The organism is Clostridium thermopalmarium DSM 5974 (assembly GCF_002995795.1).
Lineage (GTDB): Bacteria > Bacillota > Clostridia > Clostridiales > Clostridiaceae > Clostridium_H > Clostridium_H thermopalmarium.
Map to the genome: position 1 here is coordinate 115343 of NZ_PVXN01000005.1, position 57671 is coordinate 173013.

Genomic DNA, 57671 nt, shown 5'->3' on the forward strand with positions numbered 1-57671 from the left:
ATTTCTTCTGTTGTAAGCTCCTCACCATTTCTTTTTTTCATGATTATGTCATACATTCTCACAGCAGTTTACCCCCTATATTTTAAATCTCTTTTATGACCTTTTTCATAAGCTTTGTAAACTTTTCTTTAACCCTTGCTGAAGTCTCCATAACTTCATTGTGATTTAAAGGTTGTTCTAAAATTCCTGCAGCCATATTTGTCATACATGAAATTCCTACTACTTTTATTCCGCTATGAACTGCTATTATTACTTCAGGTACTGTTGACATACCTACTGCATCTCCTCCTAAAGCGTGCACCATTCTAATCTCAGCAGGTGTTTCATAAGTTGGGCCGCTCATAGCAGCATAAACTCCTTCTTTAAGCTCTATATCTATAGATTTTGCTATTTCTTTTACTCTATCTCTTAACTCTTTGTCATATGCATTTGACATATCTGGGAAACGTGTACCAAACTCATCTAAATTTTTACCTATTAAAGGATTATTCCCCATCAAATTCAAATGATCTTTTATAAGCATTAAATCTCCAGGATTATAGCTTGTATTTACAGCTCCTGCTGCATTTGTAACTATAAGTTTTTCTACTCCTAAAAGCTTCATAACCCTTACTGGGAAAGTTACTTCTTCCATTTTGTAGCCTTCATAGTAATGAAAACGTCCCTGCATTGCCACAACCTTTTTACCTTCTAAAATACCTATAACTAATCTTCCTGCGTGTCCTTGAACAGTTGAAACTGGAAAATGAGGGATATCAGCATAATCAAAGTATTCCGCATTTTCTATTTCATTTGCCAAATCTCCAAGTCCTGAACCTAATATTAAAGCTACCTCTGGTCTTGTTTTAGTCTTGTTTAATATATAATCAGCTGCTTCTTTTATCTTAGATTGTAAATCCATTTTATAGTCCCCTCCATTAAATACTAATCATTAAGGATTTCCTTAAGAAAGCTTTCTCCATATCTTATTTTTTCAACATTAAATATTTCTGCTACAGTTTGACCCATATCTGCAAAACTATTTCTTGTTCCTAAATTTACATTCTGTCTAAGTGGCTTTCCATAAGCTAGGAATGGAACATACTCTCTTGTATGGTCTGTTCCTGGAGTTGTAGGATCACAGCCGTGGTCTGCAGTGATAAACAATATATCTGTATCCTTCATTGCAGATATTATTTCTGGAAGTCTTGCATCAAAATCTTCTAGACCTTTTCCATATGCTTTAACATCATTACGATGTCCCCACTTCATATCAAAGTCTACAAGATTAGTAAATATAAGTCCTTGTTTATCTTCTTTCATATAATCTAATGTCTTATCTACTCCATCCATATTATCTTTGGTATGAACAGCTTCTGTAATTCCCTTTCCAGAGAATATATCTTCTATCTTTCCCACAGCCATAACATTTAAATTATTGCTCTTTAAATTATCTAGGACTGTATTATATGGTGGAACTAAAGAAAAGTCCCTTCTATTTGGTGTCCTTGTAAAGTTTCCCTTTTCTCCTATAAATGGCCTTGCAATAACACGTGCTACAGCATGTTCTCCAACTAGAATATTTCTAGCCTTTTCGCATATGCTATAAAGTTCTTTTAATGGAACAACTTCTTCATGAGCAGCAATTTGGAATACGCTATCAGCTGAAGTGTATACAATAAGACTTCCTGTTTTTATATGTTCTTCTCCAAGTTCTTCTATTATAGCTGTTCCAGAAGCCGGCTTATTTCCTATTACCTTTCTTCCCACTGCCTTTTCAAAAGCATCAATTATTTCTTTTGGAAATCCATTAGGATATGTTGGAAATGCTTGCTCAGAATATATACCTACCATTTCCCAATGACCAGTAGTAGTGTCTTTTCCATTAGACATTTCCGCAAAACGTCCATAACATCCAGTTGGTCTGTCTGTCTTATTGACTCCAACCATGCCATCTATGTTCCCAAGGCCTAATTTCTCCATGTTAGGAAGATTCAATCCTCCTAAAGCTTTTGAAACATTTCCAATAGTATTAGCTCCAACATCTCCGTACTTTTCTGCATCAGGTAATGCACCCATGCCTACGCTGTCAAGAACAATCCATATAACTCTATTTATCATTTTACATAACACCTCCTATATATTAATAAAGCGCTTCCATTTATAACTTAATTATTTCATTTTTTTAATACCCTGTATTCTCTGCTTTTATTCCTTTAACTATTGCAATAGATGCACTGGCACCAATTCTGTTTGCTCCAGCTTTTATAACTGCTTCTGCATCTTCTGTAGTTCTTACTCCACCTGATGCCTTAACTCCTATATCAGTACCTACTGTTTCTCTCATTAGTTTTACATCTTCTACATTTGCTCCACCAGTTGAGAATCCAGTTGATGTTTTAACAAAATCTGCTCCTGCTTCCTTTGCTAATTCACAAGCCTTCACTTTTTCCTCTTGAGTTAGTAAACAAGTTTCAATAATAACCTTTACTAAAGCCTTTCCTTTTGCAGCTTCAACTACTGCCTTTATATCATCTTTAACAACATCATACTTTTTATCTTTTAATGCACCAATATTTATAACCATATCTATTTCTTGTGCACCATTTTCAATAGCTTGCTTTGTTTCAAAAGCCTTTACTTCTTTTGTTGTAGCTCCTAGTGGAAATCCTACAACTACACAAGTTTTTATATCTGTTCCTTTTAACTGTTCACTTACCAATTTAGCATAGTATGCGTTTACACATACTGAAGCAAAGTTGTATTCCTTAGCTTCTTCACAAACCTTTATGATTTGGCTTTCTGTTGCCTCAGGTTTTAATAATGTGTGATCAATATATTTTGCTAATGTCATGTCTATCTTCTCCTTATCTATGATAATTTTATTTTCTACAACTTCATTAACTTTTATCAGTGAAAGATATCTTTTTCTCTGAACCATTTAACACAAGCTCTGTTGGAAGAATTATTGTCTTTGTCTCACCATTGTCTTTATTGTTTAAAATGTTTAAAAGCAGCTCCATGCCTTTTTTACCCATTTCTTTATTAGGACCATTAATATAGCTAATATTCAGTCCTGCAATATTTAATATTTCAACATTATCAAATCCAATAACAGCCATATCTTCAGGAATTTTAATTTTTTCCTCCATAAGAGCTTGAACACACCCTAAAGTCATCATATTGCTGCTTACAAAAATAGCTGTTGGTCTGTCTTCCATTTTTAATATGTTTTTTGTAATATTATATCCTCCACTTTGCTTATAATCCCCAATAAAAATGTATTTATCTTCTACAGGTATATTATTCATAGCTAAAGCTTTCTTATATCCTAAAAGTCTATCTTGTGCTGGTCTACTGTTCATGCGTCCAGTTATTATTGCTATCTTTTTATGTCCATTTTTTATAAGAGCTTCTACACCATCAAAAGCCCCTTTAATATTATCAGCAAACACTCCACTAAAATTAGAATACTTAACGTGACCATCTATAAGTACAACAGGTATACCTATATTTTCAAGCACATTTAAATATTCACTATTAAATTCATCTTCTGCTGAGCTTGGAGTTATAATAACCCCTTGAATTCTTTGCTCTTTCAGAACTTTAAGGGCTTTTACTTCCTTTTGTATGCTCTCATCTGTATCGCATAGAATTATATTTAATCCATGCTTATCTGCAACCTCGCTTATTCCTTTTATAACCTCTCCAAAAAAAGGGTTGTTTATATCAGGAACTACTACACCTATAGTATTTGTCCTATTAGTAGATAAGCTCCTTGCTATAGCGCTTGGACTATAATTTAAGCGTTTCATTACCTCTAAAATTTTTTCCCTAGTTTCTTCTTTAACATATCCTGATTTGTTCAACACTCTAGATACTGTAGCTTGAGATACTCCAGCTTCCCTAGCAATATCACTTATGGTAACAGCCACTTTGATTCCTCCTAACAGTTAAGTAACCGCTTTCATACATTTGTAAACTTGATTTCTCTAACAAAGTCCCTATTATATTAAGCTATATTGTCTAAACCTAATAGATTTATAACTTTAATTCATTCCAATTATTCAAGTGTATATGTATTGAATTTATAATAATTGTGTTATCGGTTTCACATTTATTAATTATATATTACCACCAAAAATTTTTCAATACTCATTTATTTTACAACTCTATTTTTCATTTTATGTAAACATAATTATTATTCATTTTCATTTTACCTAATTTTGGCGAACTTCATCATTTTTACAATTTATACGGATTAAGATTAAATCAGTGAGCTTTTCTGAAGCAAGACCTAAAAAAGAACCACATATCATGGAAATAGCAGTTATTTTAAAATTCATCCCTGAAGCAATAAGTGCAGACCATCCTATAAATCCTGCTGGTATAAAAGATACTAATCCTATTTTTGATTGAAGGCATATAGCCGCTGTACCTAATCCGTTTCCTAAAGTAAATGCATTTCTTTCTCCTACGTATGCTGTTAATATAAGAGATAGTTTTCCAGATAAGGCTCCCCAAAATATGCCGGACAGATTAGCTATGAGCGCTTTCTTTACTCCTTTTATTTCTCCTCCTGCTACAAAAAAACTAGACCATGCTAGAAATCCTGCAACAGTGCTTAATCCTAGTAAGTAACTTCCGAATGTCCAAATAACTGCAATAAAAGCACTGCTAATAGCAACAGCAATTATCTTCCTCATATTATCCACCTCCTTCGTATAAATATAGTCTTTAACAAAAAATACTCTCTATGCACCTTAATTAGGGATACATAGAGATAAAATTAGCAGCAATAAAATAATTAACTTGTTAGGATATAATTAATATAAGTTATTTTATTAAATAAATCAATAAAAACTTTACTTTCGGATTAATTTAGCATAATTTCCATCCATTTTATATAGATGCACTGTATAACTTTTTGTTAGAATAAAACATGAAATTGATGAAAAATATGCCGAATCTCTATTATGAGTACGGGGGAGATTTTTTAGGGGTGAATCTCATTTTTGAGTAGGGTGACCTCAACCCGAACCCGTCAACTAACCTCGGAGGCAATAGGAGGTATTTTATATGTTGAAATCAAAAAAAATAAAAACGCTTCTGCTAACGTTCTCAATGTCTCTAGCATTAGCTAATCCAGTACAAGCTGCTACTTACAAGGTTATACCTAACGACTCTTTAATCAAACTTAGCTGGCTATTTAACACATCTGTTAATCAGTTAAAAAAGGACAATAATTTAAAAAGTGACACAATATATTCTGGACAAACATTGAATGTTCCAGCGCCTTACTATACAGTAAAATCTGGAGATTGTTTAAGTGTAATTGCAAAAAATCATGGAATATCTCTTTATGCTTTAAGAAGAGCAAATCATAAATGGACAAGCACTATTTATCCAGGTGAAAAGCTTATGATACCTGGAGGTAAAACAACAACTGCAAAAACTACTTCCGCTAAAAAGAGTGTAATTCCTTATACTTCTGCTGATTTGGATCTTCTAGCAAGATTGGTAAGAGCTGAAGCTGAAAATCAACCTTATAAAGCAAAAGTTGCAGTTGCTGCTGTAGTTATAAACAGGGTTCAAAGCAAAGAATTCCCTAACGATATAAAGTCAGTAATTTATCAAAAAATTAACGGTTATTATCAATTCACTCCAGTTAAAAATGGCTCTATTAATAAACCTGCAAGAGAAGAAGATAAAAAAGCTGCATTAGAAGCCCTTAATGGAAGTGACCCATCAAACGGTGCATTATTCTACTTTGATGACAGCGCTACAAATAAGTGGCTCTGGTCCAAGCCTATTTTAGCTCGTTATGACAAAATGGTGTTTGCTCAATAATTCAATAATCAGCCTTAAAAATTTTAATCGCTAGTATCTAATCCATAGTCCTTATGTAATTCATCATATCTTAATGGCTAGGATTTTAGATCTAGCGATTTCTTTTTAATCGGGATATTTCATAGAAAATAATGCAAGACTAAATACAAACGAGAATATGCAAAAATTTTATAAGAAGGTGATACTTTATGATGGTAATTTACCATGATGTTGGAGGTTCTCATTCCAGTGCTACTGCTGCTAATATTCATATAAATAAATTGCCTATGGATAGAGTACCTGATAAAAGTGAATTGCTTTCCTTACCTACTTTCGATAAAATAACAAAGAAAGATATAGGACATCTTATATACATTGGAGATGATGAGTTTGGTTCTAAAGTTTATACCATCAGCGTTCAATATAAGCCCAATTTAGTTATACCTGCTCTTAGAGATATGTATAGTGAAATTATTGGTAATAGCAAGGACTTATACTTAGTCAGCACACAACCTGCAGTAAATATTTGGATGAAAATAGGCGGGCTTAGCTCACGAAGGCTTAACTTAGTTAAGTTTGGCCGCCCTATTGTAACATATGGAACTTTAAAAACTTACAACAATCTTATAAACATAGTCAAAGAAGTTAAATTTGATATTAAGAATGGTATTAATCCTTATATGCCATAGCTCTTAAAAATTTAGCATATTATTACCTTCCGATTTAAATGGCTATCAGCATTTTGCTAATAGCCATTTAAAAATTACATTAATATTTTAATTCTATACCTTGATTTTTAGTAACATTCAAATTTATTATTTCTTCTTGGAAAGCCTTTAATAAAGCTTTTTCTAAAACCTTTTCTTCGTCAAAATTTTGTATATCTCTACAAACCGCAAAAACTTTCTTTGTATCTCCTTTTATGTTTCTATAAGTTAATGTTACATTAGGTTTGTCGTACTCTACTCCAAGCACTTTTACTCCTAAGCTTAATTTTGAATAATTATCCTTATTCAACTTTAATTCTGTCATTTCTTTAAGTTTTCTTATATCATCATCTTCATTTTCTATTACAATTAATTCGTCCCCTACTTTATATTTACCCATATAATTCTCCTCCTTATAATATTTGTTAAACTAATTATATCTATCTCTGTTAAATATTATATACTTTTTGTTAAAATGCGTCAAATAAATATGCTACACTAATTACTTAACATGGGCTATTATATAAATCATTATAAAAAATTAATATTATACCTTATTTTCATATTGCTCCAAAATATATTAAAGCCTGCAAAAACTACATTTTGTTCTTACAGGCTTCAATTTGCTTTCCACTTATATATTAATTCCATAAAATATCTCGGTCATTTCTTTTTCTAATTGTTTAATGATATCTTCTCTTTCTTCTTTAGTTAAATTCTCTTCATCAATTTCAAATAAATAGTTATTTAAATCCAAATCCTTTACTTTCATCTTAGTGTGAAATAAATTGCTCTGTATAATGTTCATGTCTATTAAATTATATTTTTTTAAAGTTTCACTATCTATGAAGTCTTGTATAGAACTAATTTTATGATCTATAAAATGTTTGTATCCATCTATATCCCTTGTAAAGCCTCTAACTCTATAATCTATAGTTATTATATCGGAGTCAAAACTTCCAATTAAATAATTTAAAGCCTTTATAGGAGAAATCTCTCCACAGGTTGCAACATCTATATCTACTCTAAAAGTAGCTATATTATTTTGCGGATGACTTTCTGGGTAAGTATGGACCGTAACATGACTTTTATCCAGATGCCCCACTATATTTTCACGAGTTGGAGTTAAAATTCCTCTATTGCAAGATGGATCAAGAACATATAAAGGAACTTCTTCTTCAGAAATCAATAAAGTTACGCTAGCACCTTGGGGATCGTAATCTTGCTTAGCTATATTCAGCACATTAGCCCCTATTATATTGGTAACATCTGTTAAAATTTTTGTAAGTCTTTCGGAATTATATTGCTCATCTATATATTCTATATATTTTTTCCTATCTTCTTCCGTTTTAGTATAACAGATGTCATAAATATTAAAACTCAAGGATTTTGTAAGATTATTAAAACCATATAATTTCATTTTCTTTCCACCAACTTCTGCCAACTTTACTCCCCTTTTCCAATATATTTTTTATTTTTCTAATTAACTATAAAATAATATAATACATTTTTTTGCGTATGTCCAATGTAATCTTTGGATTTTTATTAGTATTTTAATTGGTGCAAAAAATATAATCATAAATCTTATTTTTAGCTTATTTATTTATCTAGCTTGCACATAATAATTATGATTATTTCTTAATATTTTAAAATTGTACAAAAAAGAGGTGACTCTAAGTTATGATGAAAACTTTAAGGAATACCCTAGTTTGTTTGCTTATCATAAGCAATGTATGGACTACTGTTATAGGCAGCAGTAGACCTTATGATTCAAATAATACTACACCTGCCTCAGTCTCTGAATTAAGTACTAAAGAATACAACTGGTATTTTAAACACGTTAAAAATGGTGAACCCCCTCAGGCTCCACCAGAAACTGCACACTTTATTTCCAAATATGATACTTATTATTTAGGTGATACCTCAAAGAAAGAATTGTATCTGACCTTTGATGAAGGTTATGAAAATGGTTATACTGCTCCTATTTTAGATGTTCTAAAAAAACACAATGTAAAAGCAGCATTTTTTGTTGTAAAACCTTATATCGATTCTAATCCAGACCTTGTTAAAAGAATGGTAGCTGAAGGGCATTTAGTCTGCAATCACAGTAATCATCATCCTTCTATGGCATCCATAGCAGATCAAGATAAATTTAATAAAGAATTGTCTGATGTAGAAGAAGCTTTTGAAGCTTTAACCAATAAAAAGATGCCTAAATATTTTAGACCTCCTATGGGTAAATACAGTGAACGCTCACTACAATATACTCAAGCTTATGGCTATAAAACTATATTCTGGAGCTTTGCCTATGCTGACTGGGATACCAAAAATCAGCCTTCTTTAGAGTTTGCTAAAAAGCGTATTCTAGATAGAACCCACAATGGTGCTATAATTCTTCTTCACGCGGTTTCTAAAACCAATGCTGAAATACTAGACAGTGTCATAACTGAATGGAAAAAACAAGGCTATGAGTTAAAAACCTTAGATGAACTTTAAAATAAGGCTATGTTTTTAGGAAGTACTATATAATAATGTACATTCCTAAAAAACATAGCCTAAAGTATAGTACTAATTTCAGGTATATCATCTATTCTTCTTATATCATATTTTGTTGGCATTGAAGCTATAGCCCCATAACTTGTGCAGGTAAATGCTCCAACTCTATTTGCAATAGCCACATATTGTGAAATACTGTTAAAGTTCCATTCATCATTCTTTGAAATCTCATCTTTAGCCATTTGATAAAGTATAGCTCCTACAAAGGCATCACCTGCCCCTGTTGAATCTACTTGATTTATTTTAATAGAAGGAATTATATCCTTTTCATTTTTAGTAGCAATAAGTGTCCCTTTTGAACCTAAAGTTATAGCAAGAACCCTTGCGCCTAATCTTAAAACTTCTTCAGCAGCCTCATCTAAATTCTTTCTTCCTGTTATGAGCATTGCTTCCTCATCGCTTAATTTCACAAAATCAGATTTTTCTATAAACTTAATCGAATACTTTTTGAAAGCATTTATATCCTTTATCAATGCATCCCTATAATTAGGATCAAATGATACTATCATTTCATTTTCTACAGCATAGTTTAAAAGCTCAAAGTAAGTTTTCTTTAACTCTCCTGGTAAAAATCCTGTAGCAGAGCCAAAATGTATAATATCTCCCTTATTCATTTTAGATAAATCTATGTCATTAAAAGAGTATTCTCCATCTGCTCCCCTAAAGAATTTAAAATCCCTTTCACCATTAGAATCTATAGATACAAAAGCTAATGTGGTATTTCCACCTTTTATAAGCATAGATGTATCTACCCCTACTTTATTAAGAGTATCTTCTAAGAAGATTCCAAATGGGTCATCTCCTACTTTACCTAAAAAATAAGCCTGTCCATCAAGCTTTGCAATAGCTGCAGCCACATTTGCTGGAGCTCCTCCTGCCTTTTTTTCAAAATTATTTCCACTGGCAAGACTTACTCCTACATCTTTACATACAAAGTCTATAAGAAGTTCTCCTATACAAAATATCCTTTTCACTATAATATCCCTCTTTTTAAATCATATTTTATTATTTTATAAGTAAGGCTTCCCTTAGAGCTTATCTCAAGATTGTTAGATTCTTCTAGAGGAAAAACTCTTGAAGTAAATACTATTTCTCCATCGTTTATAAACAATTCTACTATACTATTATCTGTATATATTTTCAAATTCATAGAATCTTGTATATTTACCTCAGCAGATCTAGTTTCCCCAAACCTTTCTCCAAAGCTATTTTCAAAATTGCTCCTATCTATAACAACTTCATTTTTATCCTTATTAAATAAAATTTTAAAGCTTTCTTTTTCCGATTTAAATAATTCTATTTTAAAGTTGCTATTTATATCAGATAAACTTATATCTAATTCATAGGCTTTTGAATCTAATTCATAATTATCTATACTAGAATTTATCTTGCTTTTCATCACTTTTTTGTTTATTCTTAACCTTTCTAATTCTTTTACAGGAATTTGCTTAAGAGTATTGCCTTCAAGCTTTAGTTCTCTTGGTATAGTTAAGCAGTGAGCCCATCCATTTTTATCTGTTGGATACTCCATTTCTCCCATACCTGCCCAGGCAAACAATATCCTTCTTCCTATTTCATCTTTAAAGCTTTGAGGTGCATAAAAATCAAACCCTTTATCTATTTCTGCTAAATATTCTAGTTGGAAGGTTAAGTTATCAATATCTAATTTCCCTACAACATAAACTACATTGTATATATTTTGATAATTATGTCCATCTCTTTCAAGACCTTGAGGTGAGAATACCAAAATATCTTTTCCATTTAACCTAAAGTAATCTGGACATTCCCACATATAACCGTAATTCGTAAGTTCTGTCTTAAGTTCTCCTTTAAATTTCCATTCTACAGCATCCTTTGATTCATATATAATTAGAACACCCTTTATATCCTTTCTTTGAGCTCCAAGAATCATATAATATTTACCATCTTGTTCCCAAACCTTAGGATCTCTAACATGACCAGTATACCCTTTAGGAACTCCTTTAATTAAAGGATTATTTTTAAACTTTTCTATATTTCCGTAAGAGTCCATTATAGCTAAACATTGATTAGCATTCCTATTGCCATCTTCAAACATTATGTTTCCTGTGTAATATAAATAAGCTTTATTATCTTTTATTAAAGCTCCTCCTGAATATGCTCCATGAGACTCATAGTCCTCTGTTGGAATAAGAGCTACGGGCATTCTCTTCCAATTTACTAAATCCTTAGACTTTACATGAGCCCAATGTTTCATCCCATGAATTATGCCAAAAGGATACCATTGATAGAAAACATGATATTCTCCATTTAATTGACACAGTCCATTTGGGTCGTTTACAAGTCCATAAAAATGATGTATATGATATGAAGGTTTCCATGAATCATTCTTAGATAATTCAATTAATTTTTCTATTTCTCCCTTTTTTGCTTCTAATATAGTTCTATATTTAGGATGTGTCATCTTCTTCATTTATTATCACCTCAATTAATAGTGAAGCTCATACTTGTAACTATTTTTAATTCAAGTATGAGCTTATAATTTTTATTATTCCCAAGATGGTTTCTTAGTTTTATAATATGCCAATACTAATACTGCTCCTAAAACTACTGCAAGTACATTACCGATTATATATTGAAGATGCCCTCCTACATCTATTAATGCCAATCCTGGAATTACTGTAGCTCCCATGCCTATTGCTTTTACACCCGCTATATACATATATGCTCCTCCAACTCCTGCTGCAATAGCTCCACATATAAATGGCCATCTATATCTCAATGTTACACCAAATATTGCTGGTTCTGTTATACCAAGCAATGCTGAAACAAAAGCTGTTGAGCCCAATTGCTTGAATTTAGTATCATTCTTTCTAGCTATTAATACTCCTAAAACTGCTCCCCCTTGAGCTGCTGCTGCCACTGAGAAAAATGGCTGAAGCGGATCAAATCCTCTTTCAGAAAGTAACTGCATTTCTACTGCTTGGAAAGTATGATGTATTCCTGTAACAACTATTGCTTGATGTAATGCTGAAAAAACAGCTGCTCCTAGTGCTCCAAAAGTTTCATACATTGTGGTAACAGCCCAGGTTATTCCATTACCCATTTCACGGCCTATTGGTCCTAATACTAAAAACATAGCAAATCCTGATAACATTATTGTAATCAATGGCACAAAGAATAAACGTAATGATTCTGGTATGATTTTGTTAGCCCTCTTTTCAATATTAGCAAGTACCCAAGCACCTAATATTGATGGTATAACTGCTCCTTGATATCCTACTTGAGATACAGTTAATCCAAATAAACTCCAAGTCTTTGGAGTAAGGCTTCCAGAACCTACTGAATAAGCATTTGCAAGGTCTGGGTGAACCATTATACATCCTAGTACTAGTCCTAAAATTGGAGTTCCTCCAAAACGCTTAGTTGCGCTATAAGATATAAGTATTGGTAAGAAAGTAAAAGCTGCCGTTGACATTAAGTTTATCATTCCTGCAAAACCTGCTATACCAGGATAAGCTTCAAGTAAGCTTTTACCTTGAATAAACATACCTTTCTGAGTTAGTATATTATTTATCCCCATAAGTAATGCTGTTGATAAAAGTGCTGGTATTATAGGCACAAATATATCCGAAATCATCTTAATGAACTTTTGAAAAGGATTCATCTTTTTTTCAGTTTCATTTTTAACATCCGACAAGGACATATCTTGGATTCCTGCTTCCTTTATAAAGAATTTATATGCTTCGTTTACAGCACCAACTCCAAAAATCACTTGAATTTGACCACCGTTAACAAAGGCTCCTTTTACCCCTTCAACATTTTCAATAGCTTTTATATCTACTTTGCTGTTATCCTTTACAACAATTCTAAGACGTGTAGCGCAGTGAGCTGCTCCTTCCACATTATCCTTTCCGCCTATATGTTCTAGCACTTTTTCAGCACTTTTACTATAATCCATAGTTTTCCCCCCATCTTTATAAAACCATATTTATAGAATTTATTATTTATAATATCAAATTTTTACGCTTTTGTACGGAACCGGTTCTATATATGTTTTAAAAATAAGCCATGATTATACCATAGCTTAGCGCCATATGGAACTGGTTCCATATGATACATACCTATTATATATAAAGGTTTTCACGCTGTCAATACTTTTATTTAAAATATTTTTATTAAAAAATACTTTCATTTTTTATTATTTCATATCCTGATACTGTAAGTTTACTAACTTCTTCTCCATTTATAAGTTTAATTATATTATTTGCTGCCTTAACTCCAGCACCTAAATAGTCGAACTTTACAGTAGTAAGACTTGGATGAACTATATCACATATATCATATCCTCCAAAACCAGTAACTGAAACATCTTTAGGTATATTCAATTTCTTCTCAAATATAGCTTTCATAGCTCCTAAGGCTATATTATCTGTAGCACAAACCATTATAGATGGAACATGCTCCTTTAGAATTTCTTCGGCTTTTTTTACAGAACTTTGTTTATCAAATCCTACAACATAATATTTTACTTGCTCTATCTCATTTTCTTCTAATGCCTTCTTAAATCCATTTCTTCTTTTTACACCTACTGCTATATCTCTCTCGCTGACCCCTAAAAAAGCTATATCCTTATATCCCATTGACACCACAAATTTTCCCAGATCATAAGCTGCATTAAAATCATCATGGATTATGCAATGATGTTCAGGAGTTTCTTGTCCTAAAATTATTATAGGTGTTTTTACTTTTTTCATAGCCTCTAGATGCTCCTGTGTAATCTCTGTGGCTATTAGTATAATGCCTGATACCTTTTGTTTTGCAAAACTATAAATGCTTTCGATTTCCCTTTCAATATTCTGACTGGTATTAGATATTAACATTTGATATCCAAACTTTTTTAAGGTTTCATCAATTCCTATAAGAGACTTTGATGTAGCATATGAATCTAGCCTTGGTATAATCACACCTATTAAATTTGTCTTTTTTGCTTTTAAACTTTGTGCAAAAGTATTAGGTTCAAATCCTGTTTCTCTAATAATTCTCTCTATTTTTTCTTTAGTTTTATCGCTTACATATCCACCATTTAAATATCTTGAAACTGTGCTTTTAGCTACACCTGCTAATTCTGCTATATCCGCAATTGTCTTTCCCATCATCATCACCCTAAATTTATTTAATATCAATTTATTTTAACAATAAAAAAGCAAGGATTCAATTCTTCCTTGCTTTTTATATAAAAAGTATTAATCTGTTATAGGTTTTTTAAGTAATCCTAACAAGAATGCTGTTACAAAAGAACCTGCTAATATAGATAGTATATACATAAGCTTGCTTCCGCTAACTATTGGTATTACAAATATTCCACCATGTGGTGCTGGAAGCCCTATATTGAACATCATAGTTAAAGCTCCTGCTACTGCTGCACCAATAACTGTTGAAGGTATAACTCTTCCAGGGTCCGCTGCTGCAAAAGGTATAGCACCTTCTGTAATAAAGGATGCCCCCATTATATAGCAAGTCTTTCCCGCCTCTCTTTCGTCTTTAGTAAATCTATTTTTAAATAATGTTGTAGCAATAGCAATTCCAAGTGGTGGAACCATACCTCCTGCCATAATTGCAGCATGTGGTCCGTAATTTCCAGCCTCAATCATAGCTATACCAAAAGCATAAGCTGCCTTATTTATTGGACCTCCCATATCTATAGCCATCATTCCACCTAGAATTAATCCCATTATTAATCTATTGCCTGTCCCCATTGATCCTAAGAAGTTTGTTACAGCTAAATTTATTACCTTAACAGGATTTATTATAACTAAATACATCAACGCTCCTGTTATGAATATTCCGAATAATGGATATAAAAGGACTGGCTTTATACCTTCCAAAGACTGCGGCATCCATGTAAACGCTTTTTTTAGTAATACTACAGAATATCCTCCTAAGAAGCCTGCTATTAATCCGCCTAAAAATCCTGCATCATTATTAGCAGCTATAAGTCCACCTACCATAGCTGGTGCAAAACCAGGTCTATCTGCAATGCTCATACCTATAAATCCTGCAAGTACAGGAACCATAAGTTTAAAAGCATTTTGCCCACCTATATCATTTATTAACTTTGCAAAAGCATTGTATGATGGATCATTAGGATCATATGATTTAATTCCAAACATAAAGGATATAGCAATTAGTATACCTCCTCCAACTACAAAAGGAAGCATATTAGAAACACCACTCATAAGGTGCTTATAAAATCCGGTTTTTTGTTTTTTACCTTTTAACGCATCTTCACCTGTACTTCCTTTATGATGATATATTGGTGCATCACCTTTAACTGCTTTAGTTATAAGTTCTTCAGCTTTTTTGATTCCGTGTGCTACTGGAACTTGAATTACTTTCTTTCCTTCAAATCTTGCCATTTCAACTTGCTTGTCTGCTGCAACTATAATGGCTTCTGCTCTATCTATTTCTTCAGGCGTTAAAGCATTTTTTACTCCAGTAGAACCGTTTGTTTCAACCTTTATATCTACTCCCATTTCTGCAGCTTTTTTCTTCAAGGCATCAGCAGCCATATAAGTATGAGCTATTCCAGTTGGACAAGCCGTTACTGCTAATATAAAGCTTCTTGTTTTTCCTTCCTCTACTTCTTTCTTTGCCTTGCTGATTATTTCTTCTTCCTTTGAATCCTTGCTTTCTTGTTCATCTATAATTCTTAGTAAATCCTCTTCAGTTTTTATAGTAGGTATTTTCCTTTTAAAATCTTCATTCATAAGCATTACAGATAGTCTTGACAGTGTTTCTAAATGCTCATTATCTGCATTATCTTGACCTGCTATCATAAAGAATATATGAGCTGGCTGTCCGTCTAGTGAGTCATAATCTATACCTTCTTTAGAATATCCAAAGGCAAGGGATGGAAGTTTGACAGCAGAAGTTTTAGCATGGGGAATAGCAACTCCATCACCAACTCCTGTTGAGAACTCTTCTTCTCTTTTTAGAATAGCTTTTTTATATTCTTCTCTATCATTTAATTTTCCAGCTGTATCTAATTTGTCTATTAATTCATCTATTACTTCAAGCTTAGTTTTTGATTTCAAATTAAGGATTATAGTATCCTTGCTTAAAAGCTCTGTTATCTTCATCTATATACATTCTCCTTTCTAACCCAGTTTAATTACTTTAATCTCATTTAACAACCTTTCAACATGGTCTTTTTTACATAAATCTAATGAAAAAGCAGTTGCACTTCCTGAGGCTGCTCCCCATCTAAAAGCTTCAACAATACTTGTATCTTTTGAATATTTTGCAAGAAATCCACCTATCATAGAATCTCCTGCTCCTACAGAGTTTTTAACCTCACCCTTTGGAGCAGATGCATGGTAAACTCCTTCTCTGCATATAAGAAGAGCTCCCTCTCCTGCCATAGATATTATTACATTTTGAGCTCCCATATCCATTAGTTTTTTCCCGTAGTATATAATTTCATCTCTCGTGTTTATCTCCGTTTCAAAAATTTCAGCTAATTCATGGTTATTTGGCTTTATCAAAAAAGGTTTATATTTTAATGAATTTAATAAAGCTTCTCCTGTTGTATCAACTATTACGTTTACATTGGTATCTAAACATTTTTTTTGGATTTGAGCATATATGTCCCTAGGCAGAGTTTTTTGTACGTTTCCTGCTAATACTAGGAAATCTTCTGAATTTAAATTTCCAAGCTTATTAAACAGCTCATTTAATTTTTCATTTTCTATTTTAGGTCCTACACCATTTATTTCTGTTTCTTCATTAGACTTTAACTTTATATTTATTCTAGTGTCCTCATTTACGGTTATAAAATCTGTATCTATTCCCTGGCTTTCCAATGTACTTTTAATGTACTCTCCTGTAAAACCGCCTATAAAGCCTAAGGCTTTGCTTTTTACACCTAAATTGTTTAAAACCCTTGATACATTTATACCTTTACCGCCTGGGTATTTGTGATCTTCCTTCACTCTGTTTACCGTTCCTGATACAAAATTTTCTACCTCTACAATGTAATCCACCGAAGGATTAAAAGTAACCGTATATATCATTATTCTGTCACAACCTTTATCTTAGTTTTTTCTGCATAAATTTCATAATCTTGTACTTTATTATTGGTAATGATAGTAACCTTATCTAAATCATGAACCTTTACAAAACTTACCTCTCCAAACTTGCTGTCATCTGCTAATACAAAAGCATCTTTTGAAAGATTTATAGCTTTTTCTTTTAATATAGCTTCTTCTGAGTCTGGAGTAGTAAGTCCATATTCCGCATGTATTCCGTTTATTCCTAAAAAAGTTTTATCAAATCTGAACCTTTGCATATTAATTAAGGCATCTGATCCTATTATAGCTTTAGTCTTGGCTTTTACCTTTCCACCAAGGATATATGCATTAATTTCTTTTTCAATAAGAGCATCTATATGATTAAGTCCATTTGTAACAACAAGAATATCTCTTTTGTCTATATACTTAATCATTTCAAAAGTGGTAGTTCCTGCATCTAAATAAATAGAATCCCCTTCTTCAATTAAGGAAGCAGCATATTTTGCTATAATGTCCTTTTCTTTTATATTTTGAACTAATTTTTCATTATAGCTAGGCTCTACAAATCTTCTTTTTATAGCCGCCGCTCCTCCATGGACTCTTTTTAGAGCATTTTTACTTTCAAGATAAGTAAGATCACGTCTTATTGTAGATTCTGAAGTATTTGTCATTTCCACTAGTTCGTTAAGTTTTACAATTCCTCTCTTTTTAACTTCTCGTAGTATGATTTCATATCTTTCTTCAGTTAAAATGTCCATCACCCCTCGTTTACTGTATGTCTATATTATAATTTAAAATATTTTAAACTTCAATCATTTTCAATCATTTTATTTTAAAATCATTTAAATAAATTCATATTCAATCAATAATCAAATTGGTCTAAGATTGTTTATACTAAAATTTAGCAGTCATAAAAAATCAGAGTTATAACTAGTATAACTCTGAACATACTACATAAGGCTTCAAGTTAATTGCCCTAATTGCATATATCATTTTTTTCTTATCTTACATAGAAAAAATCCTTCCATATATTCATCTGGTATTACTCTTAAGGCTTTACTTAAATTTCGATTATATGTACTTCCTTTATATTTAGTAATTCCATTTATAGAGTTTTTCACTGTGAAATTTAACTCTAAAATTCTAAGATTTTTATATTTATTTATTATTTCATCAATAACTTCTTCATTTTCCTCCGGAGAAATGGTGCAGGTCGAATATACAAGTATTCCTCCTGGTTTTAAAGCATTAATTCCACTTTCCAAAAGCTCTTTTTGCAGTTTCGAATGCCTTCTAACAATGGTTTTATTCCATCCTTTATATGTTCTTGGTTCCTTCATAGTTATAGTACCTTCTCCAGAGCAAGGTGCATCTAAAAGTACTCTATCAAAGGCCTCTGGAAATAATGCTCCCAGCCTTCTTCCATCTCCCCCTATAACCTCTATACAACTAGCTCCTAACTTTTTTACATTATATTTTAATCTTTCTCTCCTTATATCATCTATTTCATTAGCTATTATTTTGCATCTATTATTAAGCATAGCCGCCATCTCTGTTGTCTTGCTTCCTGGAGCTGCGCACATATCTAGTATATTTATATCTTTCTCTAAATCTAGGAAAAGCGGAGGAAGCATACTTGATAAATTTTGCATATAAATCTTTCCTTCCTTATAACTAGATAGTTTTGAAATCTTTCTCTCCCCGCCTTTAGATACTATAAACGCTTCCCTCATTAAGCTGCTATTGGAAAACTTTATACCACCTTTCCTCATATCCTCTAAAACCTCTTTAACAGATGCCTTTAATGTATTAACTCTAAATGTAGTTTTTCTTCCATTTTTATAACTCCTTAAGATGCCATCTACAGTTATTGGAGAATATAAGGTATATAAAATTTCTATAAATTCATCTGGAAGTTTTCCCCTCACTCCACTTATTTCCATACTCTTACCACCATCCTTAACTTTATCATCTAGCACTCTAAATCAATGTGAATATTCTTTATTTTTAGAACATTTTACCATATTGTTGAAATTTAGTCATTTATTATTACATAAAAGCATGGATGGGATTTTATGAAAGAAATTCGTTGCAATCTTTCTTATGGTATTAGTTTTTTCTTTTTTGCAAATGCTATTATTATTAAAATAAAGGGAGGAATATTTGTGGCAGAAAAAGCAAATTATCCAATACTTTCTGTATTTATAGATGAGGTTTATCCATTGTCAAAAGAACAGCTTTATGGAAAACAAGATGTTACTGCAGACACGTCTCTTTCTGTATCTGCATATTCAAAAATTCTTCCAGAAACAACCGGAAAGGCTTTAGATTTTGCTGACTCACTTATAAAATACTTTACACCTACATTATTATTGCATCATCATCAGGATGAAGTTCCACTCTTTACTATATACTTAGGAGTAGATGAAGAGCATATAGATCTTAATACCTATGGAGGTTACTATTCTAAATTTATTCACAGCATACCAGAGCTTCAAAATCAATTAGATGGTTTATTTTTGATGATTCGTGAAGATTTAGATTTGGACCGCAGCAACATTGAAGATATCATATCTGATCTTCAAGATGCTGGCAGATTAGATATTAAATATGATTATTATAATGAAAATAGTGATTCCTCGGAAGATGGAAATTTAGATTGGACTTATACAAGAATAATGAGAACTCCTTATAGTGAAGTTTATGCTTTGTACTTAAATGATGAAAATGCAGGAGAAGTTCATGTTCATCTTGGAAAAACTATTAATACTACCATAATTACTACTGTAGACATTACCGAAAAGGAAAAAGCAGTGCTTATGGGTCTTGTCCATGAAACCATACTAGAAACTTTAGAAGATGAGTATGACACTCATTCTAATATTAACTTCTTTAGCGGCGCAGAGGAAGAAATTTAAGCAATTATATGTAACATCGCATATAGGATTTGCATTTAGGAAAGCTTCTAATGCTTGTTCAATGCTTTCTACAATACAAATCCCATATGTGATGTTGAATATCTCACCAATGTATTGAAATTTTTAGATGAGATAAATAAATATAATTTAAGAAGTACTTAGAAAAGCTTACTTTGGATCATATCCTACTACAGTCCATATTCCAGTGCTGTCTTGTCTTATGAGTCTTTCTAGATATACCCTTCTAATAGGAGTTTTATCTCCACCAACTTCTACAATTGCTTCTTTTCCAGTATTTTTAATCACCTTAAACTCTTCATATTCTATAGGATAATCACCAACAATGCCTTCTGGAGAAATTTTTAGGCTTACAAAGACTTGAGATACAAATGCTGGATCTAGCTTCCATGGTGAATGTCCTGCATCAACACTTTTTTGTTCTGCTTTTTCTATTTCTAAATCCACCGGAACTTTAACTTTAGGTTTATCTCCAGCCTCTTCTTTTAATGATAACTCTACTGCGCCATTAGTTAAGCCTTTTATAAACAATGTTAATTCCTCTAGAGAAGTATTTCCAATTACAGCATATTCAAAACCATCTTCCTGCCATCTAACTGAAGTTATATCTGTTACCCCAGAATAAGCTCCTCCACCTTGAAGAACTCCTTCTTGAGACTCTATTGGAGATTGAATTTCAGCTACATTATTATTTATCTTTCCTAGCACTGCCATAGAAGCTGGTTTAAATTTCTCAGTAGACTTTTTCTCTAAAACTACAATATTTTTTTTATTGTCTTTAGAAACATAATTTATCTTAATAATTTTTTTGTCATTTATTACTGATATATTATTTTGAGTAAATGATTCTGATAAATTTTCAACTATCTTAGGAGTAAAGCCTGCAATCTCTTTAGCTTCCTCTAAACTATTTACCACCTGCTCAGGATTTGTATTAATTTCTTTAAATCCTTTAGGTACACTGTATGATAAAAGTTCCTTAGGAACAGCTTCTTCAAAATCAATGTCTATATAACGTACAGTGTACTGAAGTGAATACTCCATAGCAGACTGCTTTTGTAATGGCATTTTAGTCTCCTTATCTATCCATACCCTATATGGCTTTCCACCTTGAGGAGTTACTTCTATTATAGTAGTATCTCTCCCTGCAACTGTATCATCACCAATAACCTGAGTCTTAATAGAATTCTTCATATCTTCTATTTCTTTCCCAATTTCAAAAGTAAAGCTATATGGATCTGGAAAAGCTGTAAATACTTCTACTTCTTTTTCTTTTGGCTGAACCTGCCATTTTCTTTTTCCATCATTTACTGTAATCAAATTCTTTTGTGAACCCTCAAGGCCTTTAACATAATAACGTCCTTCCTTATCTGCCCACACTTCTATCTTTGACTGAGTAGTAGATTCTCCTAGTGCATTTGTCTCTAAAACCTCAAGAACTCCATGATAAGCTTTTACATTTTTAAATGCTTTTTCTACAGCATACACCATGTTATTCTTGTTAACAGGCATTACTGTATTTAATCCTATGATTAATGCAACAGCCGCTGCAGCAGAAGCCATTCCATAGAACCATCTCTTTTTTGGCTTTTTTAAATGCTTTTCTTTTAGTAATTCTTCATTAACGTTTTCAGCCAGTCTTTTAGCAAATCCCTCTTCTGGAAAAACAGGCTCTTTTAAACTGCGAACCATTCTTACAGTATCAAAAAGCTCCTTCATTTCAGATGTTTCTATTTCACCATCATGTTCCGCTGGCTTTCTTTCTTCATTTAAGCAATCAATATAATTTGATAATTTCTGCTCCTTATCACTCATTGATGATACCTCCATACTTTAATAATCCTTTTTTAACACCTTTCTAAGATTTTGTAAAGCTCTATACTGTAAAACCCGAACAGTACCTTCCTTTTTATTCATTGCCTTAGCAGTATCAGCTACTGAATATCCTTTTAATATCCTTAATTCAATAACAGTACGCTGTTCATCATTTAGAAGACCTAATGCATTTTCTATAATCTCACGCTGAATCATATTTTCAGTAGAATCTTCTATTCTGTCTTCTTTTAAGGTTACTTCATCTAAATTAATAACCTTACCTTTGCGCTTATTTTTACGCCACCTATCTCTAAGCACATTCAGAGCCACAGTTTTTAAGAAAGCCATGCATTTATTCATGTTAATGTGATTTTTCTGCATATAGGAAATGGCTTTAATATAAGTCTCTTGTATTATATCTTCTGCTTCCTCCTTATTTTGAACTTTATAATATATATATCTGTATAAGGGCTGCCAAGTGGCATTACAAAATTCTTCTATAGATTTTTTATCACCTGCTTTTACTATGATATCTTTCTCAAATTCATTCATAAGCTAACTCCTTTTTTCCTAGCTAGGTATTTTACAATAATAATGACGCCAAAGCTAAAGTAAATGTTACAAAAGGAACAAAAACTTTATATAAAAAATGTATCCCAAAAGTTATAAGCTTTCAGGATACCTTATATTTATATAAAAGTGATTTTATATCATTATTTATTTTCTCAACATCTACAGATTTTATTATCTCATCTTTTAAGTCATACTTTTCCTTTAGTTTTAATATTCTATAAACACTTTCATCTATTCTTTCCTCTGTTATCTCACCTTTTAATACAGCATTTTTAACATAATTAATAACCCCTATTTCATTATCATAACCGTGACATATGAGCACAATATCGCTTCCAGCTTTTATTGATTTTATGGTTGCATCATTAATATTATAATTTTTAGTTATTGCTCCCATAGTCATATCATCAGTAATCACAACTCCATTAAATTTAAGACTATTTCTCAATATATCCGTAATAATTATCTTTGACATAGAAGAAGGATTTTTTTCATCAACTTTAGGAAGAAGGATATGTGCAATCATTACTGCATCTGCTTCATTTTCTATAGCCTTTGCAAAAGGTATTAGCTCAAATTCCTCCAGCCTTTTTAAATCATTATTTACAATTGGCAATCCTATATGGGAATCTACTGATGTATCACCATGTCCTGGGAAATGTTTTACTACAGGAATAACATTTTCTGACTGAATTCCTTTCATAGTTTCAATGCCTAGTTTGGTTACTATATCAGGATTGGAACCAAAGGATCTGCTCCCTATAACTGGGTTCTTTGGATTATTGTTAATGTCTAGTACTGGAGCAAAGTTCATATTAAACCCAAAAGCTTTTATCTCACCAGCAATAGTTTTCCCTATTTTGTTTGAAAAATCTACATCATTTATTTTTCCAATTACTTTATTAGTAGGAAGGCTTTTTAATTCATCAGGCATCCTTGTTACTTTCCCACCTTCCTCATCTACAGATAAAAAAAGAGGAATTTTGTTGCTAGAGTTTTCCACTTTTAATGAATTAATTAAACTAAGCAACTGATTGACATTTTTAATATTGTCTTTAAATAATATAAACCCTCCCACCTTATATTTTTCTATAAGACTTTTGGAATTGTCATTTAAATCATATCCATCAATTCCTACTATGAACATTTGCCCAATTTTTTCATCTAAAGTCATTGCATTTATTTTTTCCTTTATTGGATCAACTTGCTCAGTAATTATAATTGTTTTAGCATCAGCTTGAACAGGATAAGATTCTGCAACAGGTCCTTCAAAAATAACCTCCACTTTTGCTCCTTCTTTCAAGCTGTTTACTTCTAATTCCTTTTTAGCATCCTTTTCATAAATTTTAGTATTATCTTTGATTCTAATACTTGCCTTATCATACTGAGTGTCCTGCTCAACTTTTCCTTCTACCAATATTCTTGATATTCTACCACTATCATCTAAAGATATTTTTTTTATTTCTCCTCTTATCCCTATCTTTTCTTCCACATTCTCCTTACTACAGCCTGTTATGCTGAATAGCAAAAAAATGCTTATTAATAATATTATCTTCTTTACCATAATCAAATCCTCCAGATTTTATGCAAATTTCTCAACCTATATCACTTATATATACGTATACTATTAGTACATTGTTATTATCAATATACTTGCATATTTTTATGCTTTATCTAAATAAAAAAACATCTATTTTAAGTGAAATAGATGTTTTTGATAATAATAGCCAAGCTTTCCTAAATACAAATCTCATACGGAAGGTTAAATGTTAAGAATTGTCACAATTTATTTCTATTGTTTCTTTGTTCCTCTTATTATTTCCCCATTCTTAGGTGCATAGTAATCATTTGAAATAAACTCAGTATGGATTACTTTTCCATTCTCTATAGTTTTTCTATATACTTTTACCCTATATCCATTGGAAGGGCTTTTAACTACTACTGTTTCTCCTTCTAGCCTATTAGGATCATTAATATATTTAGTAGTTGGATGTATTACAGAAACCTCAGTAGCCATTTCATAAGATCTTTTTGTTAATGATTTATCAGAATACACCTTAAAATAAACTCTTTTATTTAATGTATATCCTTCTATATAAATAGGTGTATCTAGAGTATTTTTAAATTTCAAATCTATATTTCCCCAGTCAACAGTTGCATCTAGTCCCTTAGCAACATAGGATGAAGGTAATGAATGATTTCTTCTCTCGTAAGGCTTAATGCCAGAATGTAGTATAGCATTATATAAAGTACTAGACACCTGACATATTCCTCCTCCAAGGCCAGCCTCTATCTCTCCATTTACAATAACTCCTGCTTCCTTGTACCCCCTTGCTCTTGTACGTTCACCTACTACCTCATTAAAACTAAAAGTTTCTCCTGGCATAAGAAGTGTTCCATTGATAGCCTTAGTAGCAAGTTCAATATTATTAATTCTACCCTCTGTAGATGAAGCAAAGCTTGTACTAAAAGAAGCAATAGGAGTATTAATAGATGATAACTTTTCCTTTGTAATCTCCGGTTTAATAGTTTCTACTTGTGCTTCAATTTTAATATTTTTTTGTGAAATATCTCCATTAATCTGTGATATAATAGCTTGTCTCAATTTATCCTTTTGAATTTTCATCCCGGTAACTTCAGGAGTAATTTTTATTTTCCCATTTATTATGGATATCTTGGCGTTTTTAGGATCCTTATTTACCTCTTCTTCTATCTTATTAATAAATTCATCAATAGGCTTAGAATTATACGCAAATTCGAGCTTAAACTTTTTACTTCCATTACCTTTAATAAGCCTATACTTATTAAGCAAATTTTCTTTTTTTCCATAATTAAAAGCCTCTTTTATAACCTCATCAATATTATACTTAGCTTCAATCTTGCTATAATCCAATGTATAGATTTTATCATCTACCTGAACTTCAATTTTCTTCATAAGCACTGGATCGCTATAATTTTTCCTTATTAATTCCTTTACCTCATCAAAATGTTTTCCCCCTACATTTATGTCTTCTATATAAACTCTTGGATAAATAACATCGCTCCAATTGTTACCTGTAGCATATACATGGCTTACTGAAATTGTACCTATAGCTAATACTGCCAATATAGTAGTTGTAAATATAGTTTTCTTCTTCATTTGTATTCCTCCTTTTTAAACTTTTCTATAAATATATACCTCTATAAAGTTAAAAAGGTTTCACGTTTTTTTAATTTTTTATTTATAATTTTTTCCTCAAACCTTGAACAAAAGTGCATATATTTTCGTCTAACTAAGTAGGAATGTAGATTTAAGGAGGAATATTATCATGTCTCTATGGAAAAAAAGTTTATCTATTAAATTAACAATTGTACCTATTATTTTAATAACTTTAATCACAGGATGTTCTAGCACTGCTAAACAAACAGATAAATCTAATGAATATAACTCTAATATCAGTACGAACAATTCAGTTGACGGTATTAATAATCCTTCTAATACTAATACCTCTGATTCTGACGCTGAGAGCTTACCTCCTGACACTTCAGATACTCCTGATGCCTCTAAAAATGATTCTAAGAATGTTTCTAAAGGTTCTTCTTCTACAAAGGAAAACTCTACAAAAACACTTTTATCAAATATTATGGAATTAGCTAAAAAAGGTAAGGTTATCAACTGTGATTTTCCTGCTAAAACCACTACTATTGAAGATATTGAGAAAGCATGGGGAAAACCTAATGAAATGAATTGGATTGCTGCTGCTAAAGGGGTCTATGCCACATATCCAAAGCACAATATGGCTTTTGGGTTTAATAAGGGCTCACAGATATTCGAAGTTAGATCCTTTGATAATAAAATAAAAAAAATACCCCTTTCTAAAGTAAAAGAAGTATTTGGAAGTCCTGACTACGACGTTAACGTAAATAATGAAGAAATAATTGGTTATGTAGCTAACAAGGATTTTAAAATATTACTCGTATTCCCTAAACCTACAAAAGAAAATCCTGACCCTTTATTAGACCATTATTCTGTTTTCTATCCACGAGGAACTGTCAATCTTATGGCAGATGATCCTGGGAGAGAGTGGTAAACCTCACTAATAAAAGAAACTCTAATATTTTTAATGCTTGTTCAACGCTTTCTATAATGCAAATCTCATGCTCCTGTTAATATTTAAATTGGTCTAGGGAGTTTAGATTTTTATAAACTAAGTTCAACACCTAAACTCCCTAAACTTCTCCACTGCCTTTTAGTGTCTCTTTGTCATGAAAAAACCTTCTACTAAAACCTCACATCCAGTAGCTACTATGAATACTATCCATGAAAACTTCCATCCAATAGTGAAGCCTATTAAAAAAAACGCAGCAATGCCGAATATCCATATAGCACCAGATATATTTCCTCTTACCATCATTGATTTAGGGTCACTGTAATATTGTATCCATTGTTTTTGCCAAGATTCATCCATTTTTCTTCTATTTTTCTCAGTTAAACCTAAATATATAAAAAGTATTACTGAAGTTATAAGAAAAGGCATAGAAGTAGCTAAAACTGAAAATAGTTCCTGTCCTGAAAAATATACAAATCCTGTTGAAAAAGCTCCAAATAGAAGTAATTCAGTAGCTAAACAATATAATAATGCTCTTCTTGGCCTCATTCCATAACTGTATTTTGTTTCTTGAGTTAATCCAAAATACATAAATAATAATATTGATACCATTGTAAATGGCATTAGTGTCCCTAATGTAGCCATCATGTTCTTATTTTGCAGAATAATTTATCTATTATCTTTTTGGCAAACTCCCATTCTTGTTTATTAAGAGCATATACTTCCTTACCATGAGGTGTTATTTTATAGTATTTTCTTCTTCCACCCTGAGTTTCATCTCCCCAATAAGATGTTATGCTTCCATCTTGTTCTAGTCTTCTATAACTAGAATACAGTGTAGCTTCTTTTAGCTCATAAGCTCCTTCACTTTTTTCAATTATTTTCTTATATATTTCATAACCATAGCTATCGCCTTCCATCAATATTCCTAAAACTATAGTATCGGTATGCCCTCTAAGCAGATCTGACGAAATCTTTCCATTCACTTAACTTGCCTCCTTCTATATTGCTTCTCATTTATTTTTATTTGTTTCTTATCCTCACTTATAATATACATCAAAGTACTATGACTGTCAATATACTTTTTTAAATATAATTGTATGACAATAAAAGGATCCATCAAAACTGATGGGTCCTTTTAAATTATTTTCCTATAAGCTTGTCACTTTTAAGTATATGCTCTACTAACCAATCATTCAGAAATTTCAATATACTAAGTATATATTCATCTTGGTTTTCATCAATCTTTGAAAAATCTATATCATTCATTTTCTTTATAAATGCATCATGTGCAACTTTTTGAGTAAACATTCTTTTATAATTGATTCTTTTCATGTATTCTTCTTCAGCTGTAAAATGAAATTTCGCATATTGTTGAAGCTCTTCTATTAGAGTCACTATTTTATCATATTTATCGATTATGAATTCATTTTTTAGTAAATTATAAGTTTTATCAGCTATATCGAAAAGAACTTTATGCTGTTCATCAATAAAATCTATTCCTATTTTATATTCTTCTTTAAATTCATACATTATACATTCCCCCTTCACTATAATATGTGCTACACAATGTAGATATATCTACTCTGAAGCTGGTTTTCCAGCCTCAATCAGCACTTTACTACTTAACATAAAAAAGCCTTGAGAAAATAACAACAAGCCGGTTCCTATAAGCAGCCATTCTATTTTAATGATGTCAGCCAGCGGTCCAAAAACAAGCATACCTAATGGCATCATAATACTTGATATCATTCCTAAAACACTAAATACTCTACCTAGAAAATTTTCTTCTACTTTCTCTTGTAGTAAAACAGTTGCTAGTGTATTAAAAATTGGCATAACGATCCCAAATAGCATCATAAAGCTAAGGTAAATCCAAAAGTTAGGAACAATTCCAAGTGCAAAGGTACATATTCCAATAACAAAGCTTGATAAAGCCATTGTATGTATTCTGTTTTTGAAACCACCCCAAGAAGCCATGACTACACCTCCAATCATCATGCCAATAGAAAAAATCATTTCAATTGCTGTCAGTCTCCAAACATCATCTCCAAAGCTTCGTGTAACCTGTAGAGGTGTTAAAAAGGCTGCTGGTGCTACTAATATATTAAAAATTGCGCAAAACAAGAAAAATCTTTTAACGTAATCGTGATTCTTAATATAAACATAACCTTCATGCATATCACTGAAATAGCTAGTTACTTGTTTATTTAAAGCTTTTTCATGAACTGGAACATTCAAAAATACAAGCAATATAGAAACTGCTATAGCCGCTGTAATAACATCAATAAAAAATATTATCTCTATGCTGGCCATATTTAATAGTGCACCACTAAGCATAGGAGAAATCAGCATAATCAATGACTGTATACTGCTGTTTGTGGCGTTTACTTTGGTAAGCCTATCCTCTGGCACAATTTGAGGAAGAAAAGCTCCTACGGCAGGAGTTTGAACTCCTGACCCAAAAGCTCTTATAGCTGACACTACAAATAGCATCCACATATCATTATAACCTTTTAAAAACAATATAGCTAAAATTAACGTTGATATTGCGATTAATGAATCTGATAGCATTATAAGTTTTTTTCGGTTATAGCGGTCAGCCCATACACCAGCGAAGGGTGAAAGAAAAAAGGTAGGCAGAAAACCGCAAATAATTGATATAGTCATCATTATACCAGATTGCGTCTGTAAGGTAATATACCAGGTAATGGCATACTGAACCAACGAAGATCCAAAGAGAGATATGGTTTGGCTTATTAAAAATAATATTGTATTCTTTTTCCAATTCTTATTCATATACTAAATATTTCCCCCAATTTCTATAAGTCTATTAAATTGTTTCATAACTATATATCCAAATCATTGGTTTTAATACAGCTCTTCAGCCTCTTTAGTTTATCTAATATTTCATAGTACTCCTTATCTAAAGCTTCTATATCATCCTTCTTTGATGGCATAGACAGCCTTCCTATGACTTCTGAAAGACGATTTTGTAGTATAAGAATTTGTTTTTGAATTTCTTCTTTGTCATTATCTATGGATTTGTTTTTCTTATCCAAATACTCCTTATAACTTCCTTTAAAAATCTTTATTTTATGATTTTCTATAGTCATTATGTTATCTGCAACAGAATCTATAAGCCTTCTGTCATGTGAAACAAACAATATAGTATTGCCATAATCCTTTAATACATTCTCTACTACTTCAAGAGAGTTTATATCCATATAATTAGTAGGCTCATCTAGTATAAGCAAATTTATATCTTGTAGCATCATTTTTGCAAAGGATACTTTAACCCTCTCTCCTCCACTCAACACGCTTATTTTTTTGTCAATATCTTCTTTCTTAAACAATAATCTTGCTAATAATATTCTAGCAAAAGTTTCATCATACATACTGCTTTCCATTACATTTTCTATGATAGTCAATTCTTCATTCAAAATACTCATATCTTGACTAAAGTACCCTATTTTTGCTCCCTTAGCAACTTTTATAGATTTATCATTTTCCATTATCATTTTAATCAATGTGCTTTTTCCACACCCATTAGGGCCTATTAATGCAACTTTTGAATTATTATATATAGCAAACTCTGCATTATCCAATATGACTTTTTTACCAAATCTCTTATTTATGTTTTTACCTTCTATGATTACTTTGCTGTGGAGTTTATTTAAGTCTTTAATATCTAGCTTTATGACCTCTTGTTTTTTAGGCTTTTCTTTCACTTCAAGATGTTCTATCCTTTTTTCAATATTCTTAACTGCCCTTTCAAGGACTGCCTTTGCCTTTTGCCCTCCCATCTTATGAAGCCTTGCTTCAGAGTTTCCCATTCTCTTAGGAGTTCCTTTAATACTCTTTATCTTATCCTTAGTATTATCAATAACTCCTTGCAGCCGCTTTTTTTCTTTTATATATTCATCATATTCAAATTTAGCTCTTTCTATTTCTCTAGCTTTTTGAGCAGCATAGTCACTATAATTGCCGCTATATATTTTTATTCTGCCATTGTCTAACTCTAAAATTTTGTTACACAATTTATCTAAAAAGCTCCTATCATGTGATATAAGAACTAAGGCACCTTTATACTCCTGAAAACTCTTTTCCATAAGTTCAATGCCTTCTATATCCATATTGCTAGTGGGTTCATCTGCAAATAGCAGCAGAGTATTCTGACTTAAAGCATGAGCAAGCTTAAACCTAGTCTTTTCTCCTCCACTCATATTTTCATCCCAAATATTTTGAATGCCAAATTTAGAAGCCATTTCACTACTAATATTCATGCTTTCAGGTCCCTCTAGCTGAGATATATACGAATGCCTTCCATGCAACTTAACCCATCCTTCGTCAGGTTCTAATCTTTGGCACATTATATTAATCAAAGTAGTTTTGCCTACCCCGTTTACACCTACAATTCCTATTCTATCCTTTGAATAAACTTTTAGATTTTTCACATCTAATATGAGCCTATCACCAAAATACTTTTTAATATTACTGCACTCCATTAATAGCATAAAAAAAATCCCCTCCTTGTAATTGAGAGAGGATAGTGTCACATTTTAATAAAAATGCGCAGCATTTTTATTAAGTGGAGGCGCTTACACTCCTCCACTAGAACTAATTTGCGCAGCAATTTAGTTCTAATATTTAGTTCTAATGTTAATACTATATCTATATATAGACAAACTATTAACAGTTATAAGAACACTATCCACTCACAAAATTAAAATAAAAGAGTATAACAATAAAGCCTTTCTTAAGACCTTATTTAAACTTTTATTTTAAATAAAAAACTACACATAAGTGAATTATAATGTTCTCATCTCTGCCAATACCTTGCCCTTTCTTTAAATTTATCTTATCTAATTTCAGTATAATTATATAAACTATTCTCAATGCTGTCAACTTATGGTTTTAATTTTTATATAATTTTATATGTTTTATATATTTTTTATAATCTAATTTAGTCAATTAATTTACTCATTTCAATTGATGTATTCTTTAATTCTTGGGCACTAGTTGCTATTTCTTCACTTGTAGCAGCATGTTCGCTTACTGAATCAGTTACCATATTAAACATATTTATAGTGTTTTGCGTTTTTTCAACTACATCAGAATTAAAATTCACTATATTCTCTGTTTCTTTAAGTAAAGAATTCATTAATTCATTAACTTCATCTATATTTTTTCCCGATAGTTTTAAATCTTCAATCATCTTTATTACATTAGAAACGGTTTCATTTAAAAATCGATTTCCCACACTTATTTTGTCATTATTATTTTCCATTAACTTCTGAACTTGGTTTATTTCTTTTTTAAATTCGTTAACTATAGCACTTATATCATTTAACGAGTCTTTACTACTATCTGCAAGCCTGCTAACCTCACTAGCAACAACAGCAAATCCCTTACCTGCTTCACCAGCTCTTGCAGCTTCAATACTAGCATTTAACGCTAATAGATTTGTTTCTTCCGAGATACCGCTTATAACTGATAAAATTTCATCCATCTGTACTGACTTTTCCTCTAAAACTTTTGTAGCATTATAAGTTATTTCTATACTTTTTATTATACTTTCCATAATATCTAATACATTTCTTAAGGATTCTTCATTATTATTAGAAAGATTGACTAAATTTATAGAAACATCTTTGGTATCTTTCATTTTCGAAGATACAGTTTTGTTAATATTTAATAATTTCTGCAAACTTTCCTTACTTTTATATAACTTGTCCAACATTTCCGCTGCCTCTGCACTAATTTCTTGGCTATTACTGGCAATTTCTTCAATTGAACCAGTTTGTTCTTCAATCATAGCAGATAAGGAATTACTGGAATTTAATAATCTATTTGCAAACTCAGCTATTTGATTAAACAAGTTAGAAATCTTATCATTTTTCTCCTTAAGCACTCTTTCGTTGACTCCTACTTCTTTAAGGAGTCTGGATGAAAAGAATGTAAAAACAAAGATTCCAGTAAAAACAAGAGTTATAACTATACCTCTTATAATTAGTTCTCTTACAATCACCTCTTTATCTGGCCAAATTGAGGAATTAAAGTTAAATATAATAAGTTGACAAAAAATACTTATTACTATAGACAAAATATTCATTTTAACATCTAAAAATAATGCACCTAATATTATAAAGTAGAAAACACTTACCCATAGTTCTCTTGATGGAATCATTAATGTAATATACAAATAGTTAATATATGATATTATTAGTATAATTCGCTTAAGTTTATTTAGTTGCTTTGTCCAATTGTCATAACTTTTTACTGTTGATTTATGAATAAATTCAAATATCAATTCTTCTACTATCGCTAATCCTATGAATGTTCCAACATAACTCCATTTCACCTCGTCATATAAACCAAAAAACTTCATTAATGTAAATGTGACTGCTGCCACTAAAACACTAATCTTATAAATAATTAAAACAAATTTTAAAGTTCTTTTTTGATAATTATCTATAATGCTTAAATTATTATCCTCCAAGCATCTCATCTCCTTATTTAAAATCATATATGCTATGATTTTTTTATAATTTATTAGGTTTTATTTATCGACTCTCTTAACATTTGTATAGTAGTGCAGTCATTATATATCCGCCAGCCACTGAACAGAATACTAAAATATCATCTTTATTAAATTTCCCTACCTTTAGTTTATCGTCTAAAGCCATAATTGGACTTGCACATCCAGTATAACCATATTTATCACCAACAAATGTTGCTTTACTTAAAGAAGCTCCCAGCTTTTTTAATGTCAATTCTATATCTGTTTTAGAAAATTGAGACATAAAATAATGAGAAACATCTTTTGGCTCGTATGCATTCTCTTTTAATAAGTTAGTTATTAACTCTGTCCATTTGTCTGAAAGAAAACTAAAATCAAATGGGTTCCATTTCATTTTTTTATCATGTGCTTTAGTAGAGCTTGGAAGATTAGATAATCCACATGCAGGAAATCTAATGGTTGCATTATATGTATCGTCTGTAAATACCCTAGAACCTAATAGTCCTCTCTCTTCGTTTTCTTCTTTTACTTCTAATATAACAGCTGCAGCACCATCTGCAATACATGAATAGACAACCATATCATCTTCACGAGCAAAAGGACTTATTAGTAAAGATCCAACCACTAAAATTCTTTTATATTTCTTATCTGTTTTTAAATACTTTGATGCAATATCTATTGCTGTAAGCATACCTACACAGTCATTGTTTACATCGAATACATTAGTAACATTATCTGCTTTTAACTTATTTTTTAATATTAGTGCACAACATGGAGTTAAGTATTCTGGAGTATCAGAAGCTGCTATTATAGCATCAATATCCAATGATGTTAACCCAGCATTTGAAAGAGCAATTTTAGCAGCTTCCACCCCCATAGTTATACTATTTTCATTTTCCCCTGCTAGGGTCCTTAAATTTCTTCCAAGCTTTTTCATGAGTCCTACTACATGCTTTTCTAATCCATATTTTTTAAAATGATTAATATAGTGTTGATTATTAACTATTCTTTTAGGATGATAACTTCCTACTCCTCTTATGTAAACATTCTTAAACATAATTACCCCCCCATCGTTTACTTTTATAATATGTTTAAAATCTACCATTAACTTTTTAATATATGTTAACTAAAATACATTTCTATAATCGATATTATTTATTATCTACTTTATCAAATAAAAGTAATGTTATACATCTTTTACCATATACTATACTAACAAAAAGAGGTGCCATTATTTTGACACCTCGTATAATTAACTATAATATATGCTAGAAACATTATTTTTTCATTCCTGTATATATGAAAATAGCATCCCTTAAAAACTCTGCCATTCCTGGTTGTTCTTTATCATAGTATGCTTTAAATCTTTCGTCATCAACATACATCTGAGCCACACCAGCATGAGCTTCCTTGCTGTAGCTAGGCCAAGTATAACTCAACCACTGCTTGTGCAGGTGAGCAGCCTTTTGAGCAAGTTCCCCAGCCGGATCACCAGTTTCAAATGCTTCCTTTAAGGTTTCATTTAATAATACTTCTAGCTTTTTGAATTCCTCATATTGTTCCTCTGTCATGTTTAAGAATTTTGCATTTGATTTATCAACAGTATCATCGCCATACTTTTCTCGAATTTCTTTACCATACTTTTTCTCATTTTCATCTATCATCCTTTGCTTAAAACCTTCAAATTTTTCTTTATCACTCATTTCAATTCTCCCTTCTCTTAGAGCTATTGTCTTTTCCACATTAGCAATCAATAAATCTATCTGCTCTCTTTTTTTAAGGAGTTTTTCGCGGTGCTCTCTCAGTGCCTTTATTGAATCAAAGGAAGGCGAATTTAATATTTCCTTTATTTTATCTAAAGCTACACCTAACTCTCTATAAAATAGTATTTGCTGTAATTTATCTACTTCTGACTGTCCATAAATCCGATATCCAGATGAATTAATTCTTGCCGGCTTAAGAATTCCTATTTCATCATAATATCTAAGAGTTCTTGGACTAACACCTGCTAGCTTAGCTAGCTTTTGCACTGTATATTCCACGCGCTCACCTCCTTACAATATTACTCTACACCTTTACGCTACGTTAATGTCAATAGACTTTTTAAAAAATTAGCCACTAGCCATAATCACTAACCCATAAAATATGGATTAACAACTAAAGACTAGCGACTTTTCTTATACTTCATATAGTACCCAGCTTCTAGTACCTTGAGGTCTATATATCAAACACCTTTAGAGATCTAGGGAGAATTCCTGTAAGATATGCCAGTATCATTCCATAGTTTACTATCTTTACATTTTTCTCTTCGCACATATCTATTCTTGTTTGTACTGTCTTTTTGTTTACCATGCAGGCTCCACAATGAATTACTAGATCATATTTTTCAATATCCTCTGGAAAATCATGTCCCATTTTAAACTCATAGTTAAGCTCTTTTCCCACATGCTTATTTAATAATTTAGGGATTTTAACTCTTCCTATATCTTCATGAGAAGCATTATGAGTACAGCTTTCGGTTATAAGGATTTTTGAGTTTTCATCCAGTTCCTTTATTTTAGATATTCCCTCCATAAAGGCTTTTAAGTCTCCCTTTTGTTTTGCAAAGAGTATTGAAAAACTGGTTAACTTAATATCTTCAGGAACAATTTGGCTCACTTTTTTGAAAGCCTGAGAGTCCGTTATAACTAAATCCACATCCTTAATATCCTGCAGTGCAGATTCAAGCTCAGTATCCCTTACTACATAGCTTTTTATTCCATGATCTAAGCAGTCACGAATAAGCTGAACCTGCGGCAAGATAAGTCTTCCCTTTGGAGCTTCAGAGTCTATTGGTACTACCATAATTACTTTTCCATTGTATGGAACAATATCTCCTATTAAGGTTTCATCTTCCTCTTCATTTTGAAGTCTTTTTATTAACTCCTCTTTTAATTCAATTATATTTTTTTCTTCCTTAGCTGAAACAAAAACAGCATCCTTAAATTTTTCCTTTACAGAGTTTATTAAATTTTCATCTGCTTCATCTATTTTATTTACCACAACCATGTGAGGTATTTTATATTTTTTAAAGTTATTCACAGTTTCCTTGTAATTTTCTTCACATATGTCATTTATGTCCACAACATATATAGCAAAATCCGTTTTTTGAAGAGTTTTTAGGCTTCTTTTTATTCTAAGCTCTCCAAGCTCCCCATTATCATCAAGACCTGCTGTATCTATAAACAAAACAGGTCCAAATGGAATTAACTCCATAGCTTTGCTCACAGGATCAGTTGTAGTTCCTTTTATGGGAGATACTAATGAAATATCCTGTCCTACAATAGCATTTAATAAAGAAGATTTTCCTGAATTAGTTTTGCCATATATAGCTATGTGCTTTCTATTTGCATTAGGTGTGTTGTTCATATTTCCTCCTATAAATACAAATCTCTTTCTCCATTTTTTATTCTTTCTATATTTTTTCTTACCAAGTTTCTAACATCTTCTCTTTCAATCTTCTCTAACTCTTCTTTAATTAATGCTTCTCCTTTTTCATAAAGTTCTTCATCACTATAATCCATTAAAAATTCCATTAATGTCATAAGCGCATTTGGAGTACATACATTTTGAATCTGTCCTGTCTTTGCAAGGCTCATAAATCTATCCCCAGTTCTGCCCTTTCTATAGCAAGCAGTACAGTAGCTTGGTATATATTTATCAGAAATTAGTTCTTTTAAAATTTCTATAGGAGTTCTATGATCGGCAAGCTCAAATTGGTCTACATCCTTCTCACCATTTTCACGTTCTTTGTATCCACCTACACCTGTACTTGAACCAGCACTTATTTGAGAAACTCCATATCTTAAAAGCTCCCTTCTCATCTCTGCTGACTCTCTTGTAGACATTATAATGCCAGTAAAAGGTACAGCTATACGAGTAATAGCTACGATTTTCTTAAACATATCATCGCTAACTAAATAAGGAAACTTATTTAAATCATTTCCTTCAGCTTTTCTTAATCTAGGGAAGGATATTGTGTGGAATCCTACACCATATTTTTCTTCAAGGTGCTCATTATGAATCATTAGTCCTAAAACTTCAAACTTAGGATCTGCAAGTCCAAATAGAACCCCTCCACCTACGTCATTAATACCGCCTTCCATAGCTCTATCAAAGGCAGTTAAATGATATTCATAATCTCCTTTAATGCTGTTAGGATGCATTCTATCATAAGTTGGCTTATGATAGGTTTCTTGGAACAATATATAAGTTCCTATTTTAGCTTCCTTTAACTTTCTGTAGTTTTCAACAGTAGTTGCTGCTATATTTACATTTATTCTTCTTATGACTCCATTATCATTTTGAGTGCTGTATACTGCGTCTATAGCATCAAGTATATAATCAATAGGACAATTTTCAGGATCCTCTCCTGCCTCTAATGCCAGCCTTTTATGTCCCATCTTTTCAAGAATTTTAACTTCTTGTTGAATCTCTTCTCTTGTAAGCTTTCTTCTTGGAAATTTATTATTTTTCTTATAACCACAATAAACGCAGTTGTTAACACAGTAATCACTTACATAAAGAGGTGCAAACAAAACAATTCTGTTTCCATATATAGACTTTTTAATATCTCCTGCTATTTTATACATTTCCTTTAGTTGCTCTTCATCTTCTGTTTGAAGAAGAACTGCAATATCTCTATGAGATAACCCCTTCTTTTCTTTGGCTTTATCTAAAACCTTTTGTATATCTTCCTTAGTGGCACTTTTAGCCTCATCTAATAAATTTTCTATATACTCTTGATCTATAAACATATTATCTTCTCCTCCATAATTTATTGTCTCCTCGAGACATTTCAAGAACAAATCCTGCTCTCTTTATCCTTCCTTCTATGCACATTCTGCATTCAGCAGCTTCATCTCCTGTACATATTTTGCCGTCATATAGGGCGTATTTTTTTCTAACCTCTGTGGGAGATAGATTTGGCATTACCACATTGGCTCCAGCCTTTAATCCCTTTTCTCTTCCTAAAGGGTCTATGGTTCCAAGAGCCGTTGTAGCAGGCAAAAGAACCTCAGGCAAAAGTAATCTTACAATGGCAAGCATTATTACAGTTGTTTCTACTGTTCCCCTGCTTTCATTAGCAAGAGGAGTATCCTTTTGTGGTATAAATGGTCCTATTCCCACCATTTCTGGTTCTAGTTCCTTTAAAAACAAAAGGTCATTTACATAATCCTCATTACTTTGTCCGGGAAGTCCTACCATAAATCCAGCTCCTACTTGGTATCCAATATCTTTTAAATCTCTTAGACACCTTCTTCTATTTTCAAAGCTCATACCAGGATGAAGTTTTTCATAAAGCTCTTTTGTAGCTGTTTCATGTCTTAAAAGATACCTATCTGCTCCAGCATCATAATATCTTTTATAGGATTCATAGGATTTTTCTCCTATTGAAAGAGTTACAGCAGTATCTGGAAACCTATTTTTTATTTCTTTTATTATCTCTACAATCTTGTCATCTGTAAAAAAAGTATCCTCTCCACCTTGAAGAACGAAAGTTTTATATCCTAATCTATTTCCTTCTTCACAAGCACTTAAAATTTCTTCTAAAGATAATCTATACCTATCTGCATTTTTATTTAGTCCTCTAATGCCGCAATAAACACAATTATTTTTACAATAGTTAGTAAACTCAATAAGCCCCCTCGGATATACTTTATTTCCATAATGCTTCATTCTTGTTTCATGTGCCTTGCTTATTAAATAATCCACATCTTCTTTACTCATGCCTTCTAGTAATTTCAAAAGTTCTTCTCTATTTAAATTGTTTTGTTTATATAACTTATCAATTAGTTCTTTCATAGGTTTACAGCTCTTTCTTTGATATTGAAGTTTTAACTGTTACATGAGGAATGTTGCCTAGCTTGCCAGTAAGACTGTTTATTTCATTTAATTCTCCAACTACAGTAATACATATTACTGCTATACCTTCTTCCTGAAATGGAATCCCCATTCTCCCTTTAATAATTCCCTTAAAAGAAGATACTGTTTCATTAAATTCTTTTTGACAGTGATTAGGTTCTTCTAAAATAGCACTTATAACAGCAATTTTCTTCATTAAAAGTACTCCTTTCTTCTAAATAAAAATAAAAAAACTTTCCCCGAAAGGAAAGTTTAATTCTCTTAATAAGTAAAGCCTTAGAACTTCTAAAGTTATAACTTGTCTAAAAATTTTCCTTCCTTCCAGATTAGAATGTTCTTTTCTGTTAGGTATATGTTAATTCATGAACAAACAATTAAAGATTACTCTCTAAATGTTTGAACTTTGCTAAATATATTTTAATATTTTTAAGATATGCTTGTCAAGAAATTTGTTAAAATTTTAACTTATTTTTCTCCACCTTTTTTAATCCTATTGCCATCTGTTTTCCCTAATCTTTTTAGTAACCAATAATCAGCTCCATATTAAAAAAGGCCAAGCTTTTCTTGAATGTCTTGGTATTCTGGTTCTTGTGCAAATATGAATTCATAGTCTTTTTTTGCTTTTGCTTTCTCGCCAAGCTCCTCATACATTTGACCTCTTAAATATCTAATATCCAATATCAGCTCTTCTGGTCTATCTTTTTTCTTTCTAATAAGCTTTGATAGTTCCTCTACAGCTGCTGTTACTAAATCTAATCTATATAAGGCATAGCTTCTTAGATAAAGTATATTAGTATCTATAGGTGTGTCATTTTCTACATCCTTTGTAATCTCTACAATCTCCTTTAGTATTTGTGCAGTGGCTTCATCTGCAACTGCTACTAGATCTATTAAAGAAAGGCACACTATCTTGTCACTAGGATTGTCATTCCAAATTTCCTCTAAAATCTTTAGAGCCTTCTCATACTTTCCCTGATTTTGATAGGCTTCTACACAGCATAGAGCAAGTCCTCTTTTATCCAATCTTATAGGAGCCTCTATATAATCTGTCACCTCAAGAAGTATCTCAAGCTTATCATTTACCTTATTAGCAATTTTACCCAGACTGCTTATGGCTCCTCTGCACTTATCAAAATATCCTTCTGCTTCAGAGTATTTCTTCTCTCCTAAAGAAATAAATCCAGCCATAAAATAGCCATCGGTACTATTTGAATCTAAAAAGTTTTTCTTCGCAGTAAAGTTGTTTCCCTGAATAAAAGCAGTTAATCCACTGTTGAATTTTTTCTCTTCTGCGGACATAAACAGCTGAGAGAAGAACCCACTTTGAGTATTTGGCATGGACTGTCTATGGCTATTATTAGTGCTGGTATTTTTCTTACGAGTTCTTGACCTTGAAGTAGTATAATAAATTCCAGTTCCTGGTATGCTAAATGTAGTCCTTGTTCCCTTTCGTCCTATAGTATGCTTCATACCCTTAGGGCCTATAGATAGTGACGGACCAGATTTGCTTAAGTTTAATGATACTCCAGGCATTATTTTTATTCTTTTATAAAATCTAAATCCCATACCGACACCTCCTATTTCTTTTTAGTATATATTAAAGCAAAACCATATGGATTAGTATCTATTCCTATTATTCCATTATGTCTAGCATATATAACTTCTTTTTTAGGCAAGTCAAAAAAATATGTACTTCGCTCTCCCAATTTAAATCCTTATATAACAAATAGATTTCTCCCCGTCTTGAATTAAATGAGATAGAAATCTATTATTTTATCTGCTAAACATACTCAGCTTTAAATTTCATATATATGCACTGTACTGCTTTTCTATATTAGACCTAATTATACATTTAATCCATAATTTTTGCATAGTGCTTCTAGTCCACCTTCAAAACCTGATCCAATAGCATTAAATTTCCATTCCCCATTGTATCTATATATTTCACAAACAACTATAGCTGTTTCTATGCTAAAGTCTTCTCCTAAGTCATATCTCAATACTTCGCTTCCGTTGTTCTCGTCAACAACTCTTACATATGAATTAGAAACCTGTCCAAAATTTTGATTTCTCGCCTTAGCATCGTAAATAGTTACTGTAAAGGCTATTTTGTCTATATATTCAGGAATTTTTTGTAGATCTACTTTTATAACTTCATCATCTCCATCACCTTCACCAGTTCTGTTATCTCCCGTATGCTCAACTGAATTTGATGGATGTTTTAAATTATTATAGAATATGAAATCTTCATCATTCTCTACTCTTCCAGATTTACCAACCATAAATACGCTGGCATCTAAGTCAAAGTCATATCCTCCATCATATGCGTTTGTATCCCATCCTAATCCTACAGTAATCTTTGTTAAACTTGGATTTCCTTTTGTTAAATCAATTTTTTGTCCTTTCTTCAATACTATACTCATAGATAATTCTCCTCTCTTTTCCACGATCTTTTCTATATAAAATTCTACAAATACCAACGCAATTCCTTCTAATTTTATAAATAATTTCGTTACAATTATTGTACAAAGTAACATTTAGTTTTATGTAGTCATATCATGTCTATAAATATAAAGCGTAACTTAATCTTTCTCTATATTTCGTAGGTTTTTTAAATAAAATTTCCTTTTATATAAACAGGGCATATAAAATAATTATTTTATATGCCCTAAACCATCGTCCTAATCTTATCTTTCTCCAAACTTAGAAATATACTTTTCAACTACAACCCCAGCAATAGCTCCGTCGCCTACTGCTGTTGCTACCTGTCTTAGCACTTTTTCTCTTACATCTCCTACTGCAAAGACTCCTTTTATATTCGTTTCCATATTTTCATTAGTTAAAATATAGCCTTTTTCTGTTAGATTAATTTTACCCTGGAAAATTTCTGTATTGGGCTCATATCCAATAAATAGAAAACATCCATCTACAGGAACACTTGTAAATTCATTGTTTTTTAGATTTTTAAGTATAACTTTATTTAATCTCTCATCACCTTGAAAAGACTCCACTACCGTATTCCAAACAAACTGTATTTTTGGATTTTTCACAGCTTCATCTTGTGCTGCCTTATTAGCACGCATAGTTCCTTCATCTTTTCTAGCCGATATAATAACTTTTTTTGCAAACTTAGTTAGGAATATTCCTTCCTCAATGGCAGAATCTCCGCTTCCTACAATCATAACAGTTTTATCTGTATAAAATTCAGCATCGCAGGTAGCACAGAAGGAAATACCTTTATCATATAGGAAGTTTTGTTCATTTACGGCCTCTGTAAGCCTTGGTTTTCCTCCTGTAGATATGATTACAGCCTTTGCATGGTATATTATTCTAAAGGTTTCTACTAATTTATCTTCTCCTTCAAAGTCAACGCTTTTAACATCTGTAAGCTTGAATTTTACTCCAAAACCTTTAGCCTGTTTATGGAAAAGATTCATAAGTTCTGTTCCAGATATTCCTTCTGGAAAGCCAGGATAGTTTGCTACCTCGCTTGTATAAGTAGCTAACCCCCCTACTAAAGACTTTTCTATTAAAATGGTTTTTAATTTTGCCCTACCGCAGTAAATTGCTGATGTTAGACCAGCAGGCCCTCCTCCTATTATCACAACATCATAGTATTCATGTTTCTTCTCCATAAAATACCTCCTATAATCTGAAAAATAATGGTGGCACAGAGCCACCATATATTTTTAAATAAAGTATTTAACTAATAACTTGCTTCCAATCCAAGCTCCTATGAATATAAACACCATATACACCCATCCGTGTAATGACATGGATGCCATTCCACTGAATAGCGCTCCTATATTACACCCAAAAGCTATTCTTGCTCCATAGCCCATTAAAAGTCCACCAAGAATTGCTGCAACAACCTGTTTCATTGATTTTATTTTCTTTATCTTAAATTGTGATGCAAGAAGAGTTGCTAAAAATGCACCTGCTATAATTCCTATATTAGATATAGAATGACCATTATTTAAAAATCCGCCTGCAAGACCAGCAGCATGACCCTTTTGTTGAAAATAGAACCAACTTTCTGGATGCCCACCAAGCGCCTTATATATCCAAGCTCCCCAGTAAGAAAATGGCGTTGTTACACCCCAAGCACTTCCTGAAGAAGCTAGCATTGCAACATTTAGAAGCCCTAATATTACAGCTCCCGTAGTATATGTCCAAGGGTCCTTTAAAAATTTTTTATAAAATACGTTCTTTTTTATATCCAATAGATTCACCTCTATTTCATCTTCTCAATGTATATTTCCCATTCACCATCGCCAACTTCTTCTATTTCCACGTTATGTCCTTCTTTTCTTGCCCACTCTGGTACGTTTTTCATAGCACAGCTGTGGTCTATTTCAACTACAAGTACCTCTCCAATTTTTAAATCTTCCATTTTCTTTTGAGTTCTTATTAGAGGTACTGGGCATGCTTCTCCTAAACAATCTAATCTATATTCTTTCATTATAAATTCCTCCTAAATTTTTAATACTGGTTAAGTTTTAAATTTATGTTGATTTTTACTTTAATTGGTTTTTCTATTTCCAAACCAGTCTGCTAAGATATAAAGTCCTAATAAAAGTCCAAATTGTAGAATAATTGCTGGCATCCAACCTATAACATCTGGTAAAAATATACCTTTCTTTGGCATGAAGTTTTTTGACCACCACCCAAAGTTATTCGCTCCCCATAGAGAACCTATTATAAAGAATACTAATGAAAGTATTTGCATTAAAAATCCTTCTCCAACTCTCATTAAAGTTCCTGATGCACATCCTCCTGCAATAACCATACCTATGCCAAACATTACAGCTCCTATAGCTGTATGTACTCCTACTGGTGATACATTCCCTGGTATTGCTTCTCCTCTAGATGCAGCTGCAAATTGTAGAGCTGCAAATCCAACTGTGGCAACTGCTATTGCTGTTATAACTGCCTTAGTTAAAGATGTACTTCCTGTTAAAACAGGGTCTCTCAGCGATGCAGTAAAGCAAAATCTTGATCTTTGCAGTGTGAAACCTAAGGCTACCCCAAACACCCACATAAGTGCTGTTTTTGGCGAATTGTTTGCCATAAAGAATCCTACTCCAATTATTGCAATAAAAAATGCTATTCCAAAAGGTATTTGATTTATCCTTTTCTTTTTAGTCTTTCTGATTTTTGATGTCTGAATTTCAGCCATAACTTCACCTCCGAATATTTCCTAGTATTCTTATATGTTTTATGTATATAATTTTATTATATAATCTTAAATTTGTCTATAGTTTTTTGAAAAAAATATAATTTCTGTCGATTTAGTAGGAGTTATTTCTAGTGGAGGCGCGGAGGCACTAAAGTGCAGTGGAGAAGTGGAAAATTAAAACAAGTTTAAAGCGGAACGTGTAAATAGCACAACATCCTTCACTTTACACTTTCAACTATACACTTTACACCAAGAAAAAGGGAAATAAAGATGCTAGGCACATCAGATATCAAATTTCTCCACTCCTCCAATTCTCCACTAAGAATTTTGCGTTACAAAATTCTTATGTTGTTTTTTATTTTCAAAAAATAAAAAACTCCTATAAGAACGAGTCCTTATAGGAGTAATAGTAGCTTATACTATCTTCTGAATCCTCTATTGTTGTTTTGTTGCTTTCTTGCTTTTCTGCATTCTGGACATCTTTGAGGTTCATTTTCGAATCCTTTTTCTTTGTAGAAAGCTTGCTCGCCTTCAGTGAATACGAATTCTTTTCCACAATCTTTACATACTAAATTCTTATCTGCCATTTCAACATTCCTCCTTTTTAGAAATTAAGATTTAAAACTGATCTCCATTACATTCCTAAAAAGGGAAATGGTATTAATCGTATTAAATCCTGCACTGCACATTACTGGAATCTCAGTACTTTTTAAGTGTAACACACTTCTAATAAACATGCAATAGCATAATCCACATTATTTTTCAGCTCTTTCAACTTTAACTTTCTTACCTTTAATGCTTACATTTTGAAGTTCTTTCAAAACTTTTCCACCCTTTTTATTTAGTATATCCACATAAGTGAAATTAGGCTGAACATCTATAATACCAACATCATCAGCTGAAATTCCTTCAATACTTGTAACTGCTCCCACAATATCTCCTGGACGTATCTTCTTTTTCTTTCCTGCATTTATATGAAGTTTTGTAATGTCCTTACTTAGTCTAGCACTTTTATCACTCTTTAACTTAGGCTTAGTCTTAGACTTATCCTTAAAAAGTTTTTTTCCTTCTTCAACCTCTTCTTCCGTTGGAAACTTCCCCCTAGCTATTTTATATCCTATATATTTTTCAATTTCATTTAACAATCTTACTTCTTTAGGAGATACAAAAGTTAAAGCTTTCCCTTTAGTACCAGCACGCCCCGTTCTTCCAATTCTATGAACATAACTATCTGTTTCTACTGGAGTATCGTAATTTATAACATGAGTTATATTTTCTATATGAATTCCTCTAGCCGCTAGATCTGTGGCAACTAAAAATTTAAATTCTCCTCTTTTGAATCTCTGCATAATATCTAATCTATCCTTTTGTTCCATGCCGCCGTGAAGCTTATGGCAAGAGTATCCTTTCTTCCTCATTCTGTATTCTACATCATCCACAACTTCTTTAGTTCCACAAAATATAATACAGCTTTCTGGTCTTTCAGTATAAATTATATTGTTTAAAATCTTAAATTTTTCGCTTTCATCTACTTCATAGTAAACTTGTTCTATTCTTTCTGATGCATTGCTTTTGGAATTTATCTCTATCATTTTGGGATTAGTCATATGTTTTTCACAAAGCTCTTTAATCTTATCATCTATAGTTGCAGAAAACAGCATAGTCACTCTATTAGTTGGAAGCTTTTTTACTATAACCTCAACCTGATCAATAAATCCCATATTCAGCATTTTATCCGCTTCGTCTATGACAAGGTACTTTATTTTACTTATATCTAAGCTGCCTTTTTCTATATGATCAAAGGTTCTACCCGGTGTTCCAACAACTACATGAACCCTTTGTTTTAACTCTCTTACCTGCATATCCATTGGTTGTTTACCAAAGATGGCTGAAACTCTAATCCTCTTTAGCCTGCCTATATTCGAAATTTCTTCCTTGATTTGCAGTGCTAATTCTCTAGTAGGAGTCAAAATTAAAGCTTGCGGACTTCTCTCTTCTATTTCTATGTTTTCACAAAGTGGAATTCCAAAAGCTGCTGTTTTACCGCTCCCTGTTTCTGATTTTACTATAATATCCTCATTATTAAGAACAAGAGGTAATACTTCTTCTTGCACTTCTGAAGGTTTACTATATCCTAATACCTCTAATGCTTCTAATATTTCTTTGCTTAATTTAAATTTTTTAAACTCTTTTGTCTCCATAATCACTAACCTCATATCTTTTAGTTTAATCATAATTATTTTATCCCAATTCTTATATAACTTTTCATCAAAAGCCATCAACTTAGCTTTTTATATATTAACAGACTTTTCATAGGAATACAAAGAACTGGTTTGACAAAAATATATACTAAGTATAAAATTAAGCAGATATAAATAAAAAGGAGACATTACATATGACATCATTTCATGAATTAGGATTAAACTCAAATTTAATAGAAGGATTAAAAAAGGAAGGAATAGAAAATCCTACATCTATACAAGAAAAGGCAATACCCTTATCACTAGAAAACAAGGATATAATAGGCCAATCTGAAACAGGAAGCGGAAAGACATTAGCCTACCTACTTCCTATATTCCAAAAGATAGATGCTTCTAAACGTGAAATGCAAGCTATAATATTAGCTCCAACTCACGAACTTGCAGTTCAAATACATAGACAAGTTCAATCTCTATCACTAAACTCTGGTGTTCCTGTAACTTCTACTCCTATAATTGGAGAAGCTAATATAAAGAGACAAATAGAAAAGCTTAAAGAAAAGCCCCATATTATTGTAGGTTCTAGTGGAAGAATATTAAAGCTTATAAAGGATAGAAAAATAAGTGCTCATACCATTAAAACCATAGTTATAGATGAAGGAGATAAACTTCTCGATGATAAAAATTTAGGTACTGTAAAAGATGTTATCAAAACAACTATGAAAGATAGACAGCTTATGCTCTTTTCAGCTACTATAAATGAAAAAACTTTAGCCGCAGCAAAAAATCTAATGAAAAATCCTGAGATAATAAAAATTGAAAATAAGGAAACAGTTAATCCAAACATAGCTCACATGTACATTTTATCAGAGCAAAGAGGTAAAATTGAAACTTTAAGGAAATTAATAAATACCATAAATCCAAAGAAATCTATTGTATTTATAAATAAAAGCGAAGAAATTGATATCATTACCTCAAAACTTAAATATCATAAACTTAAAGCTGACGGTATTTATGGTTCTGCAGTAAAAAAAGAACGTCAAAAGGCCTTAGAAGAATTTAAAAAAGGGAAAGTTCAGCTTTTAGTAGCTTCAGATTTAGCCGCTAGAGGCCTTGACATAAAAGATATTACTCATATTTTTAACTTAGACTTGCCTGAAAATCCAAAAGAATATCTTCACAGGGTTGGAAGAACTGGAAGATCAGGAAAAGAAGGGACAGCAATTTCAATAGTTACAAAAAAAGAACTTGCACTAATTAATAAGTATAAAAAGATATTTAATATAAAAATAGAAGAGAAAGACGTATATAAAGGTAAAATTGTAGCTCCTGTTGTTAGAAAAAATAAGTTTAAAGCATAAAGAATAGAATAAGTAAAAAGAAGTCTGCATTTAAGTATAATCAGACTTCTTTTTATAAAACTTTTTAAACTAGCTATTTATTTTGAGTATTAGCACCCTTATTCCCATCATTAGGCTTATTTAATCCGCAGCAATCTAGTTTGCTAGTGTTTCCAAAGGTCTTTTCATTTTCCTTTGCGATTTTTTCTATGCTCTTTTTAAAATAATTTTTTATAAAGTTTTTCATTATACATTGCCTCCTAATAAAAGTAAGACCTTGAATATATTATAGTAAATCCTTATGAAGATTTTATGAAGATCTATTATAATATCTTAATTCTCTAGTATGGCCTTAAGCAATTTATTTTAAATTCAACTTAGCCAAAGCCTCTGCAAGTGCGGAATTAAATGGTTCATCATTCTCCTTTTCCTGCTGTTTTAAATATTTCTGAACCTCTCTCTTTGATACTTTATTGCTCTCATTCTTCTTTCTTTCGTTAAAGGCAGAAAGTTTTTCCCTATATCCGCAGCTGCATACAAAGATTTGACCTTCACCTTCTCCACGAAGCTCTAGTCTCTTATGACATTCAGGACACCTTGCATTGGTTATTTTAGAAACTCCCTTCCTATAACCACATTCCCTGTCTTGACATATGAGCATCTTTCCCTTCTTGCCCTTTACCTCAAGCATATACTTTCCGCACTGTGGGCATTTTGTTCTTGTAAGGTTATCATGTCTAAACTTTTCCTCACTTTGCTTTATTTCTATAACCGTACTTTTTGCATATTCTCTCATATTCTCAATAAACTTTTCTTTATCAAGTTTACCCTTTGATATAGCATTCAGCTTTTGTTCCCATTCCGCAGTTAGCTCTGGTGATTTTAAATCTTCCGGTACTAAGTCTAGTAGCTGCTTTCCTTTTGAAGTTATTAATATATTCTTGCCATTCTTTTCTATCAAAAATGTATTAAATAGCTTTTCTATAATATCTGCCCTTGTAGCTACAGTTCCAAGCCCTCCTGTTTCTCCAAGAGTTCTTCTTGAAGCTTCACTTTCAATCTGCATATACTTTGCTGGATTTTCCATAGCTGATAAAAGTGCAGCTTCATTGAAAGGAGCTGGAGGCTTAGTTTCCCCTTTTGTTTCAATTATATCATTTATCTTTAGAATATCTCCTTTATTTATATCAGGCAGCATCTGCTCTTTAATATCATCCTCATACTCATCTTCAAAGTTATTTTCATAAACTTCCTTCCATCCTAAAGAAGTTACGATTTTCCCCTTTGCAATAAAATTCTCTTCTCCTATTTTAGCTAAAATGCTGGTTTGTATATACTCAAAAGGAGGATATAATACTGCTAAGAAGCGTTTAACTACTAAATCATATATCTTTCTTTCCTTATCATTTAATGAATTTAAAGAAACTTTCTGCTCTGTTGGTATAATAGCATGGTGATCTGACACTTTACTATTATCTACAAAAGATTTATTTCCCTTTATAGGTGTCCTTAAAACTTTGGATGCTATCCTTGAATAAGGCCCAACACCGCAAGCTTTAACCCTATCTTTTAAAGTATCTACTATGTCTGAAGATAAATATCTTGAATCTGTTCTTGGATAGGTTAGCACTTTATGATGTTCATATAATTTCTGCATTATGGATAGAGTTTCTTTTGCTGAATAATTAAATATCTTGTTAGCATCCCTTTGAAGCTCCGTCAAATCATAAAGCTTTGGCGAAAAGGCCTTTTTATTCACCTTTTTTACCTCTACAACCTCTGCATTTTTTCCTTTTATAGAAGTTATTATTTTGCTGCATTTATCTCTATTAAAGGTTCTAATATCTTTGGCTTTACTATCCTGCCATACTAGTTTAAATTTATCTGATACAGCAGTTACACCATAATAGGTTTTTGGTTTAAAATTTTTTATATCCTCTTCTCTTTTAGCAATGATAGCAAGAGTTGGAGTTTGAACTCTTCCACAAGAGAGCTGAGCATTATATTTGCAGGTTAATGCACGAGTTGCATTAATTCCAGATAATTAAGTACCTATTTATGCTTTAATAAAACTCAGTAAGCGTTTTATATCAATGCAGTTTAAGTTTTATAAAATTATTTTTTCATAAAACATAATTAATACTATTAAGATACATAAAGTAGTAAAAATAGTTAATACATATAAGTAAATCTATCATTTTGCTTTACTTTTCTCTATGCACCACGCATTGAAGATTAAAAGTTTATTTAAATATTATCGTTATAGTAGTCATATTATTCGTAATTTTCTTCAAATGATATGATGTTTTTGTTTTGTTTAAATTTTAGTAAAACCAGCTGATGATTCCACTTTTTAAAGTTAATTGTATCTTCAATTATAAAGCAATACTACAGTCTGTTAACCATAAGTGACTACTAAGTAAATCAACTACTCTATCAATATTTCCGGCATATTTATTCTAATATTCTTCATGTTATATGGATAATGGGAAGTTTAGCTTTCATGAAGATACAGTAGATAATAAACTTAATGGAAAACTCAAATAAGACCTAGCAAGTTTTAGATGATGCTATTTATGTATTGGGGACTAGCTATTCCACTATTCGCAAATTCCATCCTATTTTTTTTAATTTGTCTTGTGTATTTTCATCTACAAAATCCAATGGAATCGCTAAGCATAATAATGCTCTTGCCCGTGTCATTGCTACATATTGGCATTTCAAACGATTCTGGTTGGATCCAATTGATTTTGGAGGTGTATTACACAGATACTTAAGAATAGCCTTCAGATTATGTGATTTTGAATATGTCTCAAGAACTAGCGTCGCTAAATGTGTTCTTCCTTTTACCGAATGAATACTTCCAAATTCTAAATCAACGCTTCGTTCTGTTTCACTATTATAAAAAACATAATGGTTAGGCAACACTTTGTCAGAAGTATTCCCCTTACTTTCTGTATTCTCATCATCTGACCATGCCAAGAATTTTTGTACATTTTGATTTGCAGTTAAATTAAACAGTTTTAATATTTTTAAAAACATTTCTGATATGTTCTTCCAATTTTCTTCTGACAAAACATCTATGGAAGTCAATTCTGCCATTAGCTTTCTGAAAATCATTTGTTTATCCTCTGGCAACAGTTTAATTATTGAACGAAAAGTACTGTTTGTTGCAAAAACAAAGTTTTCCTTTTGGGCTTTATTAAGAAGTCGACGAATCCCCTTGGAAATCCACTCTACCTGTCCAGATGTTTCTCCAGTCTCTAAGAATTCACCAACCCCTTTTCTGAAATAGCCTAGCATATTTCTAGGAGTAATACTTTTGTTTGCTTTCTTAGCTTCATAGCAAGGCCAATAATCATATATTCCTTTTGGAAAATGCCTTTCATGAGTATCCTCCTTTTTATCATGAACCATTCCAATAACATGACAACCAACTTTTCTATACTTTAACAACTCATCATCGGAAAATGTATTTAAGATAAGTTGTCCAAATTCATCTATCACTTGCCATGCCTTGTCCTTAGAAAATAAATATAGAGTATGACATTCTCCTCTTTCCGAAAATTCATTATCAGTGCCTTTCATTTGCTCTGACGATATGGCTACGGTATTTGCCAAAACAGCAATTCTATGATCAAACCTTCGACTTTCACTTAATACTAAAGGATTCTCTCTAGGGAATTCTGGCTTGTCGACAACCTCGTTTATATAATTGTAAATAGCTTGGTTACTATCACCAAATCCTTGACGTATGGTTAAACTTCCATCCGCAGGAAATGCTTTATGAAGCAACTCCCATTGAAAAGAATTAGTGTCTTGTGCTTCATCTATGAACACAATTGGAAAGCGTCGCTGTATACCAACAGCAAAAGAATCGCATTCATCCAAAGCTTGTTTGGCATATAGTAACATCTCGTCAAATGTAAAGTTTCCATTATTCTGAGATTTCTGTATCACTGTCAAAAGCTTTTCACGTGTGTCTCCCTGCTTATCCCAATCAATACATCCAATACTTCCTTGATAACTACATATTTTTTCATCTTTATATTGTCGCGTCAAATATGCTCTTATATTATTTGGAATCATATTCCAGCGTGAATTTATTACGATATCTGAATCAATAATATTTAAATTCAGGCCTTTTGAATGCAGCCACGGCAATGATACATATGTGTCAAAAAAAGAGTGCAGAGTTCCAATAAAATGTGGGTACATAAGGAGTTTCTTACCAACATCAGTATTCCCTAATTTTTCTTCAATTTCTTCACGCGCAACATTGGTATGTGATAAGACACATATACCAGAATTAGCATACGGCCATTTCTTTGCCAATATCGCTAACTTTGCAACTAAAGTTGTCGTCTTCCCACTACCTGGAAAAGCCTGTATATCTGTAGATTCCAAGTTCTTGATTATGCTTATTCTGGCATCATCAAAGTGCAGATCACACCCCATAATCGATTCAACCCACGTTATATCTTCATCACTAATAATTATATCTTCTAATCTCTCAATCCCCATAACATCACCCCTTGGTAACGTATTCTATAGCATCCAATAGGTACTTTGGCAATATTTCTTTTAAGTCATCACCTTTATTTGAAAAGGATTCTTCGAGTTCAAATGCCAGTTGCTGAGCAAAATCAGCTTTTGATGCTTTTTTCTTTGTAAAAAAGCTATAAAAGTGTGATGCTTTTTCTTCTATCGTTCCTAAAGCCTCAATAGTATCTTTTACTTCTTTTGTTTTGTCAGTCCAATTTTGTCTAGCATAACTTACCTTTACTAATGAATCTATTAATATAGCCTGCATATCATTATGCTTCAATCCTACAAAAGCCAAATCATATTCCAGTGTCCAATAGTCAGAGACAAATGTCTTAACTTGTTGTCCATCTGCTTTTTGTCTGATGCCTTCTTCATGCTTCAGTGCTTCTTCATCTGTAAAATCAGCCTCAGCTCTCCAGTTGCGAGCTGATTTCTCGGGCCATGAAGTTTTATCTAATGAATACTTGTTATCAATACAAATCCCTGGAGCACAGTTTGGCATCACATCACGATCAGTAACACACGCTACCTTGATATTCAGCTGATTCTGATTATCGGAACGTTGAAAAATTCTAGCATAACGCCGCAACCCGGTGCTTCTCACATCAACCAGTGATGTTCCAAAATCGGTTAAACTGTATCCAATTAACTTTGCCAAAGTAGGTAATAATAATGCTTCGCCTGGTCCCTCTACAATAATGACGCTACGTGCAAAAAACAGATTTGCCTTAGTCGCGTCTAGATATTTTTCCAAAAACTTGTAATCATCATTTTCCAACTGAGTATATTTGTCCGCTAAAGGATATACATTTCCTTCTTTAACTATCACAATATTCGATAATTTCACTACAGAAGTCAATAAAGGAGAATGCGTTGTGATAATAATCTGCTGATGTTTTTTCTCCGATTCGGTTTCTAGTGACTGAATTAATTTTAACTGTCGTTGGGCATGAATATGTGCTTCTGGTTCTTCAATAAGTAAGAACGATGATCTTTTTATTATCTCTGCCTCTTTATGAAGAAGCAGTTCACAAGCCATACTCATAATATTACTTGTACCCAATCCAGCTTTCCCTTGCATAGCACTCGCATTTTTATCTACGGCCAAATCAAGTTTTTCTAACAAAGATATTGTTTTTTGAATATCCCTACTATTGGCTCCTGCTACCGCTAACCGCGTTTGGACCGTATCTTTTTTCAGTAGCATTTGCTCACTCAATATCTTAGTCATATCCTCATTAATTGATTTAAGAGCTGGATGAGAAGCTAACAAATCATTTGATAGATTTGCTATACCTATTAATGATAAATTTTGTAAATCCATTCCCTCTTGATACTCATCTTCACCTTGATTTAAATTAGAAACATTTTGCATAATTTGTGATAAACGTGAATGATGTCCAGATTGCATATCACTATAGGCATCTCGTAAAGCTCTCAAGTAAGTAATGCGAAGTAATTCCTTAGCCTCAGCTGATGGTGATGGTCCATTACTAACTTTCCCTGTTGAAAGTGTAGAAACCGACCTTGGTGGCTTAAATGCTGATAAATATCTACATTTCCAATGTAAATATAAGAACGCAACCTTCTTTTCATTTTGTTCCTCATAAGTTAAACATTCCAGGAATGCAGCCTGCTCGTCTTCCGTTAAATCAGAAAATTTACAAATAATGCTAATTTCCAAAGAGGTATCTTCGTTGTAAAAATCATCTATTTCTATACGATTCCATCCAAAATCTGTAGTGCCTAAAACAATACGAATTGCATCCATAATAGCAGATTTTCCCGAATCATTTTCACCAACCAGAACAGTGAGTCCTGGATTAAAGCAGATTGAATGCTCTGTTCCATCAAAGCACCTAAAATTACTTATCCTTAATTCAGATAGAAACATTATACTATCTCCCTTATATTATACTTTGTATAAATCTGTAGTTTCGCATTATTGTTATACCTATAAAAATTCTAAAGTTACCATTATTATCCTAATTGGCATTTCTAAAGCATAGTTAATTATATGGAAAATGGGAAATAGCTCACACGAAGCCCAATTTGGCTCATGAATTATCACTCCCCGAATTTTTCTGCAGTAAATCTTGAATAAGAACTAAAGATAAAGTATCTTCTATAAGATGGGAAATTTCCCTTGCATTTGTACATTGAGTACAAGCCGATATTAATCTCTCTTTAATGTTGGTTACTTCAATTACCTTTTTCTCTTCATCTGTGTATTGGCTGACCTTTTCGTTATATTGTAATATCGCAATCTCCTCTTTTGCTTCTATGGTAAGATCACTAAACTTAATTACCGCATCAAATCGTGAAAATATGGCTTTCCCCAGGTGCTCTTTAATATCATCCACTGACTTATAATTGGATGTGCATATAATTATAGAACGCATCAATTCCAAAGAGTAATTCTGGTCTTCATATATTCCTTCGTCAAATAACTGATAAAACGCACTATGGAAAGTATTGTTTGATTTATCGAATTCATCCAGAAGGATGATATTAGATTCTCTATCTAACAGTTCTTTAGCAAAGCTACGTTCATAATGTGCCCCACCAAATACATAGGTTGCAAACTGATTATTCTGAAACATAGAAAATTGCTTTCTAAACAATTTTTCATTTACGACATCGCTGATTAACTGAGCTGTTTCTGTCTTTCCCAATCCTGTATCACCATAGAACAAGATAACAACTGGCTTAGTTCTTATGCGGGTCGTCAACGGAAATAATGCCTTTAATAAGGCTAACTTAACAGCCTCTTGTCCTTTAATGCGATTTTGGTAAGTATTGTTAATCATTAAAATATCATCTCTACTAATAACCTTATAAGTTTGCTTTTTAATTTCTATATGTGGGTAAAGCCTTTTTATCTGTAAACTGATAGACAAAGGTGGATTCTGCAGATATAGATTTTCAAAATCTATCTTAGCAAGAAAATCGGCAAAGTTTAAAATAACATGTTCTCGGACTCCAGCATATTCATCCGAACCAGCAATAAAGTTTTTAACCTTTGGTTTTGACTTCGATTTTATTTCATGTCCAGGAATCTCCACAGTAAAATTTCTGGTATCAGTATCAATTTCCATAACAAGATCTGTAAGTGTACGTTTATTATCTCTTGGTATAAACTTATCAAACTCAGTTCGCGAACCATAGAATATAAGAATCTTACTCATTTTCAACTCCCGCAAATATGACATCATAGACGGTTAATAAAGTCTCTGATATAGAAGTTCCTTGCTGCAAAACAGACTCTGCAGTAGGTGTAGGTTTAGAGAAATCAAACTCTTTGGACATATCTAACTTTCCTACATCACAAGTTCCAACTTTAATGGCAAAGTATTTCAACTTCATTTTAGTTAAATCAGAAAGATTATAATTATTACGAAACGCTTTTATATTAAACCGCAGGATGCTGCTTTCTGGATCCTCATTAAATATCTTCATCTCATAATATCCACGAGCATTCTCTAACGCCTCATTCAGTTTTTCGAGATCAATCGGTATATCTTGCTTTGGAAATATAATAGTGTAAGGGCTATACATCTTATAGATAGAAATGGAATTTTCTGGGGCATATACGATACAGTCGTTAAATTTATAAACAGTGTCATCAGCAGAAGCTATTGAGATGTAATCAGTTAATAATGTACTTGTAAGTTTTGCCCCAATAATGCTTTTGGTTTCTCTGTTATACTCACTACCAACTTTACTATTCAAAGATGCCTTTAACCATGTAAGCAGTTTGAACCCCCCACCAATTTCCGCATCAATCTCAGCAACTATTTTTGCGAGTTTCTCTTTATCTTCTTCGGTGCTCCAATCAAGACGACCTCCATTTACAATGTCTATGTAATCTCGGGCAGCCTGCTCATCAAAATAAACCACCTTGATAATTTTTCTTTCCTTCTGTTTCTTTGCTTTCGCCATATTAATCCTTCTCTCTAAGTTAAAAATCTTTATGTTTCCATCATCACGACTATGCTTTTCATTGATAATCTAATTGATTTATGAATAATGAGCCTTTATAGAATAAGTCTTATGTATAAAATCTTAAAATGCATACCTAATAACCGCCTTGCCTAAATCATTTATCTTATAATCAGTCTCCGGATTATAATCTACTTCATTGAAACTTCCACCATCAAAAGATGCTAATGAAGCTAACCCGCTATTTGCTAACCCTAAAGCCTCTAAACCTGTTATCATATTTTTATCTCTATTATTCTTCAAGAATTTTAAATCCTCAATAAAACATTTTTCAATTATAAGTGCTAATCTTTGAAATGTTATATAATCAATTTCATTATACATGTACTTTTTAAATAAATTGGCTATTAGTTTGGGCTTTTCTAAATCATCTAACCTATCTAAAATGAAAATTAGCTTTTCTCCAAGCTGTGATATATCTGAATGTTTTGATAAGAATTTTTTTCTTTCATCTAAAGAAGTATCTTCTAATGAACATAAAAACTTGAGAATTTTTCTAACAAAATATCTATCTCTTATACTTATACCAGCTTTATAAATCGAACTAAGCGCCCCAATAATTGGTATATTCTTTAAAATTCCATCTTCTAATAAACTATCTATTCCTACTTCCATAAGCTCTTTACTGATATCTGCAAAATCAGTTCCCAGCGTTGCTATCATTGAATTTTCAATTTGGCTCATAATTATGCACTCCTTATACCAAAACATACTTTGATTTCCCATTATGGTCATTATATAGAGCTTATCCTATAATGTCATTATTCTACAAATAACAATTATTCCCTTCAAAATGTGTTTATTTTAAAAGATAAAATTGAACTTTAAAAAGGCTACAATCTTTTCAGATTAAAACTTTTCGACCAACTGGTTCGTAGCCAGTTTTTTCATTTAACCTTATTAAATCTCTCCTAACTTTACATGCGTATATCTATGATTTTAAGCCGTTCTAGACTCCACCATTTAATATTTAATAATATATAAAAACTTAATTCTATATTTCTTATGTTTGCAAAATGTTAGCATTTTAAAGTATATATTATTTTTAAAAGTAATTTATTTTCATATAATTTAGATGATAAATAGTATAATATGCTAAATAGTAAATATGAGAGTCTATAATTTTCATCCCAATAATATTATGTACCCTCAAATTTATATACTGCTCTCCATAAAACTATTAGGATCTAATAGGATTTAAACCTGCGACCCCCGGATTCGTATAGGTTAATTTCAAAACATTTTATACAAGCTCAAAGCCTTATTATATAGGCATTTCATTTTTTAGCTTGTCCTTAATTATGCCAACTCATTTTAAACTATAAGGGGCAAAAAAGGGGCAAATTTTTATTGCCTAATTATCTATTTTCAGTGCTTTTACTTTATTTGATAGATTATTCAATGTCGAAAATATATAAACTTTTAATAGAAGGCAATTTTACT

Annotated in this window: 52 protein-coding genes, 1 pseudogene and 1 riboswitch (1 of these 54 cut by a window edge); of the genes and pseudogenes, 6 read left to right on the forward strand and 47 right to left on the reverse strand. The window is 31.8% G+C overall.

Annotated elements, in window-relative coordinates:
- The 6 genes from CPAL_RS01120 to CPAL_RS01145 all read right to left on the reverse strand — a co-directional run.
- Positions 1-62, reverse strand: the beginning of a protein-coding gene (locus CPAL_RS01120) for a pyrimidine-nucleoside phosphorylase (RefSeq protein WP_106023919.1). Its footprint begins 1264 nt before the window's first position; only the first 62 of its 1326 coding nucleotides appear in the window; its start codon is at positions 60-62; its stop codon lies beyond the left edge, outside the window.
- 20 nt (positions 63-82) lie between these two features.
- Positions 83-901: a purine-nucleoside phosphorylase gene (locus CPAL_RS01125; RefSeq protein WP_106023920.1), complete on the reverse strand. Its 819-nt coding sequence runs from the start codon at positions 899-901 to the stop codon at positions 83-85.
- Positions 902-924: 23 nt separating this feature from the next.
- Complete coding sequence (locus tag CPAL_RS01130; protein WP_106023921.1) at positions 925-2100, reverse strand: phosphopentomutase; 1176 nt, start codon at positions 2098-2100, stop codon at positions 925-927.
- A gap of 64 nt (positions 2101-2164) precedes the next feature.
- Positions 2165-2833, reverse strand: coding sequence for a deoxyribose-phosphate aldolase (deoC, locus tag CPAL_RS01135; protein ID WP_106023971.1), 669 nt, complete (start codon positions 2831-2833; stop codon positions 2165-2167).
- A 46-nt stretch (positions 2834-2879) separates the two neighbouring features.
- Positions 2880-3914, reverse strand: coding sequence for a LacI family DNA-binding transcriptional regulator (locus CPAL_RS01140; protein ID WP_061858985.1), 1035 nt, complete (start codon positions 3912-3914; stop codon positions 2880-2882).
- A 285-nt stretch (positions 3915-4199) separates the two neighbouring features.
- Positions 4200-4685, reverse strand: a complete 486-nt coding sequence (locus CPAL_RS01145) for a DUF1097 domain-containing protein (RefSeq protein WP_106023922.1) — start codon at positions 4683-4685, stop codon at positions 4200-4202.
- 245 nt (positions 4686-4930) lie between these two features.
- A riboswitch (cyclic di-AMP (ydaO/yuaA leader) is annotated at positions 4931-5057 on the forward strand.
- A 1-nt stretch (position 5058) separates the two neighbouring features.
- Here CPAL_RS01145 and CPAL_RS01150 point away from each other — a divergent pair.
- Entirely contained in the window at positions 5059-5829 is a 771-nt protein-coding gene (locus CPAL_RS01150; protein ID WP_061858983.1) for a cell wall hydrolase, read from the forward strand.
- Between the two features lie 188 nt (positions 5830-6017).
- Positions 6018-6497 carry a DUF3189 family protein gene (locus CPAL_RS01155; RefSeq protein WP_061858982.1) on the forward strand — a complete coding sequence of 160 codons (480 nt, stop codon included), beginning with the start codon at positions 6018-6020 and terminating at the stop codon, positions 6495-6497.
- Between the two features lie 79 nt (positions 6498-6576).
- Here the strand turns inward: CPAL_RS01155 and CPAL_RS01160 are convergent, their stop codons facing one another.
- Positions 6577-6915 (reverse strand): hypothetical protein, encoded by a 339-nt coding sequence (locus tag CPAL_RS01160; RefSeq protein WP_061858981.1) that lies wholly within the window; start codon positions 6913-6915, stop codon positions 6577-6579.
- 234 nt (positions 6916-7149) lie between these two features.
- On the reverse strand, positions 7150-7935 hold the full coding sequence (gene speD, locus CPAL_RS01165; protein WP_061859012.1) for an adenosylmethionine decarboxylase: 786 nt from the start codon (positions 7933-7935) through the stop codon (positions 7150-7152).
- A gap of 260 nt (positions 7936-8195) precedes the next feature.
- Between speD and pdaA the strand changes: the two genes are divergently transcribed.
- Positions 8196-9011: a delta-lactam-biosynthetic de-N-acetylase gene (gene pdaA / locus CPAL_RS01170; protein ID WP_061858980.1), complete on the forward strand. Its 816-nt coding sequence runs from the start codon at positions 8196-8198 to the stop codon at positions 9009-9011.
- Positions 9012-9070: 59 nt separating this feature from the next.
- On the opposite strand, the gene CPAL_RS01175 is transcribed toward pdaA, so the two are convergent.
- The 8 genes from CPAL_RS01175 to CPAL_RS01210 all read right to left on the reverse strand — a co-directional run bounded on the left by CPAL_RS01175 (position 9071) and on the right by CPAL_RS01210 (position 19065).
- Positions 9071-10048, reverse strand: coding sequence for a carbohydrate kinase family protein (locus tag CPAL_RS01175; protein WP_273092881.1), 978 nt, complete (start codon positions 10046-10048; stop codon positions 9071-9073).
- Positions 10045-11523 carry a glycoside hydrolase family 32 protein gene (locus CPAL_RS01180; RefSeq protein WP_106023924.1) on the reverse strand — a complete coding sequence of 493 codons (1479 nt, stop codon included), beginning with the start codon at positions 11521-11523 and terminating at the stop codon, positions 10045-10047. The genes CPAL_RS01175 and CPAL_RS01180 overlap by 4 nt, the downstream gene beginning before the upstream one ends.
- Before the next feature lie 75 nt (positions 11524-11598).
- Positions 11599-13011, reverse strand: a complete 1413-nt coding sequence (locus CPAL_RS01185; RefSeq protein ID WP_106023925.1) for a PTS transporter subunit EIIC — start codon at positions 13009-13011, stop codon at positions 11599-11601.
- Positions 13012-13228: 217 nt separating this feature from the next.
- Positions 13229-14212: a LacI family DNA-binding transcriptional regulator gene (locus CPAL_RS01190; RefSeq protein ID WP_341458842.1), complete on the reverse strand. Its 984-nt coding sequence runs from the start codon at positions 14210-14212 to the stop codon at positions 13229-13231.
- Positions 14213-14296: 84 nt separating this feature from the next.
- Positions 14297-16192: a PTS fructose transporter subunit IIABC gene (locus CPAL_RS01195; protein ID WP_106023927.1), complete on the reverse strand. Its 1896-nt coding sequence runs from the start codon at positions 16190-16192 to the stop codon at positions 14297-14299.
- 18 nt (positions 16193-16210) lie between these two features.
- Entirely contained in the window at positions 16211-17125 is a 915-nt protein-coding gene (gene pfkB / locus CPAL_RS01200; RefSeq protein WP_061858978.1) for a 1-phosphofructokinase, read from the reverse strand.
- Positions 17125-17874, reverse strand: a complete 750-nt coding sequence (locus CPAL_RS01205) for a DeoR/GlpR family DNA-binding transcription regulator (RefSeq protein WP_061859011.1) — start codon at positions 17872-17874, stop codon at positions 17125-17127. The genes pfkB and CPAL_RS01205 overlap by 1 nt, the downstream gene beginning before the upstream one ends.
- A 237-nt stretch (positions 17875-18111) precedes the next feature.
- Positions 18112-19065: an RsmB/NOP family class I SAM-dependent RNA methyltransferase gene (locus CPAL_RS01210; protein ID WP_061858977.1), complete on the reverse strand. Its 954-nt coding sequence runs from the start codon at positions 19063-19065 to the stop codon at positions 18112-18114.
- Positions 19066-19197: 132 nt separating this feature from the next.
- Here CPAL_RS01210 and CPAL_RS01215 point away from each other — a divergent pair, with 132 nt between their 5' ends.
- Complete coding sequence (locus CPAL_RS01215) at positions 19198-20040, forward strand: hypothetical protein (protein WP_061858976.1); 843 nt, start codon at positions 19198-19200, stop codon at positions 20038-20040.
- Between the two features lie 168 nt (positions 20041-20208).
- On the opposite strand, the gene CPAL_RS01220 is transcribed toward CPAL_RS01215, so the two are convergent.
- From CPAL_RS01220 to CPAL_RS01235, 4 genes are all read right to left on the reverse strand, one after another.
- Entirely contained in the window at positions 20209-21873 is a 1665-nt protein-coding gene (locus CPAL_RS01220; protein WP_106023928.1) for a LolA family protein, read from the reverse strand.
- An 18-nt stretch (positions 21874-21891) separates the two neighbouring features.
- Positions 21892-22425, reverse strand: coding sequence for an RNA polymerase sigma factor (locus CPAL_RS01225; RefSeq protein ID WP_061858974.1), 534 nt, complete (start codon positions 22423-22425; stop codon positions 21892-21894).
- Between the two features lie 121 nt (positions 22426-22546).
- The gene (nagZ, locus tag CPAL_RS01230; RefSeq protein WP_165815330.1) at positions 22547-24010 is read right to left on the reverse strand and encodes a beta-N-acetylhexosaminidase; all 1464 of its coding nucleotides are present in this window, start codon (positions 24008-24010) and stop codon (positions 22547-22549) included.
- Between the two features lie 228 nt (positions 24011-24238).
- Complete coding sequence (locus tag CPAL_RS01235) at positions 24239-25585, reverse strand: VanW family protein (protein WP_061858972.1); 1347 nt, start codon at positions 25583-25585, stop codon at positions 24239-24241.
- A gap of 169 nt (positions 25586-25754) precedes the next feature.
- On the opposite strand from CPAL_RS01235, the gene CPAL_RS01240 reads away from it, so the two are divergent.
- Positions 25755-26516 (forward strand): YjgB family protein, encoded by a 762-nt coding sequence (locus tag CPAL_RS01240; RefSeq protein ID WP_061858971.1) that lies wholly within the window; start codon positions 25755-25757, stop codon positions 26514-26516.
- Positions 26517-26675: 159 nt separating this feature from the next.
- On the opposite strand, the gene CPAL_RS01245 is transcribed toward CPAL_RS01240, so the two are convergent.
- The 20 genes from CPAL_RS01245 to CPAL_RS01340 form a co-directional block, all read right to left on the reverse strand.
- A complete protein-coding gene (locus tag CPAL_RS01245) occupies positions 26676-27158 on the reverse strand; it encodes a hypothetical protein (protein WP_106023929.1) in 483 nt (160 codons plus the stop codon).
- 20 nt (positions 27159-27178) lie between these two features.
- Complete coding sequence (locus CPAL_RS01250; protein WP_106023930.1) at positions 27179-27520, reverse strand: PadR family transcriptional regulator; 342 nt, start codon at positions 27518-27520, stop codon at positions 27179-27181.
- Positions 27521-27677: 157 nt separating this feature from the next.
- On the reverse strand, positions 27678-28067 hold the full coding sequence (locus CPAL_RS01255; RefSeq protein ID WP_106023931.1) for a bacteriohemerythrin: 390 nt from the start codon (positions 28065-28067) through the stop codon (positions 27678-27680).
- A 48-nt stretch (positions 28068-28115) separates the two neighbouring features.
- Complete coding sequence (locus CPAL_RS01260) at positions 28116-29333, reverse strand: MFS transporter (protein ID WP_106023932.1); 1218 nt, start codon at positions 29331-29333, stop codon at positions 28116-28118.
- Positions 29334-29383: 50 nt separating this feature from the next.
- Entirely contained in the window at positions 29384-31051 is a 1668-nt protein-coding gene (abc-f, locus tag CPAL_RS01265) for a ribosomal protection-like ABC-F family protein (RefSeq protein ID WP_061858966.1), read from the reverse strand.
- 449 nt (positions 31052-31500) lie between these two features.
- On the reverse strand, positions 31501-33036 hold the full coding sequence (locus CPAL_RS01270; protein WP_242862647.1) for a methyl-accepting chemotaxis protein: 1536 nt from the start codon (positions 33034-33036) through the stop codon (positions 31501-31503).
- 76 nt (positions 33037-33112) lie between these two features.
- Positions 33113-34114: a ketoacyl-ACP synthase III gene (locus tag CPAL_RS01275; RefSeq protein WP_106023933.1), complete on the reverse strand. Its 1002-nt coding sequence runs from the start codon at positions 34112-34114 to the stop codon at positions 33113-33115.
- Between the two features lie 220 nt (positions 34115-34334).
- The gene (locus CPAL_RS01280; protein ID WP_061858963.1) at positions 34335-35099 is read right to left on the reverse strand and encodes a MerR family transcriptional regulator; all 765 of its coding nucleotides are present in this window, start codon (positions 35097-35099) and stop codon (positions 34335-34337) included.
- Positions 35100-35274: 175 nt separating this feature from the next.
- Positions 35275-36465 (reverse strand): [FeFe] hydrogenase H-cluster maturation GTPase HydF, encoded by a 1191-nt coding sequence (hydF, locus tag CPAL_RS01285; RefSeq protein ID WP_061858962.1) that lies wholly within the window; start codon positions 36463-36465, stop codon positions 35275-35277.
- A gap of 8 nt (positions 36466-36473) precedes the next feature.
- A complete protein-coding gene (gene hydG / locus CPAL_RS01290; RefSeq protein ID WP_106023934.1) occupies positions 36474-37853 on the reverse strand; it encodes a [FeFe] hydrogenase H-cluster radical SAM maturase HydG in 1380 nt (459 codons plus the stop codon).
- Between the two features lies 1 nt (position 37854).
- Complete coding sequence (gene hydE / locus CPAL_RS01295; RefSeq protein ID WP_061858960.1) at positions 37855-38901, reverse strand: [FeFe] hydrogenase H-cluster radical SAM maturase HydE; 1047 nt, start codon at positions 38899-38901, stop codon at positions 37855-37857.
- A 4-nt stretch (positions 38902-38905) separates the two neighbouring features.
- Entirely contained in the window at positions 38906-39157 is a 252-nt protein-coding gene (locus tag CPAL_RS01300) for a TM1266 family iron-only hydrogenase system putative regulator (protein WP_061858959.1), read from the reverse strand.
- Positions 39158-39504: 347 nt separating this feature from the next.
- On the reverse strand, positions 39505-40527 hold the full coding sequence (locus CPAL_RS01305; protein WP_106023935.1) for a DUF4236 domain-containing protein: 1023 nt from the start codon (positions 40525-40527) through the stop codon (positions 39505-39507).
- 278 nt (positions 40528-40805) lie between these two features.
- Complete coding sequence (locus CPAL_RS01310) at positions 40806-41384, reverse strand: TerD family protein (RefSeq protein WP_106023974.1); 579 nt, start codon at positions 41382-41384, stop codon at positions 40806-40808.
- Between the two features lie 264 nt (positions 41385-41648).
- Positions 41649-42596, reverse strand: a complete 948-nt coding sequence (gene trxB / locus CPAL_RS01315) for a thioredoxin-disulfide reductase (RefSeq protein WP_106023936.1) — start codon at positions 42594-42596, stop codon at positions 41649-41651.
- Between the two features lie 54 nt (positions 42597-42650).
- Positions 42651-43184 carry a YeeE/YedE thiosulfate transporter family protein gene (locus CPAL_RS01320; protein ID WP_106023937.1) on the reverse strand — a complete coding sequence of 178 codons (534 nt, stop codon included), beginning with the start codon at positions 43182-43184 and terminating at the stop codon, positions 42651-42653.
- Between the two features lie 11 nt (positions 43185-43195).
- Positions 43196-43423: a sulfurtransferase TusA family protein gene (locus tag CPAL_RS01325; protein ID WP_106023938.1), complete on the reverse strand. Its 228-nt coding sequence runs from the start codon at positions 43421-43423 to the stop codon at positions 43196-43198.
- A 60-nt stretch (positions 43424-43483) separates the two neighbouring features.
- Entirely contained in the window at positions 43484-44140 is a 657-nt protein-coding gene (locus tag CPAL_RS01330) for a YeeE/YedE thiosulfate transporter family protein (RefSeq protein WP_106023939.1), read from the reverse strand.
- Positions 44141-44559: 419 nt separating this feature from the next.
- On the reverse strand, positions 44560-44727 hold the full coding sequence (locus CPAL_RS01335) for a zinc-ribbon domain-containing protein (protein WP_106023940.1): 168 nt from the start codon (positions 44725-44727) through the stop codon (positions 44560-44562).
- Between the two features lie 168 nt (positions 44728-44895).
- A complete protein-coding gene (locus tag CPAL_RS01340) occupies positions 44896-46374 on the reverse strand; it encodes a DEAD/DEAH box helicase (protein ID WP_273092807.1) in 1479 nt (492 codons plus the stop codon).
- Between the two features lie 161 nt (positions 46375-46535).
- On the opposite strand from CPAL_RS01340, the gene CPAL_RS01345 reads away from it, so the two are divergent.
- Complete coding sequence (locus CPAL_RS01345) at positions 46536-47699, forward strand: DEAD/DEAH box helicase (protein ID WP_106023941.1); 1164 nt, start codon at positions 46536-46538, stop codon at positions 47697-47699.
- Between the two features lie 73 nt (positions 47700-47772).
- Here the strand turns inward: CPAL_RS01345 and CPAL_RS13810 are convergent, their stop codons facing one another.
- The 7 genes and pseudogenes from CPAL_RS13810 to CPAL_RS01375 all read right to left on the reverse strand — a co-directional run bounded on the left by CPAL_RS13810 (position 47773) and on the right by CPAL_RS01375 (position 56912).
- Positions 47773-47925 (reverse strand): LDCC motif putative metal-binding protein, encoded by a 153-nt coding sequence (locus tag CPAL_RS13810; RefSeq protein WP_165815328.1) that lies wholly within the window; start codon positions 47923-47925, stop codon positions 47773-47775.
- A gap of 114 nt (positions 47926-48039) precedes the next feature.
- Positions 48040-49722 (reverse strand): annotated as a pseudogene (gene topB, locus CPAL_RS01350) (DNA topoisomerase III); the annotation flags it as partial.
- Between the two features lie 548 nt (positions 49723-50270).
- Positions 50271-52202, reverse strand: coding sequence for a UvrD-helicase domain-containing protein (locus CPAL_RS01355; protein WP_106023943.1), 1932 nt, complete (start codon positions 52200-52202; stop codon positions 50271-50273).
- 4 nt (positions 52203-52206) lie between these two features.
- Positions 52207-54120, reverse strand: a complete 1914-nt coding sequence (locus tag CPAL_RS01360; RefSeq protein WP_106023944.1) for an ATP-dependent nuclease — start codon at positions 54118-54120, stop codon at positions 52207-52209.
- A gap of 163 nt (positions 54121-54283) precedes the next feature.
- Positions 54284-55414, reverse strand: a complete 1131-nt coding sequence (locus tag CPAL_RS01365) for an AAA family ATPase (RefSeq protein WP_106023945.1) — start codon at positions 55412-55414, stop codon at positions 54284-54286.
- Positions 55407-56168 carry a DUF6414 family protein gene (locus CPAL_RS01370; RefSeq protein ID WP_106023946.1) on the reverse strand — a complete coding sequence of 254 codons (762 nt, stop codon included), beginning with the start codon at positions 56166-56168 and terminating at the stop codon, positions 55407-55409. The genes CPAL_RS01365 and CPAL_RS01370 overlap by 8 nt, the downstream gene beginning before the upstream one ends.
- A gap of 123 nt (positions 56169-56291) precedes the next feature.
- Positions 56292-56912, reverse strand: coding sequence for a hypothetical protein (locus CPAL_RS01375; protein ID WP_106023947.1), 621 nt, complete (start codon positions 56910-56912; stop codon positions 56292-56294).
- Positions 56913-57671: the final 759 nt, after the last annotated feature.

Bases quoted from the DNA above. Each gene is read 5' to 3' on its own strand.
- CPAL_RS01370 (WP_106023946.1), bottom strand. From the start codon at position 56,168: ATGGCGAAAGCAAAGAAACAGAAGGAAAGAAAAATTATCAAGGTGGTT.
- CPAL_RS01240 (WP_061858971.1), top strand. From the start codon at position 25,755: ATGTCTCTATGGAAAAAAAGTTTATCTATTAAATTAACAATTGTACCT.
- CPAL_RS01145 (WP_106023922.1), bottom strand. From the start codon at position 4,685: ATGAGGAAGATAATTGCTGTTGCTATTAGCAGTGCTTTTATTGCAGTT.
- trxB (WP_106023936.1), bottom strand. From the start codon at position 42,596: ATGGAGAAGAAACATGAATACTATGATGTTGTGATAATAGGAGGAGGG.
- CPAL_RS01225 (WP_061858974.1), bottom strand. From the start codon at position 22,425: ATGAATGAATTTGAGAAAGATATCATAGTAAAAGCAGGTGATAAAAAA.
- CPAL_RS01300 (WP_061858959.1), bottom strand. From the start codon at position 39,157: ATGAAGAAAATTGCTGTTATAAGTGCTATTTTAGAAGAACCTAATCAC.
- CPAL_RS01305 (WP_106023935.1), bottom strand. From the start codon at position 40,527: ATGGGATTTAGATTTTATAAAAGAATAAAAATAATGCCTGGAGTATCA.
- hydE (WP_061858960.1), bottom strand. From the start codon at position 38,901: ATGAAAGAACTAATTGATAAGTTATATAAACAAAACAATTTAAATAGA.
- abc-f (WP_061858966.1), bottom strand. From the start codon at position 31,051: ATGCTATTAATGGAGTGCAGTAATATTAAAAAGTATTTTGGTGATAGG.
- CPAL_RS01335 (WP_106023940.1), bottom strand. From the start codon at position 44,727: ATGGCAGATAAGAATTTAGTATGTAAAGATTGTGGAAAAGAATTCGTA.
- CPAL_RS01220 (WP_106023928.1), bottom strand. From the start codon at position 21,873: ATGAGTGATAAGGAGCAGAAATTATCAAATTATATTGATTGCTTAAAT.
- CPAL_RS01210 (WP_061858977.1), bottom strand. From the start codon at position 19,065: ATGGAAATAAGTGGAGTGAGGGGAAAACTTCCAGATGAATTTATAGAA.
- CPAL_RS01190 (WP_341458842.1), bottom strand. From the start codon at position 14,212: ATGATGATGGGAAAGACAATTGCGGATATAGCAGAATTAGCAGGTGTA.
- CPAL_RS01215 (WP_061858976.1), top strand. From the start codon at position 19,198: ATGAAAGAAATTCGTTGCAATCTTTCTTATGGTATTAGTTTTTTCTTT.
- CPAL_RS01345 (WP_106023941.1), top strand. From the start codon at position 46,536: ATGACATCATTTCATGAATTAGGATTAAACTCAAATTTAATAGAAGGA.
- CPAL_RS01355 (WP_106023943.1), bottom strand. From the start codon at position 52,202: ATGGGGATTGAGAGATTAGAAGATATAATTATTAGTGATGAAGATATA.
- CPAL_RS01155 (WP_061858982.1), top strand. From the start codon at position 6,018: ATGATGGTAATTTACCATGATGTTGGAGGTTCTCATTCCAGTGCTACT.
- hydG (WP_106023934.1), bottom strand. From the start codon at position 37,853: ATGTTTATAGATCAAGAGTATATAGAAAATTTATTAGATGAGGCTAAA.
- CPAL_RS01130 (WP_106023921.1), bottom strand. From the start codon at position 2,100: ATGATAAATAGAGTTATATGGATTGTTCTTGACAGCGTAGGCATGGGT.
- CPAL_RS01160 (WP_061858981.1), bottom strand. From the start codon at position 6,915: ATGGGTAAATATAAAGTAGGGGACGAATTAATTGTAATAGAAAATGAA.
- CPAL_RS01375 (WP_106023947.1), bottom strand. From the start codon at position 56,912: ATGAGCCAAATTGAAAATTCAATGATAGCAACGCTGGGAACTGATTTT.
- CPAL_RS01245 (WP_106023929.1), bottom strand. From the start codon at position 27,158: ATGCCATTTACAATGGTATCAATATTATTATTTATGTATTTTGGATTA.
- CPAL_RS01255 (WP_106023931.1), bottom strand. From the start codon at position 28,067: ATGTATGAATTTAAAGAAGAATATAAAATAGGAATAGATTTTATTGAT.
- CPAL_RS01260 (WP_106023932.1), bottom strand. From the start codon at position 29,333: ATGAATAAGAATTGGAAAAAGAATACAATATTATTTTTAATAAGCCAA.
- CPAL_RS01195 (WP_106023927.1), bottom strand. From the start codon at position 16,192: ATGAAGATAACAGAGCTTTTAAGCAAGGATACTATAATCCTTAATTTG.
- pdaA (WP_061858980.1), top strand. From the start codon at position 8,196: ATGATGAAAACTTTAAGGAATACCCTAGTTTGTTTGCTTATCATAAGC.
- CPAL_RS01325 (WP_106023938.1), bottom strand. From the start codon at position 43,423: ATGAAAGAATATAGATTAGATTGTTTAGGAGAAGCATGCCCAGTACCT.
- CPAL_RS01310 (WP_106023974.1), bottom strand. From the start codon at position 41,384: ATGAGTATAGTATTGAAGAAAGGACAAAAAATTGATTTAACAAAAGGA.
- CPAL_RS01180 (WP_106023924.1), bottom strand. From the start codon at position 11,523: ATGAAGAAGATGACACATCCTAAATATAGAACTATATTAGAAGCAAAA.
- CPAL_RS01125 (WP_106023920.1), bottom strand. From the start codon at position 901: ATGGATTTACAATCTAAGATAAAAGAAGCAGCTGATTATATATTAAAC.
- speD (WP_061859012.1), bottom strand. From the start codon at position 7,935: ATGAAATTATATGGTTTTAATAATCTTACAAAATCCTTGAGTTTTAAT.
- CPAL_RS13810 (WP_165815328.1), bottom strand. From the start codon at position 47,925: ATGAAAAACTTTATAAAAAATTATTTTAAAAAGAGCATAGAAAAAATC.
- CPAL_RS01185 (WP_106023925.1), bottom strand. From the start codon at position 13,011: ATGGATTATAGTAAAAGTGCTGAAAAAGTGCTAGAACATATAGGCGGA.
- CPAL_RS01365 (WP_106023945.1), bottom strand. From the start codon at position 55,414: ATGAGTAAGATTCTTATATTCTATGGTTCGCGAACTGAGTTTGATAAG.
- CPAL_RS01150 (WP_061858983.1), top strand. From the start codon at position 5,059: ATGTTGAAATCAAAAAAAATAAAAACGCTTCTGCTAACGTTCTCAATG.
- hydF (WP_061858962.1), bottom strand. From the start codon at position 36,465: ATGAACAACACACCTAATGCAAATAGAAAGCACATAGCTATATATGGC.
- CPAL_RS01330 (WP_106023939.1), bottom strand. From the start codon at position 44,140: ATGGCTGAAATTCAGACATCAAAAATCAGAAAGACTAAAAAGAAAAGG.
- pfkB (WP_061858978.1), bottom strand. From the start codon at position 17,125: ATGATATATACGGTTACTTTTAATCCTTCGGTGGATTACATTGTAGAG.
- nagZ (WP_165815330.1), bottom strand. From the start codon at position 24,010: ATGGTAAAGAAGATAATATTATTAATAAGCATTTTTTTGCTATTCAGC.
- deoC (WP_106023971.1), bottom strand. From the start codon at position 2,833: ATGACATTAGCAAAATATATTGATCACACATTATTAAAACCTGAGGCA.
- CPAL_RS01360 (WP_106023944.1), bottom strand. From the start codon at position 54,120: ATGTTTCTATCTGAATTAAGGATAAGTAATTTTAGGTGCTTTGATGGA.
- CPAL_RS01235 (WP_061858972.1), bottom strand. From the start codon at position 25,585: ATGAAGAAGAAAACTATATTTACAACTACTATATTGGCAGTATTAGCT.
- CPAL_RS01340 (WP_273092807.1), bottom strand. From the start codon at position 46,374: ATGATTAAACTAAAAGATATGAGGTTAGTGATTATGGAGACAAAAGAG.
- CPAL_RS01275 (WP_106023933.1), bottom strand. From the start codon at position 34,114: ATGTTTAAGAATGTTTACATAAGAGGAGTAGGAAGTTATCATCCTAAA.